58 protein-coding genes, 2 tRNA genes and 1 riboswitch (1 of these 61 only partly in view) are annotated in these 56308 nt (G+C 39.9%); of the genes, 32 read left to right on the forward strand and 28 right to left on the reverse strand.

Annotation, left to right across the window (positions count from 1 at the left end):
• The 4 genes from ACPUEN_RS10960 to ACPUEN_RS10975 all read right to left on the reverse strand — a co-directional run.
• A protein-coding gene (locus ACPUEN_RS10960) for an aspartate carbamoyltransferase catalytic subunit (RefSeq protein WP_111610764.1) crosses the window boundary here: on the reverse strand, positions 1 to 270 show its 5' end (the start). The gene continues 657 nt to the left of window position 1, outside the view; only the first 270 of its 927 coding nucleotides appear in the window; it begins with the start codon at positions 268 to 270; the stop codon falls past the left edge of the window.
• A gap of 2 nt (positions 271 to 272) precedes the next feature.
• Entirely contained in the window at positions 273 to 821 is a 549-nt protein-coding gene (gene pyrR, locus ACPUEN_RS10965) for a bifunctional pyr operon transcriptional regulator/uracil phosphoribosyltransferase PyrR (RefSeq protein ID WP_111610763.1), read from the reverse strand.
• A gap of 34 nt (positions 822 to 855) precedes the next feature.
• Positions 856 to 2478, reverse strand: coding sequence for a transcriptional regulator (locus ACPUEN_RS10970; RefSeq protein WP_425635926.1), 1623 nt, complete (start codon positions 2476 to 2478; stop codon positions 856 to 858).
• 98 nt (positions 2479 to 2576) lie between these two features.
• Positions 2577 to 2975, reverse strand: a complete 399-nt coding sequence (locus tag ACPUEN_RS10975) for an EVE domain-containing protein (protein WP_425635927.1) — start codon at positions 2973 to 2975, stop codon at positions 2577 to 2579.
• A 227-nt stretch (positions 2976 to 3202) separates the two neighbouring features.
• Here ACPUEN_RS10975 and ACPUEN_RS10980 point away from each other — a divergent pair, with 227 nt between their 5' ends.
• The 3 genes from ACPUEN_RS10980 (at position 3203) to ACPUEN_RS10990 (ending at position 5883) form a co-directional block, all read left to right on the forward strand.
• A complete protein-coding gene (locus ACPUEN_RS10980) occupies positions 3203 to 4915 on the forward strand; it encodes a helix-hairpin-helix domain-containing protein (RefSeq protein ID WP_425635929.1) in 1713 nt (570 codons plus the stop codon).
• Positions 4916 to 5066: 151 nt separating this feature from the next.
• Complete coding sequence (locus ACPUEN_RS10985) at positions 5067 to 5354, forward strand: hypothetical protein (RefSeq protein WP_425635930.1); 288 nt, start codon at positions 5067 to 5069, stop codon at positions 5352 to 5354.
• Positions 5355 to 5415: 61 nt separating this feature from the next.
• Entirely contained in the window at positions 5416 to 5883 is a 468-nt protein-coding gene (locus ACPUEN_RS10990) for a hypothetical protein (protein ID WP_425635931.1), read from the forward strand.
• A gap of 36 nt (positions 5884 to 5919) precedes the next feature.
• On the opposite strand, the gene ACPUEN_RS10995 is transcribed toward ACPUEN_RS10990, so the two are convergent.
• The 6 genes from ACPUEN_RS10995 to ACPUEN_RS11020 all read right to left on the reverse strand — a co-directional run bounded on the left by ACPUEN_RS10995 (position 5920) and on the right by ACPUEN_RS11020 (position 11548).
• Positions 5920 to 6573, reverse strand: a complete 654-nt coding sequence (locus tag ACPUEN_RS10995; RefSeq protein WP_425635932.1) for a hypothetical protein — start codon at positions 6571 to 6573, stop codon at positions 5920 to 5922.
• An 8-nt stretch (positions 6574 to 6581) separates the two neighbouring features.
• Positions 6582 to 7073 (reverse strand): RNA polymerase sigma factor, encoded by a 492-nt coding sequence (locus ACPUEN_RS11000; RefSeq protein ID WP_425635933.1) that lies wholly within the window; start codon positions 7071 to 7073, stop codon positions 6582 to 6584.
• Positions 7074 to 7245: 172 nt separating this feature from the next.
• Positions 7246 to 9771, reverse strand: a complete 2526-nt coding sequence (locus ACPUEN_RS11005; protein WP_425635934.1) for an ATP-dependent Clp protease ATP-binding subunit — start codon at positions 9769 to 9771, stop codon at positions 7246 to 7248.
• 81 nt (positions 9772 to 9852) lie between these two features.
• Positions 9853 to 10479 carry a WbqC family protein gene (locus ACPUEN_RS11010; RefSeq protein WP_425635935.1) on the reverse strand — a complete coding sequence of 209 codons (627 nt, stop codon included), beginning with the start codon at positions 10477 to 10479 and terminating at the stop codon, positions 9853 to 9855.
• Position 10480: 1 nt separating this feature from the next.
• Positions 10481 to 11110: an L-threonylcarbamoyladenylate synthase gene (locus tag ACPUEN_RS11015; RefSeq protein WP_111610754.1), complete on the reverse strand. Its 630-nt coding sequence runs from the start codon at positions 11108 to 11110 to the stop codon at positions 10481 to 10483.
• 3 nt (positions 11111 to 11113) lie between these two features.
• Positions 11114 to 11548, reverse strand: a complete 435-nt coding sequence (locus tag ACPUEN_RS11020) for a (deoxy)nucleoside triphosphate pyrophosphohydrolase (RefSeq protein ID WP_425635936.1) — start codon at positions 11546 to 11548, stop codon at positions 11114 to 11116.
• A gap of 86 nt (positions 11549 to 11634) precedes the next feature.
• On the opposite strand from ACPUEN_RS11020, the gene mltG reads away from it, so the two are divergent.
• The 5 genes from mltG (at position 11635) to ACPUEN_RS11045 (ending at position 15745) form a co-directional block, all read left to right on the forward strand.
• Positions 11635 to 12678 (forward strand): endolytic transglycosylase MltG, encoded by a 1044-nt coding sequence (mltG, locus tag ACPUEN_RS11025; RefSeq protein ID WP_111610752.1) that lies wholly within the window; start codon positions 11635 to 11637, stop codon positions 12676 to 12678.
• 2 nt (positions 12679 to 12680) lie between these two features.
• On the forward strand, positions 12681 to 13097 hold the full coding sequence (locus ACPUEN_RS11030; RefSeq protein WP_425635937.1) for an acyl-CoA thioesterase: 417 nt from the start codon (positions 12681 to 12683) through the stop codon (positions 13095 to 13097).
• 4 nt (positions 13098 to 13101) lie between these two features.
• Complete coding sequence (locus ACPUEN_RS11035; protein WP_425640187.1) at positions 13102 to 14085, forward strand: YihY/virulence factor BrkB family protein; 984 nt, start codon at positions 13102 to 13104, stop codon at positions 14083 to 14085.
• Positions 14086 to 14357: 272 nt separating this feature from the next.
• Positions 14358 to 14442 (forward strand) — tRNA-Ser (locus ACPUEN_RS11040).
• Positions 14443 to 14776: 334 nt separating this feature from the next.
• Positions 14777 to 15745: a hypothetical protein gene (locus ACPUEN_RS11045; protein WP_425635938.1), complete on the forward strand. Its 969-nt coding sequence runs from the start codon at positions 14777 to 14779 to the stop codon at positions 15743 to 15745.
• Positions 15746 to 15874: 129 nt separating this feature from the next.
• Here the strand turns inward: ACPUEN_RS11045 and ACPUEN_RS11050 are convergent, their stop codons facing one another.
• The 3 genes from ACPUEN_RS11050 to ACPUEN_RS11060 form a co-directional block, all read right to left on the reverse strand.
• Positions 15875 to 16825 (reverse strand): TerC family protein, encoded by a 951-nt coding sequence (locus tag ACPUEN_RS11050; RefSeq protein WP_425635939.1) that lies wholly within the window; start codon positions 16823 to 16825, stop codon positions 15875 to 15877.
• Positions 16826 to 17075: 250 nt separating this feature from the next.
• Positions 17076 to 17708 (reverse strand): DedA family protein, encoded by a 633-nt coding sequence (locus ACPUEN_RS11055; protein ID WP_425635940.1) that lies wholly within the window; start codon positions 17706 to 17708, stop codon positions 17076 to 17078.
• Positions 17709 to 17764: 56 nt separating this feature from the next.
• Positions 17765 to 19195, reverse strand: a complete 1431-nt coding sequence (locus tag ACPUEN_RS11060) for a dicarboxylate/amino acid:cation symporter (RefSeq protein WP_425635941.1) — start codon at positions 19193 to 19195, stop codon at positions 17765 to 17767.
• Positions 19196 to 20466: 1271 nt separating this feature from the next.
• Between ACPUEN_RS11060 and ACPUEN_RS11065 the strand changes: the two genes are divergently transcribed.
• From ACPUEN_RS11065 to lepB, 5 genes are read left to right on the forward strand one after another with little or no spacing between them, the layout of a single operon-like run.
• Entirely contained in the window at positions 20467 to 21249 is a 783-nt protein-coding gene (locus ACPUEN_RS11065) for a ParA family protein (protein ID WP_111610724.1), read from the forward strand.
• Between the two features lie 2 nt (positions 21250 to 21251).
• Positions 21252 to 22163 carry a ParB/RepB/Spo0J family partition protein gene (locus ACPUEN_RS11070; protein WP_425635943.1) on the forward strand — a complete coding sequence of 304 codons (912 nt, stop codon included), beginning with the start codon at positions 21252 to 21254 and terminating at the stop codon, positions 22161 to 22163.
• A gap of 2 nt (positions 22164 to 22165) precedes the next feature.
• Positions 22166 to 22774, forward strand: a complete 609-nt coding sequence (locus ACPUEN_RS11075) for a DUF5683 domain-containing protein (protein ID WP_425635944.1) — start codon at positions 22166 to 22168, stop codon at positions 22772 to 22774.
• Between the two features lie 2 nt (positions 22775 to 22776).
• Complete coding sequence (dapB, locus tag ACPUEN_RS11080; protein ID WP_425635945.1) at positions 22777 to 23499, forward strand: 4-hydroxy-tetrahydrodipicolinate reductase; 723 nt, start codon at positions 22777 to 22779, stop codon at positions 23497 to 23499.
• 15 nt (positions 23500 to 23514) lie between these two features.
• Entirely contained in the window at positions 23515 to 24588 is a 1074-nt protein-coding gene (lepB, locus tag ACPUEN_RS11085) for a signal peptidase I (protein WP_425635946.1), read from the forward strand.
• Between the two features lie 35 nt (positions 24589 to 24623).
• On the opposite strand, the gene ung is transcribed toward lepB, so the two are convergent.
• Complete coding sequence (ung, locus tag ACPUEN_RS11090; protein WP_425635947.1) at positions 24624 to 25286, reverse strand: uracil-DNA glycosylase; 663 nt, start codon at positions 25284 to 25286, stop codon at positions 24624 to 24626.
• Positions 25287 to 25348: 62 nt separating this feature from the next.
• On the opposite strand from ung, the gene apaG reads away from it, so the two are divergent.
• Both apaG and ACPUEN_RS11100 read left to right on the forward strand, forming a co-directional pair.
• On the forward strand, positions 25349 to 25735 hold the full coding sequence (apaG, locus tag ACPUEN_RS11095) for a Co2+/Mg2+ efflux protein ApaG (RefSeq protein WP_111610718.1): 387 nt from the start codon (positions 25349 to 25351) through the stop codon (positions 25733 to 25735).
• Position 25736: 1 nt separating this feature from the next.
• Positions 25737 to 26516: a class I SAM-dependent methyltransferase gene (locus tag ACPUEN_RS11100; RefSeq protein WP_425635948.1), complete on the forward strand. Its 780-nt coding sequence runs from the start codon at positions 25737 to 25739 to the stop codon at positions 26514 to 26516.
• Here the strand turns inward: ACPUEN_RS11100 and ACPUEN_RS11105 are convergent.
• Positions 26493 to 27095 (reverse strand): methyltransferase domain-containing protein, encoded by a 603-nt coding sequence (locus tag ACPUEN_RS11105; RefSeq protein WP_425635949.1) that lies wholly within the window; start codon positions 27093 to 27095, stop codon positions 26493 to 26495. The two genes, ACPUEN_RS11100 and ACPUEN_RS11105, sit on opposite strands and share 24 nt — an antisense overlap.
• 17 nt (positions 27096 to 27112) lie before the next feature.
• Between ACPUEN_RS11105 and ACPUEN_RS11110 the strand changes: the two genes are divergently transcribed.
• The 4 genes from ACPUEN_RS11110 (at position 27113) to rplI (ending at position 29261) form a co-directional block, all read left to right on the forward strand.
• Complete coding sequence (locus tag ACPUEN_RS11110) at positions 27113 to 28042, forward strand: hypothetical protein (RefSeq protein WP_425635950.1); 930 nt, start codon at positions 27113 to 27115, stop codon at positions 28040 to 28042.
• Between the two features lie 128 nt (positions 28043 to 28170).
• Positions 28171 to 28542, forward strand: coding sequence for a 30S ribosomal protein S6 (gene rpsF, locus ACPUEN_RS11115; RefSeq protein ID WP_091695017.1), 372 nt, complete (start codon positions 28171 to 28173; stop codon positions 28540 to 28542).
• A complete protein-coding gene (gene rpsR, locus ACPUEN_RS11120; protein WP_057937597.1) occupies positions 28539 to 28790 on the forward strand; it encodes a 30S ribosomal protein S18 in 252 nt (83 codons plus the stop codon). The genes rpsF and rpsR overlap by 4 nt, the downstream gene beginning before the upstream one ends.
• 27 nt (positions 28791 to 28817) lie before the next feature.
• Entirely contained in the window at positions 28818 to 29261 is a 444-nt protein-coding gene (gene rplI / locus ACPUEN_RS11125) for a 50S ribosomal protein L9 (RefSeq protein ID WP_111610714.1), read from the forward strand.
• 56 nt (positions 29262 to 29317) lie between these two features.
• On the opposite strand, the gene ACPUEN_RS11130 is transcribed toward rplI, so the two are convergent.
• Positions 29318 to 29560 (reverse strand): hypothetical protein, encoded by a 243-nt coding sequence (locus ACPUEN_RS11130; RefSeq protein ID WP_425635951.1) that lies wholly within the window; start codon positions 29558 to 29560, stop codon positions 29318 to 29320.
• 318 nt (positions 29561 to 29878) lie between these two features.
• Between ACPUEN_RS11130 and ACPUEN_RS11135 the strand changes: the two genes are divergently transcribed.
• Positions 29879 to 29951 (forward strand) — tRNA-Gln (locus tag ACPUEN_RS11135).
• Positions 29952 to 30018: 67 nt separating this feature from the next.
• Here ACPUEN_RS11135 and ACPUEN_RS11140 read toward each other — a convergent pair.
• The 3 genes from ACPUEN_RS11140 to ACPUEN_RS11150 all read right to left on the reverse strand — a co-directional run bounded on the left by ACPUEN_RS11140 (position 30019) and on the right by ACPUEN_RS11150 (position 34785).
• The gene (locus ACPUEN_RS11140) at positions 30019 to 31170 is read right to left on the reverse strand and encodes an aminotransferase class V-fold PLP-dependent enzyme (protein ID WP_425635952.1); all 1152 of its coding nucleotides are present in this window, start codon (positions 31168 to 31170) and stop codon (positions 30019 to 30021) included.
• A 39-nt stretch (positions 31171 to 31209) separates the two neighbouring features.
• Entirely contained in the window at positions 31210 to 31926 is a 717-nt protein-coding gene (locus ACPUEN_RS11145; RefSeq protein WP_425635953.1) for an EcsC family protein, read from the reverse strand.
• A gap of 162 nt (positions 31927 to 32088) precedes the next feature.
• Entirely contained in the window at positions 32089 to 34785 is a 2697-nt protein-coding gene (locus tag ACPUEN_RS11150) for a M14 family metallopeptidase (protein WP_425635954.1), read from the reverse strand.
• 389 nt (positions 34786 to 35174) lie between these two features.
• Here ACPUEN_RS11150 and ACPUEN_RS11155 point away from each other — a divergent pair, with 389 nt between their 5' ends.
• The 4 genes from ACPUEN_RS11155 (at position 35175) to ACPUEN_RS11170 (ending at position 38782) form a co-directional block, all read left to right on the forward strand.
• Positions 35175 to 36101 (forward strand): ribose-phosphate pyrophosphokinase, encoded by a 927-nt coding sequence (locus ACPUEN_RS11155; RefSeq protein WP_111610706.1) that lies wholly within the window; start codon positions 35175 to 35177, stop codon positions 36099 to 36101.
• 24 nt (positions 36102 to 36125) lie between these two features.
• Positions 36126 to 36704, forward strand: coding sequence for a 50S ribosomal protein L25/general stress protein Ctc (locus ACPUEN_RS11160; RefSeq protein ID WP_111610705.1), 579 nt, complete (start codon positions 36126 to 36128; stop codon positions 36702 to 36704).
• An 80-nt stretch (positions 36705 to 36784) separates the two neighbouring features.
• Positions 36785 to 37345, forward strand: coding sequence for an aminoacyl-tRNA hydrolase (pth, locus tag ACPUEN_RS11165; protein WP_425635955.1), 561 nt, complete (start codon positions 36785 to 36787; stop codon positions 37343 to 37345).
• Between the two features lie 59 nt (positions 37346 to 37404).
• Positions 37405 to 37507, forward strand: a riboswitch (SAM riboswitch).
• Positions 37508 to 37609: 102 nt separating this feature from the next.
• A complete protein-coding gene (locus ACPUEN_RS11170; protein ID WP_425635956.1) occupies positions 37610 to 38782 on the forward strand; it encodes a trans-sulfuration enzyme family protein in 1173 nt (390 codons plus the stop codon).
• Positions 38783 to 39114: 332 nt separating this feature from the next.
• On the opposite strand, the gene ACPUEN_RS11175 is transcribed toward ACPUEN_RS11170, so the two are convergent.
• The 3 genes from ACPUEN_RS11175 to ACPUEN_RS11185 form a co-directional block, all read right to left on the reverse strand.
• Positions 39115 to 39576 (reverse strand): CBS domain-containing protein, encoded by a 462-nt coding sequence (locus ACPUEN_RS11175; RefSeq protein ID WP_425635957.1) that lies wholly within the window; start codon positions 39574 to 39576, stop codon positions 39115 to 39117.
• A 203-nt stretch (positions 39577 to 39779) separates the two neighbouring features.
• Complete coding sequence (locus tag ACPUEN_RS11180; RefSeq protein WP_425635958.1) at positions 39780 to 40523, reverse strand: copper homeostasis protein CutC; 744 nt, start codon at positions 40521 to 40523, stop codon at positions 39780 to 39782.
• Positions 40520 to 41509: an isoaspartyl peptidase/L-asparaginase family protein gene (locus ACPUEN_RS11185; protein ID WP_425635959.1), complete on the reverse strand. Its 990-nt coding sequence runs from the start codon at positions 41507 to 41509 to the stop codon at positions 40520 to 40522. The genes ACPUEN_RS11180 and ACPUEN_RS11185 overlap by 4 nt, the downstream gene beginning before the upstream one ends.
• 164 nt (positions 41510 to 41673) lie before the next feature.
• Between ACPUEN_RS11185 and ACPUEN_RS11190 the strand changes: the two genes are divergently transcribed.
• Positions 41674 to 42435, forward strand: coding sequence for a creatininase family protein (locus tag ACPUEN_RS11190; RefSeq protein WP_425635960.1), 762 nt, complete (start codon positions 41674 to 41676; stop codon positions 42433 to 42435).
• Between the two features lie 14 nt (positions 42436 to 42449).
• Here the strand turns inward: ACPUEN_RS11190 and ACPUEN_RS11195 are convergent, their stop codons facing one another.
• Positions 42450 to 44177 carry a hypothetical protein gene (locus tag ACPUEN_RS11195; protein WP_425635961.1) on the reverse strand — a complete coding sequence of 576 codons (1728 nt, stop codon included), beginning with the start codon at positions 44175 to 44177 and terminating at the stop codon, positions 42450 to 42452.
• A 136-nt stretch (positions 44178 to 44313) separates the two neighbouring features.
• Here ACPUEN_RS11195 and ACPUEN_RS11200 point away from each other — a divergent pair, with 136 nt between their 5' ends.
• Positions 44314 to 44532 carry a PspC domain-containing protein gene (locus ACPUEN_RS11200; RefSeq protein WP_091695064.1) on the forward strand — a complete coding sequence of 73 codons (219 nt, stop codon included), beginning with the start codon at positions 44314 to 44316 and terminating at the stop codon, positions 44530 to 44532.
• On the opposite strand, the gene ACPUEN_RS11205 is transcribed toward ACPUEN_RS11200, so the two are convergent.
• Genes ACPUEN_RS11205 through hisS form a run of 3 tightly spaced genes read right to left on the reverse strand, consistent with a single transcriptional unit; the run spans position 44529 to position 47271 of the window.
• Positions 44529 to 45536, reverse strand: a complete 1008-nt coding sequence (locus tag ACPUEN_RS11205; protein ID WP_425635962.1) for a glycosyltransferase family 2 protein — start codon at positions 45534 to 45536, stop codon at positions 44529 to 44531. The two genes, ACPUEN_RS11200 and ACPUEN_RS11205, sit on opposite strands and share 4 nt — an antisense overlap.
• Complete coding sequence (locus tag ACPUEN_RS11210) at positions 45533 to 45868, reverse strand: YbaB/EbfC family nucleoid-associated protein (protein WP_111610696.1); 336 nt, start codon at positions 45866 to 45868, stop codon at positions 45533 to 45535. The genes ACPUEN_RS11205 and ACPUEN_RS11210 overlap by 4 nt, the downstream gene beginning before the upstream one ends.
• 38 nt (positions 45869 to 45906) lie before the next feature.
• Positions 45907 to 47271 (reverse strand): histidine--tRNA ligase, encoded by a 1365-nt coding sequence (gene hisS, locus ACPUEN_RS11215; RefSeq protein WP_425635963.1) that lies wholly within the window; start codon positions 47269 to 47271, stop codon positions 45907 to 45909.
• A 166-nt stretch (positions 47272 to 47437) separates the two neighbouring features.
• Here hisS and ACPUEN_RS11220 point away from each other — a divergent pair, with 166 nt between their 5' ends.
• Entirely contained in the window at positions 47438 to 47581 is a 144-nt protein-coding gene (locus tag ACPUEN_RS11220; protein WP_170124560.1) for a hypothetical protein, read from the forward strand.
• 204 nt (positions 47582 to 47785) lie between these two features.
• Here the strand turns inward: ACPUEN_RS11220 and ACPUEN_RS11225 are convergent, their stop codons facing one another.
• Positions 47786 to 48304, reverse strand: coding sequence for a metallophosphoesterase family protein (locus tag ACPUEN_RS11225; RefSeq protein ID WP_425635964.1), 519 nt, complete (start codon positions 48302 to 48304; stop codon positions 47786 to 47788).
• Positions 48305 to 48372: 68 nt separating this feature from the next.
• On the opposite strand from ACPUEN_RS11225, the gene ACPUEN_RS11230 reads away from it, so the two are divergent.
• From ACPUEN_RS11230 to ACPUEN_RS11240, 3 genes are all read left to right on the forward strand, one after another.
• Positions 48373 to 48771: a rhodanese-like domain-containing protein gene (locus ACPUEN_RS11230; protein WP_425635965.1), complete on the forward strand. Its 399-nt coding sequence runs from the start codon at positions 48373 to 48375 to the stop codon at positions 48769 to 48771.
• Entirely contained in the window at positions 48768 to 50138 is a 1371-nt protein-coding gene (locus ACPUEN_RS11235; RefSeq protein WP_425635966.1) for an NAD-dependent succinate-semialdehyde dehydrogenase, read from the forward strand. The genes ACPUEN_RS11230 and ACPUEN_RS11235 overlap by 4 nt, the downstream gene beginning before the upstream one ends.
• Before the next feature lie 83 nt (positions 50139 to 50221).
• Complete coding sequence (locus tag ACPUEN_RS11240; protein ID WP_425635967.1) at positions 50222 to 51202, forward strand: pyruvate dehydrogenase complex E1 component subunit beta; 981 nt, start codon at positions 50222 to 50224, stop codon at positions 51200 to 51202.
• A gap of 313 nt (positions 51203 to 51515) precedes the next feature.
• Here the strand turns inward: ACPUEN_RS11240 and ACPUEN_RS11245 are convergent, their stop codons facing one another.
• A complete protein-coding gene (locus tag ACPUEN_RS11245) occupies positions 51516 to 54029 on the reverse strand; it encodes a TonB-dependent receptor domain-containing protein (protein ID WP_425635968.1) in 2514 nt (837 codons plus the stop codon).
• Between the two features lie 344 nt (positions 54030 to 54373).
• On the opposite strand from ACPUEN_RS11245, the gene ACPUEN_RS11250 reads away from it, so the two are divergent.
• Both ACPUEN_RS11250 and ACPUEN_RS11255 read left to right on the forward strand, forming a co-directional pair.
• The gene (locus ACPUEN_RS11250) at positions 54374 to 55447 is read left to right on the forward strand and encodes a sensor histidine kinase (RefSeq protein ID WP_425635969.1); all 1074 of its coding nucleotides are present in this window, start codon (positions 54374 to 54376) and stop codon (positions 55445 to 55447) included.
• 108 nt (positions 55448 to 55555) lie between these two features.
• The gene (locus ACPUEN_RS11255; protein ID WP_425635970.1) at positions 55556 to 56299 is read left to right on the forward strand and encodes a LytR/AlgR family response regulator transcription factor; all 744 of its coding nucleotides are present in this window, start codon (positions 55556 to 55558) and stop codon (positions 56297 to 56299) included.
• Positions 56300 to 56308: the final 9 nt, after the last annotated feature.

The raw sequence follows: 56308 nt of genomic DNA on the forward strand, positions 1-56308 counted from the left end.
TGTCTCCCCCTTTTTCACCGAGCTATTAGCCGAAGAAAAATTCACCACATCGGCAGAAAGCCTTTTTTCTGCTAGCTCAAAGGAAAGTCGGGTTCGCGTAGAATTCTCAAAAAACACATTCGCAATGGTGATATCACGGAGAGAAGGCACTTTTTTGATCGGGCGGTTGATCACTTCTTTGAAGTTAGCGGCCGTGTCCAGAATAAGCTGGAGATCATCCTCAGTGAGGTTTTTAATTCCAAGTAGGTGTTTGGTACTGAGTTGCGACATGGTTAGGGGTTAACTTTCTCTGTGATCCAAATTGCGTCTTTTTCGCACCCATTTTGCTGCCATTCCACTAGCACGTATTGGCTTTCTAGGGTATGTACTCTTACACCATAATAATCTGGCATGATGGGGTAATCCCGGGTGAGTTTACGGTCTACTAGCACCATGAGCTCGACTTTCTGCGGTCTACCAAATGCGATCATTGCATCCATTGCTGCCCGAACAGATCTGCCTTTGTAGAGCACATCATCTACCAATATTACTTTTTTACCTTCAACAAGAAAGTTGATTTTGGTTTCGTTGGCTTTGAGTGGATAATCTCTCCTGCGAAAATCATCTCTATGAAAAGTAGCATCAAGATACCCTGAAGGAACTTTCATCCCGGAAATTTCTTCCAGAAGTTTTACGATTTTGTCCAACAATATTGGACCTCTAGGCTGCAAGCCCAAAAGTACGGTATTGTCAAAATCATTGTGATTTTCTATCAGTTGGTGACAGAATCGCCTGAGTATGATCTCAATCTGTCCTTCGTCTAAGACAAGCCTTTTTTGCATGGGGTAGATTTGAGGGTAAATATAAAAATAAAATCTAGTCTGGGAGTTCTTCTGGAGTATACAAATCCCCATCCACCACGATTTTGGTAAGAAAGTAAACTTCCCTGATCTCATCTGCTCCAGCATCATTCAAGAATCGAATACGTTGCGTACCTGAAAGTAAAAAGTATCTATCGTACCAATGAATCAATCTCAAGCTCGCCAGATTTGTATCACGAATACGTTCCTCCTCATTGACCAAGCCTAATTCAAACTCTTGATTTTCAAAGATTTTTTCACCGTTTCTGAAAAAACTCAACTTAATAATCTGGTCTTCCACATACATGTGGTAAAAATCTTCTCCCACTACCGCAACTTCTCCAAATGCTTCCGGATAAGTAGTCACGAATTCATTATAAGAAGTGGCATTGTCCCAAATAACTTGACCTGTCTTGGCGACTTTCGCAAAGTGTGCAGACACATATCGGTACTCGGGCACAGTCTGATAGCTACTAGACATTGGGAAGCGATTAGCCAAATAGGGGTCTGAAAAGGTAGTAGCACCCATTCTGCTCCATCTATCATATCTGTAGCCGCCCGTGGGGGAATACATTCCATTTTGAAATCCAGACCTGCTATTAGAGACTGAGTATTGATCAAAATAAACGTAATAAGCATCTGGGGTTTGCTGAACGTTTCGAATAGAATAAATGCTGTTTATACTGGGTATCCGTTCTTTGTCAAGTTCTTTAAGTATTTCGGCATCCCGCTTTCCCTTTGTCTTTTCGTTGAGGTAATTGTAAAAATTCGGAAAATCTGCTAAGGTGTAAAGCTTAAAATCAAACTCACCAAATTCATTGATATCCATGATGTACATTCCTTGATAGGAATTCCTTCGCTCCAATCCGAAAGCACCTATCATTGCCTCTTGGTAATTGCCAGTGGAAAGTAAAATGCCGTCAATAATTTCTTGACCTGGATCTGCAAACTGATCTACTTTCACTTCTTGGACAACATTTCCGGCCATATCATAGGTATTGATAATGATATCACGGTTTCTATAGGCTCCTTTTCTACTCAAAACTACTTCTAGTGATCTGACCTCAGGATTTTTTTTGATTTGGAGAATCTGCGTATCATTTCCATAAATTCCCTGAAGCGTATGAACACTTTTGGTCACTAAATCATGGATCTGTAAAACTGGTCTATTATCAGAACTACCCATGAAAATGGCCTTTTGATCCTGTACAAGAAACTCCACCAACTCCATAGCAAGCACATTATCTATCACAAACTCGAGGCCCCGCTTAGTCTCTAAATCCACCTGAAGCAAATACTTATCAGCATTCAGAGCAAATCCCTGAGTAAAAAGTACAAAAAGCTGGTTATGATCTATATCGTACCCCAACATATCGAACCCCTCTCTAACAGGAAATTCAATTACACCTTCTTTAGAATCCAAACGAGTATCAGCTATAAAGTATTGAAAAACACGCCTCATACTCAATCCTTTATCCGGGAGTGTTCTAAAGCAAACTAGTCCAGCTTCTGAGTCAATCATTTCAAATAGAGGTGCATCCAACTCAGACTCTACTTCAAAGCGTTCAATGAATCTGACCTGAGCAAATAGCCCATGACCAAGAACAGATAGAAAAAGAACTAGAAATATTTTTTTCATATAATTAATATTTGACTAACAAAGGCCATTTGATTCTCGAATGATTATCCCGAAAGGTGTTGCGACACCTCTAGGCCCGCTTTTCGGCATCCTCGAATTCATGAACCCATTTTTAGTAGTAAATCAAAGGCCTCTTTTCCTACTGGCAATACTGATAAACGGGACTGTTTCAGCATTGGCAACTCAGAAAGTCTATCCTCGGCTTTTATAGCTGCTAAAGGAATTGCATTTTTCAAGTCGCTTTTTACCTTAAGTTTAACTGCTGTCCAAGCTTCATCCTTTGGGTCAGGAAATGGCTCCTCACTCACCTCTGCAATACCTACAATGGCTTTTTCCTTTCCGCTGTGATAAAAAAACACCAAGTCTCCCAACTGCATTTCTCTCAGATAGTTCCGGGCTTGAAAATTCCTCACACCATCCCAGATATCTTCATTTTTTGACACGAAATCACTCCAAGAATATGAACCTGGCTCTGATTTTACCATCCAATACTTCATTCTTATTTTTGGTTGAAAGTTAAAAAGTCGTTGACTTGAATAACGTAAATACACTCTTTCTGTTCAATATGACTAGAAATAAGAATCATTCTTACTCCTTTTCTAGGCTTTGTAATGCTGAGGGTAATAGAATATCAGATTTCAATTTTAAGTTAAGCCATAGCCCCTTAAATTGAAACTTTATTTCAAGACATTTGTCTTACTGTATTAATTCAACCCGAGAAATTTTGGATCACAAGACGCTACTGAAAAAACTAAAACTCAGCATTCAGCTGATGGAACTGCACGATGAAAACCCGTTCAAAATACGTAGCTATCAAAGTGCGCTGATTTCCTTAGAACGTGGCGATCAGGATATTATGGGATTGAGCGAGAAAGAACTTGCAGCCATTCAGGGTGTTGGCAAAAGCATGGTGGATGCTATACAGCAACTAAAAGAAACCGATACATTTCCATTCCTTGAAGAATTACTTGCTAAAACACCAGAGGGAATTCTCGAAGTACTTCAGATCAAAGGCTTGGGACCAAAGAAAGTAAAAACACTCTGGGAGGAGCTTGGTATCACCTCCACCCATGAGCTGATGGAAGCCTGTCAATCTGGAAAAGTCGCTAAAATCAAAGGCTTTGGAGAAAAGACTCAAAATACAATTATAGAAAATCTGGAATTCAAAGCATCCAATGCTGGCAAATGGCTCTATGCAGATATAGAGGAGACAATCGAGAAACTTCAAGAAATCTTGACCGAAATTGCCCCGAATGCTGATTTGGCGATAGTTGGTGATTTCGCCAGAAAGATGGAAATCATCACTGAAGCTGAGTTTCTTTTCGCTGCCGATGAATTAGCTTCAGTAAAATCCAAAATCAAAGCAATGGACTCCATCGAGTGGATTTTGCTCGATTCCGGTCCGCGAACACTCAGAGGAAAACTGAAGGAAATCGAGTTGAAGGTTGTAGTTCACTTCTGTGCCAAGGAAGATTTTCTTTGGAAAAAACTCTCGCTTATCGCTGCTCCACTCCACTTGGAGTCATTGGTTGATGAAAAAGATACAGTCGCTCAAAAGCTTCAGAAAAAGGATTATTCTACAGAAGAAGATTTTTTTAGCATTAATAATCTCCAATTTATTCCAGCTGAGATGAGGGAAGGTTATGGAGAAATAGAACTAGCTAAAGAAAATAAAGTCCCAGAATTACTTGAAGAAAAAGACCTCAAGGGAATTCTTCACAATCACTCCACCTACAGCGATGGAAAGCATAGCTTGAGACAAATGGCAGCGTATTGCCGAGATCTTGGGTTTGAATACTTGGGAATCTCAGACCATAGCAAAACCGCTTTTTATGCAGGAGGACTGACAGAGGACCAAATCGTCAAGCAACATCAGGAAATCGATGCTTTGAATAAGGAAATGGCACCTTTCCGCATTTTCAAAGGAATTGAAAGCGACATCCTATCTGACGGAAAGCTGGATTATGCAGATGAAGTATTGGCAAGTTTTGACTTTATCGTAGCGTCAGTACACTCCATTCTAAACATGGACATAAAGCGAGCTACCATGCGATTGATTGCAGCGATAGAAAACCCTTATACTACGATTTTGGGCCATCCGACTGGACGACTTCTTCTACGCCGTCAAGGCTATCCTATTGACCACAAAGCTATTATTGATGCTTGTGCTGAAAATAATGTAGTCATCGAGATCAATGCCAATCCATGGAGACTGGATCTGGATTGGAGATGGGTTCGCTATGCGATGGATCAGGGCGTAATGCTTTCTATCAACCCTGATGCCCATGCGATGGAAGGTTACGCCGATATGAAATATGGAGTTTTGGTTGGTAGAAAAGGCGGACTGACTAAAGAAATGACGATGAATGCATTGACTGGGGAAGAAATAGCCAACTATTTTGATTCTAGGCTGAAAAAGGTCAAAGTCAACTCTTAAAAGCATGACCGAAGGCGGTAAGTCTTGTATCTTGCGCCCTAATTCTAGAATCTATAAAAATGAAATCGAGCATGAAGCAAAGTTCATACACTGAGAAAATTATCAGGTATGCGAGATTCCATGTGGCAAATAAAAAACAAATTATAAACCCATGAAATGGACTAACCACCCACCCAAAACCTTACTCCAGCGCTCATTTTTATTTGGGATCACTGGAATAGCACTCTGCCTTCTTGCGCTATTGAATTCATATTTCAAGGTATTGGAGGCTCCAATGGGGCCTTTAAACGGCGTAGGTTTAGCTTTGCAATTGTTGGGATTGAGTTTGGCTGTCTTGGTGATCCGTCAGCGAAAACTTACCCCAGAAATCAAAGAAAAGGCGCAAAAGATGATTTTGGTATTAGCCGTGGGATTACTTTTTTTTATTTTGACGCTATAAAATCAAAAACTAACCTGTTAATTTTTTCGTAAGCTCTGAAGCAATTAAACCTCAGAGACCAATGAAATCGCAGCTTTCTTATTTCGCAATTCTATTTTTCCTATCTACTTACACCTATGCTCAAGACGCTGATAATTCGGCTAAGCCAGAATTCAAAATAGTTACTATTGTAGAATCAATTAGCTATAGGGGGAATGGTGAGTCAAGGATAATTGATTCACAAACAGAAGTGGATAACTCTGAGTATGCAGCGTTTAAAACAGACGGATCTAAAGCTAAAAACAAGGAACTTGAAGGAAGGTATACCAAAGTCGAGAAGTTAGAAGAAATAAAACTGCATAATATATTCGATGGATTTGAGGTTGCACCTAAAAACGTAGCATTTAATGACGCAATGATTTCTTCTAAAATCAACAGCATGGTGAAGGAGGGGTGGAACCTAGTTTACGTCACTTCAGCAGTAGAAAACGATGCTGGAGATGCAAATCAAAATGGCATATTAATCACACGGCTATTTTTTTCTAAGTAATTAAGAACTCAGATGTTTGTTAGCAAAAAAGGATAATCAGCTGTTGGTTTCTTTATATTCTTCAATCTGAATGAGCATTTCTCGGGCTTTCATAATAGGACCCCATTCATAGCTGCCAAATAAGAATTTAAACCAACGCTTGTCACGGTTTTCATATCGAATATTGATATACAGCCAGATAGCAAGTCCTGCAAATGCTATGGTAACAAGCACTTGAATTACCCAAAATAGAAGGTTTCCAGTTCCAATCTCAGAAGAACTTAGAAAGAATATAGTCCAAAATGGGAGTTGCAACATCAGAATTCTCGTTACCCAAAGTGTAGATGTTACTAGTCCCGCTATCTTTTTTTGTGTACCAATTATTGGTGAATTGATGTTTACTGAAGAAATCAAAATCAACTGATAGAGATAAATTCCAACAGCAACCTTGTTTACCAAAGAGATAAAACCTGCTGAAACGAGGAAAAATAAATTCGCTGCTGAAAACAGATTAATAAATATAACATCTAAAAAAAGTACCCAAAGTATCCCCAGCAAAACTGTAAATATTTTGATAGGACGCATACCCGTCAATTCACTTTTTACCTTCATTTTAGTAATCTCGAACGCATTTTTTCGACTGAAAACCAATTGCTCCTGAAGCCTTTGATCGTAAGATTTCCATATTTGCTGTAGTTCTATATCTTCCATGATTTCCCTTATTGAGCAGTAAATTTTCTTTTTAATTGTTGCTTGATGCGAGAGAGCTTTGTGGCCACGTTGGTTTCTGAAATACCAAGCATCTGCCCAATCTCTGGATATAAATAGCCATCCAGGTAAAGCAGGATAAGCGCCCGATCCACCTCCTTTAGTTCCCGGATCAGTGCTTGTAACAAATCACGGTTTTCATTTCGCTCGCCTGTATTCTCATCTAAATAAATGGCCGTTTCAGAAAGGGGCTGATGAACCTTACTTCGCTTACTTGCCTTCCGGTATGCTGAAATCGCGACATTCAAAGCAATTCTATACATCCAAGTGCTAAGCTTGAACTCGGAATTAAAGCTTGGGAAAGTCTTCCAAAGCTGAAGAATGATTTCTTGGATTAAGTCCTCCCTATCATCGGTATCCCTGCAATAGGAATTTGCCACTTTGTAGATGATACCTTTGTTGGATTCAATACTGGTGAGGAAATATTCTTTTTCTCTGGACAAGGATTTATAAGTTGATGTCAAAACTCATTCAAGCTATTATTCGCAGAACATCCAAAAAAATCACAGAAATGAAAATAAAATTTAAAAATCAAACACTTTAAACTTAATGGCTAGAAAATAAAAAAGCCCCAAATTCATCATTTGGGGCTTCTAATCTATCTAAAACAACTGATTAGTCAGCTTTCTCTTTTTTCTTTACGACTATAGTCAATTCTGTGCCTTCTCCAGAATAATCGGCAGTGATAATATCGCCTTCAGAAAGATCTCCTTTGAGAATCTCTTCGGCAATAGCATCTTCCAAGTATTTCTGGATCGCTCTGTTTAGAGGTCTTGCTCCATATTGCTGATCGTACCCCTTCTCAGCTAAGAACTCTTTAGCTTTCTCGGTTAATTCAATCTTGTAACCTAAGTCAGTAATTCTGGAGAACAACTTTCCAAGACTTATATCAATAATCTTAAAGATATGTTCTCTGGTTAATGAATTAAAGACGACCACATCATCCAATCTATTCAAGAATTCAGGACTAAATGCCTTTTTCAAGGCAGATTGAATCGTTGACTTCATCACTTCGTCCATATTATCAGATCTGGCCTGACTGGCAAAGCCAATTCCTGCTCCAAAATCTTTCAAATCGCGAACTCCAATATTCGAAGTCATGATGATGATCGTATTTCTAAAATCGACTTTTCTACCCAAACCATCTGTAAGGACACCATCATCCAGCACCTGCAACAAAATGTTGAAGACGTCTGGGTGAGCTTTTTCGATCTCATCAAGTAATACTACTGAGTAAGGCTTTCTTCTCACTTTTTCAGTCAGCTGACCACCTTCTTCATAACCTACGTAGCCTGGAGGCGCTCCTACCAATCTGGATACGGAGAATTTCTCCATATACTCAGACATATCAATACGGATCAACGAATCGTCTTTATCGAAAAGATAAGTTGCTAGCATTTTAGCCAATTCAGTCTTACCAACGCCAGTAGGTCCTAAGAAAATAAATGAACCAATTGGTTTTTTAGGATCTTTCAACCCCACCCTAGTTCTCTGAATTGCTTTTGTCAGCTTCTTGATCGCTTCATCCTGACCGATTACTTTTCCAGACAAATCACCGTTCATATTCAAAAGCTTAGCGCCTTCTTTCTGGGCAATTCGTTTTGCAGGAATACCAGTCATCATGGCAATTACCTCTGCTACATTATCTTCTTCTACAGTAAATCGTTTGGACTTACTTTCTTCTTCCCACTTGTTTTTAGCTGTTTCCAATTGCTCGAGCAATTTCTTCTCCTTGTCTCGCAACTGAGCCGCTTCTTCATATTTTTGAGATTTTACCACACGGTTTTTCTCAGTTTTGATATCTTCTACCTCAGCCTCCAATTTCAAAATATCTTCCGGCACATGGATATTATTGATATGGACTCTGGCTCCTGCCTCATCCAAAATATCAATCGCTTTATCTGGCAAGAATCTATCGGAAATATACCTATCGGATAGCTTTACGCAAGCAACTATAGCCTCGTCGGTATAATTCACATTGTGGTGATCCTCGTACTTATCCTTGATGTTATTCAGAATTTGCACGGTTTCTTCTGGTGTAGTAGCATCTACCATCACCATTTGGAATCTACGGGCTAGTGCTCCGTCCTTCTCGATGTACTGGCGATACTCATCTAGCGTAGTTGCTCCGATACATTGGATTTCTCCTCGTGCCAAAGCAGGTTTGAACATGTTTGATGCATCCAAAGAACCAGACGCTCCACCAGCTCCCACGATTGTATGAAGCTCATCGATGAAAAGAATAACATTTGGAGATTTCTCCAGCTCGTTCATCACGGCTTTCATTCTCTCTTCAAACTGTCCTCTATATTTAGTACCAGCTACCAAAGAAGCTAGATCCAAGGTCACCACGCGCTTATTAAAAAGAACACGGGACACTTTTTTCTGAATAATTCTCAAGGCCAATCCTTCGGCAATGGCAGTTTTACCTACACCTGGCTCACCAATTAGTATCGGGTTATTTTTCTTTCTACGGGAAAGAATCTGCGCGACACGCTCTATTTCTTTCTCACGACCTATGATTGGATCAAGCTTGTCATCTTCGGCCATTTTGGTCAAATCCCTTCCGAAATTATCCAAAACCGGCGTTCTTGACTTTTCAGCTCCAGGCTTAGATGCACCAGAACCACTGCCAGTAGAACCGAAAAGCTTAGAACCATCGTCATCTCCATCTTCTGCCTCAGCTTTGGAGCGAGGCGCAGAATCCGATGACATTTCTAGCATCTCTTTTACCGAATCGTAATTGATTTCAAATTTGTTAAGTATTTGTGTGGCGATGTTGTCCTCATCTCTTAAGATGGAAAGAAGCAAATGCTCAGTTCCAATCAATTGACTTTTAAAGATCTTGGCCTCCAAATAAGTTATCTTCAATACCTTCTCTGACTGTCTAGTCAAAGGGATATTTGCCATATTTTTGACGTTGTGATTTGCGGTACCTTTTACAGCGCGTTCAATTGCATTCCGCAACTCATCCATTGGCACTCCCAATTTCTTAAGAATGGAAACAGCAACACCTTCTCCTTCGCGAATCATCCCCAGCAAGAGGTGCTCTGTGCCAATGTAATCATGTCCAAGGCGAAGAGCTTCTTCGCGGCTAAGAGAGATCACCTCTTTGACTCTGTTCGAAAATTTTGCTTCCATTTAATTCCTATCTGATTGTTTAATAATCCTGTACGTATGTTACCGAATTTGTTTTAAAAACACAATCCTTTTGCAGATTGTTCAATGTTTTTTTACAGACTTTAAGACTATGCTTTTAGATGCAGGCCCTTCGCAGAACAACAAATCCAGAATGCTCAGGTTGGGATCAAAGTCTAAGCCAAAAAGTTGGAAATAGGGTTCCGGTTGGTAGTAGTCACGCTCCGAAAAAGGCACTGATGGCATGAGAAGCCCTCTTATGTCTTTTCCCCAGGTTGGATCTTGGTCCTTTTCATGCTCACGCATCTTGACAGATACACCTAATAACTTCAGACAGATTGTCAGCATTTGCCAGTTTAAGTCCCAAAGGTTTTCTTTTTTTTGCTCGAAAACCTTTTGAAAATACGGGAAATAATATTCGAAGAAGGGGGCTTTACCGTAAGCGCTCTGAATTCCGCGAAGGTGAATATTGACCCAGTTTTGATCATTACTTACCTTAATTTTATGTAGGGCAATTCTTGGTCTTCGCCCTTGAATCGGCACACTGAGTGTCCCAACATTGTTTGCTAAACGAATTTGAGTTCTATTAAAATAGGATTGTCTTTGATACCTATCTTCTGGAAAAAAGATCAATTCATCAGCGCCGGCAATAGCAGCGAAAAACTCAAGATTTGGGAAATAATGCAGGTCAGCTGCAATGATCTTAGTCATTCTATTCTAACTCTTCAACTTTGCCTAATCCTTCCCTAAGCACTTCCACTTCATACCCAGTGCAGTCCAACACCGTTGAGGCTACATTTTGCCCGTACCCCCCATCAATCACTATATCTACGAGATGTTGATATTTCTCGAAAATCAATTCTGGATCAGTACTGTACTCTATCACTTCATCATCGTCATTTATCGAAGTTGTAAGGATGGGATGTCCCAGTTCCTCAACAAGCATTCGAGGTACGTTATGATCAGGAACCCTAATTCCTATAGTCTTCTTTTTACTATGCAAAATCTTAGGCACTTGGTTACTCGCCTCTAAAATAAATGTAAATGGACCAGGTAAGCCCTTTTTCATCATCTTAAATACCGGTTTTGTGATCACCTTAGTGAACTGAGAAATATTACTCAAATCAGCACAGATAATCGAGAAGTTGTGCTTTTTGGGATTGATTCCCTTGATTTTGCAAATGCGTTCCACCGCTCGCAAATTCATGATATCACAGCCCAAACCGTAAACAGTATCTGTAGGGTAAATCACCACACCACCATCACGGAGTTTGGATGCAATTTCTCTGATCTTATCAGGATCAGGATTTTCCTCATATAATCGTATTAATTCAGCGGACATATCCTATAGTTCTGTGTTATTATCAACTAGTTGTTTTTGAATTATGTTCCAATTCTCAAATAGGTCTTCAACAATTGGAATATCAGCTGGTGCCCACTCAAGTGATTTTAAATTTTCTTTAGCCACCCATGCTACACTTTGGTGTTCAAGCAAATTAATATCTCCGTCTTGCCAAATACAAACAAAAGGCATCAATCGAATCACCTTGCCTATGGAGTATGAATGATCATTAGGCTTTAAAGCCCCTATAACTTGAATCGAAATTGATAATTCCTCCTTGATCTCTCTAACCAAGCATTCCTCCAGGCTTTCATCTTTCTCGATCTTTCCACCCGGAAATTCCCATAAGTTAGAGAGATGCATTTTATCGGACCGTTGTGCGCAAAGTACTTTTTCATCCAAAAATATCAGGGCACAGGTGACTAAAACCACTTCCATGAAACATAATTTTACTTAGAAAGATATCATTACCTTATCTCAGGCACAAACTCCACCTTAGATTTTTCCCTATTTTTGGCATCAGTATGCTAAGCGAAAAAAGAAAAAACATCTACCTCGTCCTAGTCATTGCTTTTTCAGTGATGGCTATCTCCTTGAGTTTCTATTTCTACCAGATTTTTTTCAGCCCAAATGTGCTGATTGAATCTGACCAGAATTACATGTTGAAAATTGGGAGTAATGACACGTTCAAAACAGTTTCTAATAAGCTCTATGACAATCATGTCGTCAATGACTTGGTGAGTTTTGGCTTTTTAGCCAAAGTCATGGACTATCAGGAAAACGTGAAACCAGGACTTTACACCATCGAACCAAAGATGACTAATCTGGAATTGGTTAGGCTGCTACGTTCTGGAAAACAAACTCCAATCCGGGTAACGTTCAACAATGTGCGAACTAAGGAGGATTTGGCAGAAAAAATAACGGCAAACATGGAGATTTCTGAAGATCAATTTTTAGACCTGATCCAAGACTCAGTGTATATCCGAAAGTTTGATTTTGATGAAGAAACGATCATGTCGATGTTTATCCCAAATACTTACGAGGTTTGGTGGAACACAAGTGCAGAAGCACTATTTGACAGAATGCACCGGGAATATGAAAGCTTTTGGACAGATGAGCGAAAGCAAAAAGCCAGTTTGCTTGGACTAACTCCAAAAGAAGTCAGTACGCTGGCTAGTATTGTTCAGGCTGAAAGTCAAAAATCGGATGAACGTCCGAAAATCGCCGGAGTTTACCTAAACCGATTACGTTTAAACATGCCTCTTCAGGCAGACCCAACATTAGTTTTTGCACTGGGAGATTTTGAATTAAAACGTGTATTAAATGTCCATAAAGAAACTGATAGTCCATACAATACTTATATGTATGCTGGCCTCCCTCCCGGTCCGATAAACTTGCCAGATATCAACTCACTGAATGCTGTCCTGAATGCGGAAGATCATAAGTTCTTATACTTCTGTGCCAAAGAAGATTTCTCCGGGTATCATTCTTTTGCTACCAATTTGGCGCAGCATAATGCAAATGCCAGGAGGTATCAAGCGGCACTGAATGCTGCCAAGATTTACTAATTATGTATCAAGCAGAAACTCAAATTCGTGTAAGATATGCTGAGACTGACCAGATGAGTTATGTCTACTATGGCAATTACGCGATGTACTTCGAAGTGGCGAGAGTGGAAGCCATGCGGAGTATTGGGTTTTCATATAAAGAAATGGAGGACGAGGGTGTAATGATGCCCGTACTAGAAAGTCATTTCCGATACCTGAAGCCAGGCAAATATGACGAACTGCTTTCTATCAAAACCACCATTCCAACCTTGCCTGGGGTTCGAATTAGGTTTGAATATCAGGTTTTTAATATGCAGGAAGAATTAATCACTGAAGGCTGGACCATACTTACTTTCCTCAAAAAAGACAGTCATCGTCCAACCAGACCTCCACATAATTTGTTAGCTTTATTGAAACCGTATTTTCAAGAAGTAGGATAAAGTGATCAAAACAAAAATCCTTAGGTTAGAAGTCAAATTGCTTTGGCAAGCTCGCAAGCTTAAGAAAATTCATTTCGGAGACCCCGATAAAAACCTCTTTGATGTAGGGAGAATTTTTTTGGTTCAGATGCAGAAAGATGACATCATCGAGCGTGCAGGATCAATGGCATTTAGCTTCACTATCGCCCTATTCCCTTTAATTCTTTTCCTACTAAACTTGATTCCTTACCTGCAGGACATTTTTCCGTATATCACTACGCAGAATATCCTGACCTTTATCCAAGAAATCTTACCTGCAGAAGTATATACCCAATCGGAAAATACCATCATGGATATTGTATCCAAGCCCAGGCAGAGCATGCTATCCTTGGGTTTTTTCTTTGCCTTATTTGCTTCTACGCAGGGAGTAATGTCCATGATGAACTCCTTTAATTCAGTTTATCAAACCAAGGATAACCGAGGGTTTCTCCAAAGTCGCGGGATTGCTGTGAGTATAGTGATGGTATTGGCATTCACAGTGATCACTGCTAGCATAGTGATGATTGTGGGAGGCGTATTGATCAGAAGGTTGGATGAGCTTCAGGTATTCAATTCAGGGTTTATGATTTTCTTATTTTCAAGTCTAAAATTCCTGATTTTACTTTTGATGTTCTATATCACTACTGCTTTCATCTTCCGGTTTGCCCCAGCAGTGCATGACAAATGGAATTTCTTTTCCACGGGAGCCAAATTAGCAGGCCTACTAATCACCCTGGGTTTTTACGGCTTCTCCTTTTACTTAAATAATTTCGCAAGCTACAATAAGCTATACGGCTCTATCGGGACTTTGATAGCTCTCATGCTTTGGCTGCTGATCACTTCTATTATCGTGATTGTTTGCTTTGAAGTCAATGTGAGTTTGGATTTGGTAGAGGAAAATAAAAAGCGAAAGAGAAGTACAGATTCGGAAAATTCAACTTTGGAGATAAACAATATAATCACGGAATAAAGATAGTCTTCCAATTTTAGTACTTCTCGCCTCCGGCCCCCCTCACGTACTTTGAACCCTATGCCTCACTTTATTTTATCATCTCTTTTGCAAGAAAACAATTGTAGAATAGTCCAATATTTTATTTAGAGACGGTTTCAAATGCTGTGTTTCAAAAAATAATCCTAAAACAATCAGCGGGTTAGAATAAAAAGACAATATGAGCTTTGCAAAAGTTAGCTTTTAATTTACCTTTGCAGACCAAATCAGGGAAATATCTCTGAAGACGACCTAGAGGAATGGCAGAGCGGTCGAATGCGGCGGTCTTGAAAACCGTTGTACCGAGAGGTACCGGGGGTTCGAATCCCTCTTCCTCTGCACTAAAAAACCTAACTATCTGAAATATTGATAGTTAGGTTTTTGTTTTTAGATCAGTAGCGATTTTGTGTATTTCTTAGATCAATCCTAAAAGTTAAGGTTATTGGCTAAATCTATTTTTTTTGGATCCAACCAACCATGCCTATCAAGAAAAAGACTTTTAGCATGAAATTTTAACAAGAGATACGTTTTAAATCAACACTCTCTGGCATAAAATTCTCCTTCCACTTTGTAGTAAAACTCCTTTAGCTGACATGCTATTTTCTTGTCGGAATTATACCTAATCTTGCGGAAAATTAGGCGGAAAACCCTCCGATATCTTTAAGAAAAAGCAATGCAGTTGCACCAAATTATACCTTTGGTTGCCTTTATTTTGGCAACCTATTCTGTAATCGGAAACGATGTCATTCAGACATTAGGGACATTTCTTACATCCAACCATAAAAAGAAGTGGTGGATCCTGTGGCTATATGCTGCAGGTATTTTGACTTTAGTGATTGTATATGGTTGGATCATGCACCAAGGGGATGTCTCTTATGGAAGGTTGGATATGATCCCACTGCCAGAAAAGATGGCTTTCTGGTATATAATTCCTCCTTTGGTTCTGATTATTCTTACTAGGTTTGGACTTCCTGTAAGTACCACATTCATGATCTTAAGTGTCTTTTCATCTCAGGCAGTGATTGAAAAAATGATCCTAAAGTCGATTTTGGGATATGCAGTGGCTTTTGTTTTTGCTTTTGGGGTTTACCTTTTGATTGCTAAAAAGTTTGAATCAAAAGAAAGTATTTCGAGGGCAGAAAAGGAAAAATCCAAAAAGGGCTGGCTAGTAGCACAGTGGCTATCTACTGGTCTATTATGGTCCCAATGGCTAGTTCAGGATTTTGCCAATTTGTATGTTTATCTACCGAGACAGTTGACTTTGGCAGAATTGCTCATTTCCTTGTTCATCATTTTGGTGTTAATGGCACTTCTTTTTAAATCACGAGGCGGCAAAATCCAGGAAATTGTCCACTCTAAGGCCAACACCCAGCATATTCGTTCGGCCACTTTTATAGACCTTACTTACGCCATCGTTTTATTTCTCTTTACAGAGCTGAGCAATGTCCCTATGAGTACTACATGGGTATTTATTGGGATTTTGGCAGGACGTGAGATCGCAATCAGTTACCGACTCAATACGAACGAAATCGGTAATTCCAGAAAGCAAATTTTCAGGGATCTGTATAAAGTCAATATAGGATTGATTGTGAGTATCCTGTTGGCCTATGCAGTAGGAATGTTAAACCTTATGGAAGTATAACAGGCATACTCTAGATCTCAGTACAGGAGGGAAGTTCCTGATATTCATTAGGAACTTCCTCGCTGAGTCATGAATGACACATTTTCACTTAAATCAAAGCAGGTACGTGGAGAGTAATATTACGGGGCATTAATCATTTTCGACCACCTCAGCCGGGATTAACAAGGAGGCCAATATCCCTCCTGTCAGTGCAAGTGATATCACCACCAAAGAGAGCCATTCGGGAGTTTCTATATGATGGGAAAATATCATTTTTAAGCCGACAAATGCCAAAATACCGACCAGACTATAATTGATAAATCGGAACTTATTGAGCATGCGGGAGATCAGGAAGTACATAGATCTTAATCCCATGATAGCCAGAATATTCGAACTGAAAACAATAAATGGGTCGGCCGTAATGGCAAGTATGGCTGGAATACTATCCAGGGCAAAAAGGATATCCGTAAGCTCTATGATAATCAATGCCATGAAAAGCGGGGTGGCTACACGGATTCCCCTTTTTACAATAAAGAAGTGTTCCCCGTCAATATGCTTGGTAAATGGAAGTACTCTTCTCAACTTTTTAAAAATAAAGGAGTTTTTGGGGTTAAACTCAGAAGCATCCGATTTCAGCATTTTATAAGCTGTGTAAAGTAGAAAGGCACCAAATAGATAGACAATCCAGTCAAATTGGTTGATCAGTGCCACACCGAAAACTATCATAATGGCTCTAAATAGGATTGCACCTAAGATTCCCCAGAACAGCACCCTGTGTTGATAAATATCTGGAATCGCGAAAGACCTGAAAATAACTGCAATCACAAAGACATTGTCTATGCTCAGGGAAAATTCAATTAGATAGCCAGTAACATATTTAAGTACAGCATCTTTAGGCTCTAATCCTGTTGGATTTGAAACCATACCTTCCGAGAAAATCCACCAGATGACCCATGAAAACATTAATGCAATGAAAACCCAGATACCGGTCCAAATAGCGGCCTCTTTAGTCTGTATGACATGGGCTTTTTTGTTGAACACGCCTAGATCCAGCGAAAGAAAAAGCAAAATGCAGGCGATGAAAATTATCCAAATACTCATACTAAGGTTGATGATTTAATTGTTCAAATGATAAGATTAACATGGGGTCGGGGTACATACTAATCTCTAGACTTTAAGTGATGCAATGATAAATTAGTGATCAGTGTGCAGAGCTACCCGTTTTTATATGACCAAAATTGGCCAAGGGGCTTTTGTTCCTTTCCCATTAGAGCCAGTTAGTGGTCATCAAACAGAGTTTGTGAATACTTATGGTCAAGGTTTTTGGTATCCCCGGCATTGTGCATCATTGTCAAGAAGCCTGAGATTTTTTGATTTTATAAAACTGTCTTACTAATGGAATGGCGGTGACAACCACTATTAAGGCAATAATCCATTCGAGATAATGAATTAGGTCTGGAAAGATCAGTTTCAGGAAGTATCCTGCCAGTACCAAACTGGATGTCCAGATTAAAGATCCTAGGAGGTTATAAATCATGAAAATCTTAAAATCTGATTTTATAAGCCCAAGGCAGAGAGGGAGGAAAGTTCGGATTACCGGGATAAACCTTCCGATAATGATAGCCCCTTGATGCCTCTTTTCAAAATAAGATGCGGCCATATTGAGATATCTTGCTTTGAAGAAAAATGAGTCGGGACGGGAAAGTAGCCAATTGCCGAGCTTTAATCCAACAACATAGGATAGTAAATACCCTAAGAATGCTGCCAGTACAATGCAGGTTATCAATAATAGAATGCTGACATCCAAAATGGGTAACCCACAAAGCATACCAGCTAAAAACAAAAGAGAATCTCCAGGCAAGAAGAACCCAAAGAATAGGCCATTTTCTGTAAAGATAATAGCAAGTAGAAGGATGAGACCGCCTTTATTGATAATCAATTCAGGGCTCACAAGCCCTAAAATGGAATGAATAAATTCATACATAAGTTGGTTGAATTAACTGTGGACAGATGTGAATGGATGCACTATAGTTGCTCATCTCAATTGCTCATTACCTCCTGCATTTCCATATCCAATGCAGGTTCCTGAGAACTCAAATCCATTTTCTCATTTGAGGGAAGCCCAAATTCACCTTCCCATTTTGCTATCACGCAGGTGGCCAGACAGTTACCAATTACATTGACTGATGTTCTAGCCATATCCATCAATTCATCGATTGCCAGGATCAAAAAGATCGGGGCCATAGGCAGATTGAAACTAGCCGCGGTTCCCATCAAAATTATTAAGGAAGCTCTTGGAATTCCTGCTACTCCTTTGCTGGTAAGCATTAAAGTAAGGACCATCAATAGCTGTTCTTCAATCCCCATTTTTATTCCTGCCACCTGGGCAACGAAGATCGCTGCCAATGACAGGTAAAGAGTAGTGCCGTCCAAGTTGAAGCTATAACCTGTTGGCATTACAAAAGCAACAATTTTACGGGGTACACCAAACTTTTCCATCGCTTCCATTGCCTTGGGAAGTGCCGCCTCCGAACTGGTGGTAGCAAAGGCAATAGACACGGGCTCCGAGATTGCCTTTAAAAATTTGATTACAGGAATCTTCAGCAGAAGCGCGACTGGAAGCAAAACCAGTAGTAAGAATGCCAGCAATGCAAGATAGAGTGTGGCCAACAAATGAAGCAGATTGACCAAAATCCCCAATCCCATCTCTCCTACCGTGTATGCTATCGCCGCACCCACACCAAAGGGAGCGAAATACATGATCACCCGCGTGAAATTGAACATTACTTCCGAAAGGCTTTCGGTGAAAGAAAGCATCGTCTGCTTATTTTTGCCATCTTTCACCATGGCTAGTCCTATCCCAAATAGAATACTAAAAAAGACTATCTGTAGAATTTCTCCTTCAAAGATAGATTTTGCAATATTTTCCGGGAAAATATGGAGAATCACCTCCTGCCAAGTTCTAGCAGTACCTTGTATAGGAACTTCACCAGCAGGTAGCTCAATTCCGACTCCAGCTTGGGATATATTGATTGCCAATAATCCGATCAACAAGGCAAACGTGGTTACTATTTCAAAATATAGCAGTGACTTCCAACCCATTCTACCGACTTGCTTCAAGTTGGAATGCCCGGCAATACCCACAACAAGCGTAGCAAAAAGAAGAGGGGCAATCACTGTTTTGATCATTTTAAGAAAAACCTGACTGATCACTTTCAGATTCATGGCAAGCTCAGGAAGGTCCAAACCAATGACAATGCCAATAACCATACTGCCGAATATCCAAGTAGTTAGTGAGGCTCTCTTCAGGCAGTATCCTAAGATTGCAATTAGGCCTAACCATCTGCTTGTGATTAGCATGGATTCGGAGGCCAATCCAGGCCAAATCATATGAATGACGATAAATATTGATGACTGCGTAGCCAAGGCAGCAAGGATTAACGTGATATAGGTGTTTTTCTTAAGTGTCATAATATGTTGTGAAGCCTAATTAGCTTGTATAAATAAGAGTGATGATTAGGGAATTAGGGGAATTCAAATCCAAGTGACAGACTCTTTTTGCTTTGTATAGCCTGATTAAATAACTGTAAATGAATATTATACAGACAGCATTTCCAGGAACACAGTATTGAATTCAACTGAGAATGAAGAATCTCTTGATCACCTTTTCATAGAATCTATCTTGGAAGAATTCCTTGAATCAAAACAACGGGGTACATGATGTATTTCCCGCATTTTTCAGTAAAAGGATAATAACCTAGTATTCTATTTTAGCATGAATTGAGCGGAACGCAGCTTGATAAAGCAGGTAAATCCATTCATGGAAAAGAATAAGGTAGATTTACAGGGTTTAGCCAAGTTCTTTTAAAAGCCTGTAGCTAGGCTTTCAACTAAGTAAAATAATGATGGGGAAAAACGATTAAAAAAGCAGGTAAGTTTGTGTCTAGGGTAAATGCCACTTTTTTATAATTCAGCTCAATTGCTTGACAGACTGCCGATAAACCGGAAAAATCACCAAGTAAAGTTTGATATTTGAAAAAATAATGGACGGAGCGAACTACCGGTCTTTCTGGAGCTATCCTATTTGTAAGTGCATCACCAATCTCCAGGATTGAACTTTGCTGAATAGCTAATTCAGGAAACGCTATTTCGCTGTTTGATTGAATTGAGTAATCAACAATCAATGAGGTATTAACCGCCCAAAAGGTTACCGATGCAACTAGATTAAGAAATAAGATTAGAATTCCTGAAACCTTCATATGAGCTAACTGGGATCAAAGCTAGTTGAAAAAAAATCTGATTATATATAGGTGAAAAAAATATTTATTCACATAGTTTGCAATTAGAAAAGCCTCCACGTTCTCGTCCAACTCCCTTCTAGATTTTCCCAGCTTCCCTCTGTGCTATAGGGGATGAAACTTGCAAAAAGCTCCTCTGCGTACCATCCCAACCTATGCAACCATTTAAATTTCGATCTCGGTAGGATAATCACATTTTTTTGTGAAATACAGATTCATAAGTGGGCATCTATAAATAATCAACAGAATGTCAGTGTATAATAGACTTTAATAGAACAAATCAAGGCACTTATAATCAATATTTTACCTACCAAAAATATCTCGATAAAATCTAATCTGATCGACCAGAGCTCCTTTTGTACTCGCTAAAAAAAGCAGCCCGATCAGCCATAAAAGAATTCATTTTGCTTAATATTGAGATTAAATTACTCTTTAAATAACACCATGGGAAAAATCATTGCCATAGCCAACCAGAAAGGCGGAGTAGGCAAAACTACCACAGCGATGAACTTGGCGGCTAGTTTGGCTGTCCTGGAATTTAAAACCCTGGTGATTGACGCTGACCCACAGGCTAATACTACCTCTGGTTTAGGTCATGATCCCAAATCCATCAACACCAGCATTTATGAGTGCATGGTAGATGGAATTGACGTTAAAGAAATCATACATAAGACGGAAATTGAAAATTTAGAATTGGTACCATCTCACATTGACTTAGTGGGTGCAGAGGTGGAGATGATTAACCTGGATAATCGAGAGGAAAAGATGAAGGAGGTCATTCACGATCTTAAGGATTTGTATGATTTCATCATCATCGACTGTTCTCCGTCATTAGGATTAATCACAATCAATGCGCTTACGGCTGCCAATTCAGTGATTATCCCAGTTCAATGTGAATACTTCGCTTTAGAAGGTTTGGGGAAATTATTAAATACCATAAAAATCATTCAAACAAGACTGAATCAAGATCTTGAGATCGAAGGGATTTTGCTCACCATGTATGATATGAGACTTCGACTATCTAACCAAGTCGTCGAAGAAGTTAGATTGCATTTTAAAAACATGGTTTTTGAAACAATCATCCCTCGTAATGTAAGGCTTAGCGAAGCACCGAGCTTTGGTTTGCCAGCTATTTCATTTGATGCAGATGGTAAAGGTGCCGTTGCGTACTTGAATCTGGCGGGTGAAATAGTACAGAAAAATGATGTACAAAAAGTGACCAAATAACTATGTCAGATAATAAGCCTAACCGAAAAAAAAGTGTCTTGGGAAGAGGTCTTGGAGCCTTGCTTGAAGATAGTCCTGCCAAACACAAATCTGAGGAGATTTTACCTGAGGTAGTTAAAACTGGCATTTTTGGAATACCCCTTGATCAAATTCAAGTCAATCCTTTTCAACCACGTGTTCATTTTGATAAAGATGCACTGGCAGAACTTGCCGAATCAATAAAGGTTCAAGGTATTATTCAGCCAATCACAGTAAGAAGGTTGGATGCAGATGAGTATCAACTGATTTCAGGAGAGCGTAGATTTCAAGCTTCAAAAATCGCTGGATTAACTCAAATCCCAGCTTACGTCCGTACTGCCAATGATCAGCAAATGCTGGAAATGGCGCTTATTGAAAACATACAGCGTGAAAACCTAAACGCGTTGGAAATTGCCCAATCCTACCAGCGACTTCTGGCAGAATGTGATTTAAAACAGGAAGAATTGGGAGATAGAGTTGGTAAAAACAGGACAACTGTAAATAACTACCTCCGCCTTCTAAAACTTCCTCCCACCATTCAGGCAGCGATCCGCGATCAGCAATTATCTATGGGACATGCTCGTGCTTTAATCAATATTGAAGATGTAGATAAGCAACTAGCTATTTTCAAAAAAGCAGTTGAAGAAGAACTAAGTGTGAGAAAAGTTGAAGCTCTTGTAAAAGCTTTGAGTGAAGGAAAACCAGAAAAGCCTGCCAATAAGGAGCTAGATCCGGTCCGTAAATATGAGATCAATAAACTTCAGCAGCGACTGGCCTCTCATTTTGGGACTAAGGTAGCATTGAAGTCAAACCCAAAAAATAAGGGTGAAATAAAAATCCCATTTAACTCAGCCTCTGATCTCAACCGAATTCTGGAAATCCTAGAAATCATCTAACATTGAAGCTCACCTATTCTCATAGATTTGTTCAAATAAAGACCCCACTTATTTTAGTGGGATTTTTGCTTTTCTGTTTATGCCTGAGTTCAGTTTCCTTAGGACAGGAAATAGAGAAAGTAGAAACCGAAAGACCTAAAGATCCAAAACCCGAAACTGATTATTCTTTACTTCCAAAAAACCCAAAAAAAGCGACTATACTTTCAGCTATTTTGCCAGGTGCTGGACAGGTTTATAACGGAAAATCGTGGAAAGTCCCTCTTATTTATGGCGGACTCATCACAGATATTTACTTCATTAATTTCAACAATAGAAGGTATCAGATCTTTAAGCAAGCTCTTTCTGATTTTGACGATGATCTTCCTACAGATTTCCCAAGTTTAAATCGGGATGGCTTGGTTCGAAATGTTAATTATTGGCGAAAAAACCGTGATCTTTGCTACCTATTATTAGTAGGTATCTATGCACTGAACTTGATTGACGCAAATGTAGATGCGCACCTATCAGGTTTTGATGTATCGGACGATATCGCATTAAAATTTGAGCCTCACTACGAAAGGTTTTCTTCAAACAACACATCGGTGGGGCTTTCAGTAAAACTCAACTTTTAACTATGAATATTTTACTTCTAGGGTACGGGAAAATGGGCCAGCTGATAGGTCAGCTAGCCGAATCACGTGGCCATAGCATAGCGGGGAAAATCAATATTGACAACCTTGAAGAATTAAATACACTAGACCCTTCTACTATAGATGTAGCGATCGAGTTTAGTCAGCCAGAAGCAGCCGTAGAAAATATTAAATGGGCAATCGAGCGAGGTATCCCTATTGTCTCGGGCACTACTGGATGGCTAGATCAAAAACCTGAAATAGAGCAATTAACATTGTCTAAAAATGGAGCCTTTTTCTACGCCTCTAATTACAGCATTGGAGTGAATATCTTTTTCAAAGTCAATGAATTCCTAGCCAAGCTCATGAACGAAACTACTGGCTACAAAAGCTCCATAGAAGAGATACACCATACTGCCAAAAAAGATGCTCCATCTGGGACTGCTATCACTTTAGCCGAAGGCATCATCAAAAACACAGAAGGGCTAAACACTTGGAACCTGTCCGAAGGATCGAACGAAATCGAACATTCGCTACCTATCACATCCAAGCGCATAGATCCTGCTCCCGGAACACATATTATCCGCTACTCGTCAGAAATCGACGATATCGAAATCACACATACAGCTCATAGCCGTCAAGGATTCGCCCTTGGCGCAATTTTAGTATCTGAGTGGATTCAAGGAAAGAAAGGTGTGCTTTCCATGGATGATTTTCTATCTTTCTGAACCTAAAAACTAATCATGAGTAAGTCAACTAAGAAAAAATCAGCAGCCAGAGAATGGGGTGATGCTTTGATTTTTGCCGTAGTAGCAGCCAGTTTAATCCGATGGCTATTACTAGAACCCTTTACAATTCCCACAGCTTCGATGGAAAAATCATTGTTGGTTGGGGATTTTCTATTTGTAAGTAAGATGCATTATGGAACTAGATTCCCAATGACTCCACTTCAGGTACCACTAACGCATCAAAAAATATGGGGAACAGAAATCCCTTCTTATTCCGATGCTATCCAGCTTCCTTATTATAGACTTCCTGGTTTCTCCGATGTGGAAAGAAATGATGTGGTAGTTTTTAACTATCCTACTGAATTTCAATACCCTACGGATCTAAAAACCAATTACATCAAAAGAGCAGTCGGGATTTCAGGTGATGTGGTTCAGGTAAAGAGCGGCGATCTATTTGTCAATGACCAAGCAGCTGAGAAACCTTCGGAAATGCAGTATTCCTATGATGTGATCACGAATAGACCACTGACAGAGGATTTCTTCAAAGATTATGAGATCAACCCTGATAGCTATATACCATTTAGTGATGGGTCAGGCTATTTGGTGTTCGGTACAGAACAAATGATTCGCAGATTAGAATCTTCTCCTGTGGTTAGCTCTGCGACTAAGCGTATTGAGAAAGCAAAAGGAGATTCACTTATTTTCCCTGATGGTCTTGCACTAGGTTGGAACCGGGACAACTTCGGTCCACTACAAGTTCCTGCCAAAGACTGGACTATACAGATGACTGCGGATAATGTCATGCGCTATGCATCCACCATAGTAAACTATGAAGGACTAGAAAATGTAGAAGCCAAAGACGGTCAACTTTTCATCGATGGTCAGAAAGTAGACAGCTATAGCTTCAAGCAGAATTATTACTTCATGATGGGCGACAACCGCCACGATTCACTGGATTCACGGTATTGGGGTTTTGTCCCTGAGGACCATATCGTAGGTAAGGCATGGTTCCTATGGCTTTCTCTGGACAAGCATGAATCAATGTTCAGCAAGATTCGCTGGAGCAGAATATTTAACGGAATAAACTAATGATAAAGCCCTGGAAAATTTCAGGGCTTTATCATTTACCATTCTATTGGCTTTTTCCCATTTGCAATCAGGTATTCATTGGTTTTTGAAAAGTGCTTACATCCAAAAAAACCTCTGTAAGAAGATAGTGGACTTGGATGTGGAGCTTTCAGTACTAGATGTTTTTTTGAATCTATTAGTACTGATTTTTTTTGAGCATAAGCTCCCCAGAGTAAAAAAACGACGTTTTCACGGTCGTTACTTATCGTCCGAATTACCTCATCCGTAAATTCCTCCCATCCTTTTTTCTGGTGAGAACCTGCTTCATGAGCTCTTACCGTCAAGGTCGCATTTAATAGGAAAACGCCTTGATCTGCCCAGCGTGTAAGATCACCGTTTGAAGGTAAAGGTTTGCCTAAGTTAGTTTCTATCTCCTTAAATATATTCAACAGGCTAGGAGGAAATGGCACGCCGGCTTTTACAGAAAACGATAAACCATGTGCTTGCCCAGGACCATGGTAAGGATCTTGCCCAAGCACAACTACTTTAACAGCAGTCAAAGGGCAGTGATCAAATGCATTGAAAATTTCTTTACCCGGGGGAAAAACCTTTCTGCTCGAATACTCGTCTTTGACAAAAGTAATTAAGTCTGTAAAAAATTTTTGTTCAAATGTTTTACGCAAAGCCTTGTACCAACTTGGTTCTATTTTGACCATCATCTGTATTTATTGATATTATTACTATAAATCATATCTTTACAAACTTTTAAATTATTCTTTACATGGTAATAGCAGTTACATCTGGAATCCAGGTGAGTGTTGAAGTCACTTACCAGTCAGAATTCTCAAGTCCACATCAGCACCATTTCGTATTTACTTACAAAGTAACTATTGAAAACAAAAGCAGCCAAACTGTTCAGTTATTACGCAGAAGATGGGAAATTTTTGATGCTGCAGAAACAAAAAAAATTATTGAAGGTGAAGGTGTAGTTGGCCAGCAACCAATTTTGGAACCAGGAGAATCTCACAGCTATGTTTCAGGTTGCAATTTGAAGTCAGGTTTGGGCAAGATGACTGGAGTTTACAGCATGGAAAAACTTTTTGATGGAACTAAGTTCGATGTGACTATTCCAGAATTTCAAATGATCGCCAGTTACTTCCAAAATTAATTTGCTGAATCAGGTTTACCCACTTCTCTCCTATCTTAATTATTGGCTAAAGAAGGAAGATAAATATTCTCTTCAGTCTCCTTTATTATTCAATACCTATCAAGGTCTGAATCATTTTATTCATTCCAGGAAAGAAGAAGACCTAGAAATTGAAGCTTTTAGAAAAAGTCTGCTAACTACAGATGATATAATTGAAGTATCAGATTATGGAGCAGGCTCAAAGCGTGTAAATACCACTTTGAGAAAAGTCGCAGATATCACAAAATTCAGCACAAGCAGTCGAAAATTCGCCCAACTCTACCAGTACTTCTGCACACTTACCCCTGCAGACAACGTCTTAGAACTAGGAACATGCATGGGAATTACAAGCAGATACCTATCGAAAGTCACTAAAGGAAATTTGTATTCCTTTGAGGGCTCAGAGGAGATAGCAAGAGTAGCAACTCCCAGTCAAGGATATGATAATTTGAGCCTCCAAATTGGTGTGCTTAAGGATACACTTCCCTACACTTTGAGTAATCTTGCTCAAGTCGATTTTGCACTGATAGATGCTACGCATACCTATGAAGGCACTCTACATTACTTTGAAAAGATTTTAGAAAAAACCCATCCAAAATCAATTATCGCCATAGGCGATATTCATTGGTCAACAGAAATGGAAAAGGCCTGGGAAGAAATTAAACGTAAACCTGAAGTTCGACTTACTTTGGACTTCTTTGAATGTGGAATTGTGTTCTTTGAATACCCAGGAGAAAAATCAGAATACATCCTGGATTTTTGAATTCCCCAAAATCATAAACACCTCCGAACTCGCTCTCTCTGGAATGGAATTGTAACAGGGAGAACAAATGATCACATCAAAATATTGTTCAAAAAGGCTTCGATATTCAGATGACTTTCCTCCAAACGGAGGCCCATCAAAGTCAAACTCCCGATTAAACCAAACTCCCACTAGCTTTCCGTTTGGTTTAAGTAGCTCCTTCATTTTTAAAGCATAATTGTTTCTCAGGGAAGGATCAAGTGCACAAAAGAACGTTTGCTCCAAAATCAAATCATAGGAACCTTGATGTTCGAAAAAATCTTGGTGATGAATTTGGGTAGCTGGAAACCCTGGATCAATGGCATTAAACCTGACCAAAGCTTCTTCGGAGAAATCTAAAATATGGAGATTTTTAAAGCCCAATTTTCTGGCATAAGCTACCTCATACCCCGAGCCAGCTCCCGGAACCAAAACTTGCAAGGTCTTATTTTCAATTTGGTCTAAATATTGTATTAAAGGAGGAGAGGCAAAACCAATATCCCAGCCAGTCTTGCCTGTAGTGTACCTTTCAGTCCAATAATCTTTGTCTAAAAAAGCCATTCTAAAGTCCTGTTCTAATGAATACTGAATTTGAAAAAAATACACCTGAAAAGAAAGATCAGGGTAAAAACATTATCATAATTGTATTGATACTCTTAGTAATAATAAGTGGCATCAAACTATATACGGATTACATCGATAGAACTAAAAAGACAGAAGAAATCCTGTTGCTTTCTACAGAAAATAATGACCTGAACAAGCGACTGGATTCTGTTACTTATCAGTTGGATCTTAGAATTCAAGAAATTGAAAAACTTGGAGGTGATGTAAAAGCACTTGAGGAGGTTCGTGATCAATTGATCGCGGAAAGAAATACGTCAAGACAAAGAAGCTCTTCAGAGATAACAGCTTTAAATGAAAAAATAAAAAGCTACAATTCTATGATCGTTGAGAAGGATCAGGAAATCTTAGAATTGCGTGCCTTGAATCAACAGCTGTTTACTGAAAATCAAGATTTAAAAACTACCCAAGCTGAAATAGAAGAAGAAGTCGCACAACTTAATCTTCAAAAAGAAGATCTACAGGCTAAAGTCAATGTAGCGTCTATGCTGAAAGCTGAAAACATTGAAATTGCAGCCGTAAATTCCCGAGGGAAAGAGAGAGTAGAAACTACCAAAGACTTCAGAAATCGTCAAATCGAACGGATCAAAGTAAGTTTCAATCTGGCGGACAATAAAGTAGCAGAAAAAGGCCCAAGAAACATTTATGTTCAGGTTTTAGCGCCAAACGAGCAGCCAATTTTTGATGTAGCCAAAGGCTCTGGTACATTCATGATGAATGGAGCAGAGAAGTTCTATACTGTAAAGCAAGATGTGATATTTGATAACACAGAGCAGGAATTGACATTTTTCTATGAGAAAGGTTCTGATTATGTTTCTGGAACTCATCAGGTCAAAATATTTGTAGATAATTACGAAGTCGGCTCAAAGACTTTCACTGTGAAGTAATCAAAGCCTCCTTCGGGAGGCTTTTTTTTGATCTTCTCCTACTTTTGTGTTAGCTATTCATTTGGAATACAGCAGGATTTCCTTACTTTTGCATCCTGTTTATTAAATTCCTTAAACACATTAAAAAAATGTTCCAAAGAAATTACGAGACGGTATTCATTTTAACTCCCGTTTTATCTGATGTTCAGATGAAGGATACTGTCGACAAGTTTGTGAACTTGTTAAAAGAACTGGGGGCAGACGTTATTAATGTGGAAAATTGGGGTCTTAAGAAAATGGCTTATACCATTGAGAAAAAGACTACTGGTTTCTACGTTATGGTTGAATTCAAGGCCGATCCTACGCTTATCCGCAAATTCGAAGTAGAATTTAGAAGAGATGAGAAAGTGATGAGATTCTTGACTACTGTTTTGGATAAGCATTCAATTGTTTATGCCGAAAGAAGAAGAAAAGGAGAGTTTAACAAAAAAGTTGAAGCTAAGGAGGAAGCCACCAAATGACATTAGTTAACGAGCCAATCAATAGAGGCGAAATCAGAAAAAAGTATTGCCGATTCAAAAAGCACGGCATCAAGTACATCGACTACAAGGACCCTAATTTCTTGTTGAAGTTTGTCAATGAGCAAGGTAAAATTCTTCCAAGAAGACTTACTGGTAACTCTGCGAAATTCCAGAGAAAAGTAGCTCAGGCTATTAAGAAAGCAAGACATTTGGCTTTGTTGCCATTCGTAACCGATGGGTTGAAATAATCGTCCAATCACAAAAGATCATTACAAATGGAAATCATACTAAAAACAGACATCAAAGGTCTTGGCTATAAGAATGACTTGGTAGCTGTAAAGCCAGGGTACGGAAGAAATTACTTGATCCCTCAAGGTTTCGCAGTACTTGCCACTGGATCTAACAAGAAAATTCTTGCTGAGAATATCAAGCAAGCTGCTCACAAAGCAGAAAAGATTAAAACTGAAGCTCAGAATATCGCTGAGAAACTTGAGGCTCTTACTTTAGAGATCAAAGCGAAAATCGGTGAATCAGGTAAAATCTTCGGTAAGGTAACAACGCTACAGATTGCTGATGCATTAGCAGCTCAAGGTATCGACATCGACAGAAAGAAAATCTCTATCAATACACCAGTTGATGGTGCTGGAGAATTCGAAGCGGAAGTTGATCTTCACAGAGAAGTGAAAACTAACGTTAAATTCAACGTTTCAGGAGAATAATTACTCCTAACATTTGATAAAAATAAAAACCCCGAAAATTCGGGGTTTTTTTATGCCTAATTCAATGCTTTTTCAAAGCTTTCGACAAGTTTCTTAGAAACCGCCTTACTATTCTTTTCTCTTGCTTCTTTGAATAACTCAAGAGCAGCCTGACCTTTTTCGATCAGTCCTACTGGGTTTTTATCATTCTGGAAACTTACCCAGCACCAAGACAGCTCAGCTGCCAAAGTTTCTGATTTCAACTTTGTTAACTTCTGTACCACTTCAGGTACTGTTTTTTCTAATTTCTCAACTTGCATAGTGAATAGAGGTTTAGTCATTATTTTCAATATTTCGACAAAAATGAATAAACATTTCTAAATAAGCAATATAACTTGCTCATTATTAACAATTTCACAATCTAATAGCGTATTCTTTCTAATTAAGGAAATAGCTACCCCCTGCTTTCAAATCAAAAAAAAGAGTCTCATGAAATTAAAACACCTTTATTTTCAGCAGATTAAAGAGGAATACACTGAATACCTGAAAAATGTTTTGAGGCTAGCTTGGAAAAAAAGAACCAAGACTTTACCTTTGTGACACTTTAAGAGAAACCCAAACGGAATCTCACCCAAAACTGGTCTATGGTGTAACTGGCAACACGTCTGATTTTGGTTCAGAAGAGTCCAGGTTCGAGCCCTGGTAGACCAACAGAAACTAAAAAACCGCTGGATTTCAGCGGTTTTTTTTATACCCATAATTTGTTCAAGGATTAAGTTCATACCCAACTAGCCTCCAAACTCTGAATTAGCTTTTCAATATCAGCCGGGGTATTAAATACATTCACCGACACTCTCAGATTCCCTCCACGATTGGAAACAGAGATTTTGTTTGCTTGCAGGTTGCTTTTCAAAAGCTCAGAGTCGAATTCCTCTGGAAGTTTTAACCCAAAAAGGTGATGAGAAGTATATTGCTCCTCCTCAAGAACCACATTTCTACTTTTGAGATAATTATAAAGCGGTGCAGTGAGCTCATGGCAGTACTTCTCTATTTCTGCCACTTTCCATTCGTTGATCTGCTTCAGCGAGGCATTTAGCATAGGCAAAAGAATGAAATTACTCATCTCTCCTACATTGTATCTACCTGAATCCTCTGTGTACTCATGATCGTATTTGGTGAGGTTACCAAAATCCTGCGAATTGGTACGATTCAGCCAAGATTCCTCTAATGGCTTTCCTCCATCAAATGCATGTCCGAAATAGGAAATCCCCATTCCATAAGGCCCAAAAAGCCATTTGTAACTTGCACAGATCAATGCATCGATCTTAAATCGCTTGACATCCATTTCAGCCGCTCCAGTCGATTGAGTGCCATCCACAATGAAAATCGCTCCTACGGTTTTACATTTCTGGCCAATACTCTCGAGATCAAACTTCAACCCATTCATCCAATGGACTGATGACATGAGCACCACCGCAGTCTCAGAAGTGATGCTAGCCAGTAAGTTCTTATTCCAACTTTCACCTGGAGTTGGAGCATCTGCATCTGGCCCGACTACTTTAAGTAACGCCTGATTTCTGTCGCACCAGGTTTTAAGGGAAAAATACCCGCTTGGAAACTCATCTTCAAGTACGATCGCATGCTGACCATGTTCACAGGAAATATTCCCAAGTGCGGTAGCAAACCCGTAGGAAGTAGAAGGAATCAATGCTACTTGAAAAGGATCGCAATTGACTAGCTCCGCAAAGCTTGACTTAACTTCCCTTGCCCCGGAGAAAAAATCCTGCGGGCTAATGTTTGTCGGGTTTCGTTCCCGAATAAGCGCTTGAATAGCAGCTTGCTCAGCAGACTTCATGAGCGGACCTTTATACCCGCAATTGAGGTAATGAATATCAGGATCAAGACTAAATAGGTGTTTCTGAGAATCCATAGGTTTATAAGTTCCAAGTTGTAACAATACAGCTTCACTTCACTCTAACACACGTAATCTATAAGCGTTCATTGCATATCGGCCTAGGTGCTCTGTCAGACGATAATTTGCGATAGCTCCCACTCCTGCTCCCACGACAGGAATCAACTGAGCCAGTTTCGCAAGATCAATGTAATCTCTATAATCCAATTGGAAAGTCTTCCAGTCGAACTCTTTGAAGTCCTTTGGAAGCGTCTCTCGATACTCTTCCCAGTTCTCTATCAAGCCAATCAAATCATTTCTTCTTTGCTGACTGGAAAAGCTTAACTGAAAAACATAGAGTAAGAATAAGCGCTCATGGAAATCTTTGGTATCAAACCCATAAAGTGCTGCGATATCAAAAAGCATTTTCATTTTGATGGTCAGAAAAGCGGGGAAATCAGCGAACCCCATCAGAATCCCACCAGCTCCAGTAACTGCTCCTTCCACAGAAGCTGTGTTTCTATACCACTTGATTCTACTTCTAACTTTGAATTCGCGCTGCTTGAAAGACAAGGTTTCTTTAGGTTTAGGGACGATCCAGCTCGAGCCGGTAATCACTGCTTTCACCATATTCTCAATAGCCATGGTGATCGCTTTATGCACCTTATCGGGAATCCAGCTATTGATTTTATTCTGCACTCCATGCGTTAACCTTCCTCCCAAACCTGGTTTTTTCTTGAGTTGATGCTGCCAAAGCGAGAGTTCGGCATGGGTGTAATGTAAGTAGGAGTCCATTATTAAACAGTTTTAAGCTAGAGTTTCTAAACTAGCATTTTTTAACCTAACGGAAATCAAGTTTGAAAGATGAATACCAATACACATTTTGAAATTTAAAAAGTTGAGAACACAAAAAAACCGCCTCTTTCAAGGCGGTTTTCAATAATCAGAATTTAAATGTTATTTATACAACCCATTAAACAGCATCTTAAATGTACCATGTGATTGAGCTCTGAATGTGATTTCTGGACCAAAAGCATAGAACTTACCTTTTCCTATTTGAGCTTCGAATGCAGTAACTCCATTTTTCAGGTAAGACTGTCCCCAAGCCCAACCACTTCTTAGCGGCTCATCTTCCCCAAACCACGCAATCGCCTTCACTCCCACAGTTCCTGCATTTGGAGCAAGGTTGAACACTGGACTTCTATTGAACATGATATAAGCAGTTTCGCCCATGCCATAGTTGATAGGCACAGAATTATCTACATGCATTTCCAGAACTGAGCCTGGAACGTAGTACTTTTCTCCACTGAGCGATCTAGCCTCTCCATCGGCTCCGATTTCCACTAATGCATCTTCCACAGGCAGACCAAGATGAAAAGCCAAATCAGTTGCGGATCCGACAGAAATAACCTCTCCACCTTCCTCGATGAATTTCTTAATCTGAGGCACTGATTCCTCCACTGTAAAACTTCCAAGCATATGATGGTACTTCTCATCGATTTCTTCAGGCTTAGGCTGCGATCTGCCATATCCTCGGGAGCCAACTGAAGGAATCCCTGAGCTGATAAATAGCATCACATCATACTTGTCTTTCAAATCGCCGGCATTGATTTCCGCTGGAAAAACCAGTTGATATTCGAAATGGAATTGCTCCATCATCCATCGTACCCAACCGGAAGGCATAGACCCCCCATAATAATCATACAAGGCAATTCGTGCAGGCTGAATCTGCGTAGCGCCTTTTGGCATGGAAGCAGGCACAGGATAGACTCCATATTCTTTGGCAGCAACCTCCAATTCCTTTTTGCCTCCACTGACATAGAATGAGCCGGTAGGCAAGCCATCTACAGGAGCGGCAGTTCTATATACTTTTACTTTTGCCTTAAGCAAATCATTCACCGCCATGTAACTGTTATTGTTTCTGGCGTCTAGCAAATAGCCAGATCCACTCACAAGTGCTTTTGCTGGAGGTGATTGTATTTCCCCGTATGGAATTCTTTCAAAAGGCCCATCAAAACCTTCGTATAACTTATCTACTTCCACTCCCATTTGCAAAGCCAGGGTCCAGCCAGCTGCATCATACGGGCGGATTGGAGGTCCACCAGGATAAAGGAAATCATTTGGGTGATCTTGTGGCTCGAACATATCAATCACGTGTGGTCGAAATGCCTGAGCTGTTTTAACGATAAAGGAATTTGCCGGATATCTTTTCCCATTCACTGTAAAGTCCGCTGTCGCTTTTTCTACCAAAATACCTGACTTGATCAACGCATTCATGAACTTCACCGCAGTAGGGAAATCGGGTTGATCTGCGGAAAGAATATAGCCGCGGGGATCTCTATTTGCGGGATCAGTATAAACGGAGTCATAAAACTGCGAAGGGAATCTTGATCTATTACTATTTCCATCTCCATTGCTTTTCTGTGCCTTATTGAATGCATCCTCCACAGCTTGAGCATATTTTGGGTACATAGTCCAGTTATCTTGACTGCCTTTTTCAATAGATTTCCTACCCATCAAATAGATATTGAAAAGCAATTCGTCTCCGTGGCGGACGGCGTGATTAAAAATTGCGTAATTCAATGAAACCGAGTAATCAATCGACTGTCTAAAATGCCACTCCTGCGGAGTTACTGGGTATGGTGTCCCGTTATTTGGAATCAGACGCTCTGGAACCAAAGGTATCTCCATAGGTGTGGGGTTTCCGATGATTTCAGTCAGGATTCCGATGATGTTATGATAATAGGGGGTAGTTCTTAATCCACCATTCCACCACGTAGAAAATACGGAGCCATCTAGTCTGGTGTAGCCAGGACGATCTTCCTGATGCATTCTATTGATCATCGCGGCACCAACAGCATCCAGACTGGTGATAATCAACGGATCAAACACATGATTGAATGGATCTCGGTAAGGAGGGCCAGCCACGACTGTACCTGCTGGACCAGTCTGATGGTGATTATAAATTACCTGAGGAATCCACTCTACGTATTGCTGAAGTGACATATTAGCCGCTTCGCTCATGTTGTTCATGTAGAAATCACGGTTATTATCATGCCCCACATATTTCTGATAGAGAATTGGAATATTTTGATCGCGCTCTTTTGGATCATCTTTTCTCATGTACCAATCAGACATGATTTCCATTCCGTCAGGATTAGCATGTACAAGTAGAATAATGACATCATCTAAGATTTTCAATGTCTCTGCGTCATCCCTAGAAGCTAATTGATAGAGTGTTTCGATCAACTGATGTGGGCCAACCACCTCATTAGCGTGCAGTCCTCCATCAATCCAAATAACCGGTTTCCCTTCTACAGAAAGCTTATGAGCCTCTTCCTTGGTAATTTCTGCATGCGCAAGAGTCTGTGATATTTCTCTGTATTGTTCAAGCTTCGCAAAATTGGCCGGTGCAGTCACGATCATCATAGGCTGAGATCTACCGTATTCTGTCTTACCGATTTCTACCATTTGAACACGATCACTGGCATCAGCTACTTTCTGAAAATAAGCCTCTGTCTGGGAGAAATCAGCAAGTTTATAATCATCTCCAATGTCAAAACCAAAGTGGGATTTAGGAGTTGGAACATTCTGTGCAAATACTCCTAAAGTCAAGGAAATAAGCAGAATAACTAGAGTAGTTTTTAATCTCATAAGCATATGGGTTGATAAATTACTGGATTAGCTTTCTAAAATAATACGAAAAAAAAGGCCATCATTGAATGTAGGCCTCTTTTATCAGAATTTTACAGGACTGGAAAATTGCCTCAATAAGTAGGACTAGAATCAGATGTGATGTAACATCAAGAAATAGTGAGGAATATTAATTCCACTATGTTTAGAGAGCAAGTTCACGCTGGCTAAAATTTGTTGTGCTTACTACTCCTTTTTCCACCATAACTAAATTCTAGGCTTATCCTTAATAGTTTCAGAAATCAACATAATATTCTGAATCAACAACAAGTATCATAGCCTTCCATTCAAAAATTATTACTTTTGATCTTAATTCCATTCCACATCTTTCCCGAAAAAAACAACTAACCATGTCCGAGGTTAAAATCTTTTCAGGCACCAACAGCCAATCACTTGCACTAAAAGTCGCTAAAAACTATGGCAAAAAGCTAGGTGATCTCACTCTCTCCAAATTCAGTGATGGAGAATTATCACCAAGTTTTGATGAATCCATAAGAGGTTGTACAGTCTTTTTGGTACAAAGTACCACACCTCCAAGTGACAACTTGTTGGAGCTTTGTCTGATGATAGATGCTGCCAAAAGAGCCAGTGCTTACAAAGTATGCGCGGTAATTCCATATTTCGGATACGCCAGGCAAGACAGGAAGGACAGGCCTCGTGTGAGTATTGCAGCTAAGGCAATTGCCAATATGATCACTTCAGCAGGAGCAGATCGAATCATGACCTGTGATCTGCATGCCGGACAAATTCAAGGTTTTTTCGATATACCTTTGGATCATTTGAATGGATCAGCTATTTTTGTGCCCTATTTGAATTCGCTGCGGTTACCGGACATGATTTTTGCATCACCAGATGTAGGAGGAGTAGCCAGAGCCAGGGCTTATGCCAAGCATTTTGAAGTAGAAATGGTAGTCTGTGACAAGCACAGAAAAAGAGCCAACGAGATTGCTTCTATGCAGGTAATCGGAGATGTAGAGGGTAAGGATGTTATTCTTGTGGATGATTTGGTAGATACAGCAGGCACGCTCTGCAAAGCCGCCGAAATGGTCATGGAGAAAGGAGCTAATTCAGTAAGAGCCATTGCAACACATGGCGTACTTTCTGGAAAAGCCTACGAAAACATCGAAAACTCAGTATTGGAAGAATTGGTCATCACGGACACCATTTTCCCAAAACAACAATCATCCAAAATCAGAGTATTGACAGTGGCAGATCTATTCGCAAAGGCAATTCACGCCGTGACTGGAAATACTTCTATCAGTTCTTTGTTCATTTAAGAACCAATTTAATACAAGTACAATATGAAAAATCTAGAGATTATAGGGTTTAAAAGAGCAAATCTCGACAGCGCCAGTCTTTCTGAATTGAGAGAATCAGGTAATGTTCCCTGCGTGGTTTACGGACCTGGTATCAAAGAGCAGATTCACTTCTACTCTCCTATCATCCTTTTCAGAGAATTGATTTACACTCCTGAAGTTCACATGGTAGCATTGAACATCGAAGGAACTATCATCAAAGCCGTACTGAAAGACGCACAGTTTCACCCAGTAAGTGAGGCACTTCTTCACGCTGACTTCGTAGCTTATGCAGAAGACAAGCCGATTAAGTTTGAGATCCCTGTTAAAGTATCAGGAAGCTCCCCAGGACTTGCTAAAGGTGGTAAATTAGAATTGAAAACTAGAGTATTGAAGGTGAAAGGTCTTGCAAAAGATTTTCCTGACACTATCCCTGTTGATATTTCTAATCTTGATTTAGGTAAATCATTCAAAGTTGAAGACTTAAGTGTAGAAGGCTTTGAAATCCTGACAAGCCCTAACGTTTCTATCGTGACTATTGGTATTCCAAGAGCACTTAGAGGCAAGAAAGGCGGAGAGGAATAATTCCTTTTTCGTAATCACTCAAAATCCTGCCCACAACTGGGCAGGATTTTTTATTTTCAAGGCAATATTATTACCGTAAAATGAAATACCTCATCATAGGTCTGGGAAACATTGGCCCGGAATACGAATTGACTCGACACAACATTGGGTTCTTAACGGTGGACAGGCTTGCTGACGCAAAGGAATGCGCTTGGAAAAGCGATAGACTAGCCTTTAAAACAGAATTCAAGCATAAAGGCCGATCGATTCACATGATCAAACCCACCACTTACATGAACCTAAGTGGCAAGGCGATGAATTATTGGTTGAAAGAACTACAAATCCCGAAAGAAAACACGCTAGTAATTGTAGATGATGTCGCAATTCCTTTTGCGAAACTTCGCATGAAACCAAAAGGAAGTGCGGCAGGGCATAATGGCCTGAAAAACATCGAGGAACTTACGGGTGGTCAAAATTATCCAAGATTAAGGATGGGCATTGGGGACGACTTCCCAAAAGGCAGACAAATCGATTTTGTCTTGGGAAAATTTACCCAAGATGAATTTGCTGAACTACCCACTGTGATGGACAAAGCAATAGATATGACTCTCAGTTTTTGTGCAATAGGAATAGAGCGCACCATGAACCAATTTAACGATTGATGAGATAAGATTTGGAATTCCCCGAATCCCGTTCTTTCTTTGCATCACTTCAGGCAACTGATTTATAAAGAAGAGGCGAGAGATTAGGCTCTAAGACCCTCTGGCAACCATCCCGAAACGGAGAACGGTGCCAAATCCTACCCTTAGCGGGAACTATAGATTGGCTTACTTCACAAATAATCCCTTTTAGTTCTTTAACCGCCTCCGGGTTTGATTTTCTCAAATCTGCTTGATTAGTCATGTCAAAATATAAACTGATCAATAATGAGTAAGCACTTCGAAACTAATTCTGTACGGATCTCCCCTTCCAAATCCAGCCAGAGAGAGCACTCTGCTCCTATTTACCTTACTTCAAGCTTTACATTTGATTCTGCTGAAGAAGCCAGAGCAACTTTCGCAGATGAAATTGAAGGTAATATCTATTCCAGGTATGCTAATCCAAATTCCAGTGATCTGATCGATAAAGTCTGCGCTGCAGAAGGAACTGAGGATGGTTTTGCGACAGCTTCTGGCATGGCTGCGATGTTTGGAAGTATCGCTGCACTGCTTCAGCAAGGAGATCATGTGCTAGCTGCCCGATCACTTTTTGGATCAACACACCAACTGTTGACACGAGTATTTCCTAAATGGGGAATTACTTCGACTTACGGTGATATTTCTGATTATTTGAATTGGGAAAAGTTAGTGCTGCCAAACACCAAAATGCTGTTCATAGAGACTCCCTCCAATCCGGGACTGGAAATTATTGACCTTAAATGGGCTGGAAAATTTGCGGCAGCGCACAATTTGATTTTGGTGGTGGACAACTGCTTTGCTTCTCCCTACCTTCAACAGCCAGCAAAATGGGGAGCTCATATCGTGACTCACAGCGCTACCAAATACATCGATGGACAGGGAAGAGTACTTGGAGGTTTGATTTTGGGAAAGGCTGATTTGATGAAAGAGGTACAGTTTTTCGCAAGACATACCGGTCCTGCGATATCTCCATTCAATGCTTGGATTCTTGCCAAAAGCATGGAAACTCTTGGATTGAGAATGGATAGACATTGCAGCAATGCACTCAAAACAGCAGAGTATTTCGAGGGAAATTCGGAATTGTTAGGAGTAAAATATCCATTCCTAAAATCACACCCTCAATATGAAGTAGCTAAGAAACAAATGAGTCAAGGCGGCGGCGTAATCACATTGGATTTAAAAGGAGGCGTTCAACGTGCACAACGCTTTATTGATAAGCTTCAGATGATTTCTATCACTGCAAATCTTGGAGATAGTCGTAGCATCATTACGCATCCTGCATCGACTACCCATAGCAAATTATCAGTAGAAGAAAGAGCTCAGGTAGGTATATCAGATGGATTGGTCAGACTCTCAGTGGGTCTAGAGCATTATGAAGACATCATACAAGATGTGGAAAAAGCTATTGAGGGTTCGAAATGAGTATGAATTGAAGAATGTCCAGTTTTTCAGTCGCAGTGATCAGTAATCAGCATTTTCATCCTGAGCTGCTTGGCCGTCGTGGCGGAAAGTCGAAAGGGTTGTACTTGTATATTGAAAACCAAAGCAATTTTGAATCAAATCTGAAAATCTCTTGACTAACAAATAAGCTCCAAATGAGGATTAGACTTCGCTCAGGCAGACAATTATCAAAACTCTTAAAGCTGCGTTCTCTACGAAAAACTTTGTGATCTTTGTGGCTAATTAACCAATAAAAATGCCCCCTCAAGTTTTGAGACTTTTGGGGGCATTTACACTTTAACCAATATACTATTTTACCAGGTAGTCTGTTTCAGGGTAGGAAAGATACGGATCACATCGCTGAGACTGATTTGTCCCAATAGCTGGCCATCTTTCATAACTGGAAAACGTCGATACCCATGTTCCAAAAATTTCGAAGCAGCATCAAAAATCGATAAGTCCGGCGAAAGCGTCATCACATCTACAGACATATGCTCACTTACTTTTGCAGGGAATTTTGGCGTGTTCGTGTATTTCCCTTTTATGATCTCTTTGAGACAATCTACCTCCGAAATGATTCCTACTAGAGCTCCAGATGCATCAATAACCGGCGCTCCAGATATTTTTCGCTTGGTGAGCACCTCCATCACCTGATCAATAGTATCATCAGGTTTGAAAGTAATCAACTTAGTACTCATGCACTCTTTGACAAGAATTTGCGGAATTGGGGCTTTTTTAGGCTCAGCCATTCTAACCCCCTGAAAACTTTTTACCATAGCTTAAAAATTAAGGATGAAAGAATAAATTACCGATAATACGCTACAAGTAAAAATTATAATTCAAAAAATATAATAAATCAGTACTTTATTTCTAAATAAAAAGATTTTTCAAAATTAACACTTCTACCCTAAATGAGAATAGAGTCACTAAATCATAGCAACTCTATTCCCCATTAATTAAAAAGCTTAGCAATTCAATCTTATTCTGCTAGTACATTCAAAAACTCATTCACTACTTCCTGATCTATTCGCAAGTGATGGGTAAAAGACTTTGGATCATCAGAAAATGACACATTCGGGTTGACAAACTGATTCGATGAAGCTTTCCAAGTTTTGCATGACGCATGGATTTCTCGCAAAAAGCCAGTTTTTTTCAGTTCTATAACATGCTGAGGTTTAGTTCCTCCACCCGGCATGATGCTAATTCTATCTTGTGCTTTTACCAACAACTGCTTGAGTGTTTCTAAACCCTCGGTGACAGAGTTTTTCCCACCTGAAGTCAATATACGGTCAAATCCACAAGAGATGATTTTCTCCAAAGAATCAAAGTAATCCGCTGAAGCATCAAAAGCACGATGAAAAGTGCAGGGTTTTCCAGAGGCAGTACGCAGCAAAGACTCACAAGAATCTTTGTCCACAAACCCCTGATTATCCAAAACACCGAAAACAAAACCATCAGCTCCTTGCTCACCTAGCAACTCGATGTCCCGCTTCATTACCATCAACTCCTTCTGAGAATAAGCAAAGTCTCCGCCTCTTGGGCGAATCATTACGAATACTGGTAGATCAATCTCTGTTTTTAGAAACTTAAGCAGCCCTGTGCTTGGTGTCTCTCCTCCCTCTGGAAAATTGGCACAAAGCTCCAATCTATCCACGCCAAATAGAGCCGCATCCATGGCTGCCTCCACATTGAAAACTGGGGATTCTAAGATTATTTTACTCATCCTTTTTTGAAATGAGAGCCTGAGTCAATCATTACATTATTTTGAAGTGTCGCTTGCGCAAAGTTGAAACCTGGGTGAACGGCATAAGCACCGACTTCTCCATCTTTATTCATAGCCAAGAAACCGGCCTGAATATCTTTAATGTCTTTGCTGTTTTTGGCTATCAAACGCTTCACTGCTTCTTCACAAGCTTCCTGAGGAGTTCTACCCTGACGCATTAATTCTACGATTAAGAAACTCCCGCAAATTCGAATGATTGATTCACCAAGTCCTGTGGCCGTCGCAGCCCCTACTTCATTATCTACAAACAAACCAGCCCCGATAATTGGGCTATCGCCCACTCTTCCATGCATTTTGTAGGAAAGTCCACTTGTAGTGCAACTTCCAGCCAAGTTACCCTTCTCATCCATTCCAATCATTCCAATCGTATCGTGATTTTCTATATTAATCACTGGTTTGTATTGGCTAGTTTCTTTCCATTTCAAATATGCTTTTTTTGCACCTGGGCTCAGCTCCTCTTTTTCTATTGGAAATCCTTCCGCAATGGCCAGTTGCTTGGCTCCTTCACCTACAATCATCACATGAGGTGTTTTTTCCATCACTACTCTAGCCAAAGAAATGGGATGCTTCACCTGTCTCACAAAAGCAACAGCACCACAAGCCCCATCCCCTGACATAATAGAAGCATCTAGGGTAGTAATCCCTTCTCGATCGGGTAGGCCTTGAAGCCCCACAGAAAGATTACTCAAATCCAATTCGGTGTCTTTCACGCCAGTTTCAACCGCATCAATGATACTGCCTCCAGCTTTGAGTTTTTCTACAGCGGCAGCATTTGCCGGTAAACCGTGATTCCAAGTAGATAGAATGAGAGGTTTTTCTCCTTTAAAAATTGAAGATGCTTTTGCTTCAGCGATGGTAGACACTCCAGGTATAAATAAAGCCGAACCCATTAAGGATTGCTTGATAAATTTTCTTCTTTGTGACATTCGAGTTAATTTTGAATCAGGCCTCAAATTATTAAAATTGAAGCTAAATAGGCTAACCATCCTTAATTTCATTTGAAATCGAGTATGGAAATTTAGAATAGCAATGAAACTTTGAACTGAGTTATCATCAAACAAATCACAACTATCCGACCAATCTTAAGTAAATGAGACCTTACCTACTTGCAGAATCAAACTGGAAAAAACTTAAAGATCATCTCTTTGAATTGGCAGTTTTGCCATGGGGAGCTACAGAAGCACACAACTATCACCTGCCTTACGGCACGGATGTCTATGAGGCGGATGCAGTAGCAGCAGAAGCAGGAAGAAAAGCTTGGGAAAAAGGAGCTAATGTGACAATTATGCCTACTATTCCTTTTGGTGTGAATACAGGGCAGTCAGATATTTATTTGGATATCAATCTGAATCCCAGTACCCAATTATTGATTCTGAAAGACATCATTACAGTCTTGGATAGGCAAGGAACAAAGAAACTTTTGATAGTAAATAGTCATGGAGGAAATGACTTTAAAACGATGCTACGTGAGCTTGGGCTACAGTTTCCCGAGATGATGCTTTTCACCTGCAACTGGTTTCAGGCATTGGACAAGACGAAATACTTTGATGAAACCGGAGATCATGCTGACGAAATGGAAACATCCATCATTATGCACCTGCATCCGGAATTAGTATTGCCTTTAGATCAAGCTGGGGATGGAGCAGAAAAAAAATCCAAAATTAAAGGAATACAGGAGAAATGGGCTTGGGCTGAGCGAAAATGGTCTGAGGTGACTGAAGATACAGGAATCGGAAATCCAAAAAAATCATCTCCTGAAAAGGGCAAGAAGTATTTTGAAGATGTTACCGATAAAGTCGCCCAGTTAATGCTGGATATTTGCGAAGCCAAAGCAGGGAGTTTATACAAATAATATTCTCGAAGACATCAATCTTCCTTCTCACTTGTAGCAGGCCTGAAAATCTGGAAAAACTCCTCAGAGGATCGTAATTCCTCAAAAACCGGATCAACCAACGCTTTTTGATAAAGCAATTCACTTGCATGAATAGCTCTATCCAATTGCAATAAAGCGACTTCTGCCTGACCACTTTGTGCTGCGATCATTGCCAATCCATAAAAGCCATAACCATAATTCCGACCTGCCATAACGGACTCTTCGAAAGACAAACTTGCGTTGCTAAAATCCTTGGACAAATAATAGGCTAAGCCTTTATTGAAAAATTCCTTTGGCTCAGTGTAATCGTAATCAAAACGTAGCGTCGCCAACTTATAATCACCTCTCAAAATATCTAATGCACCCCTCAAACTTTCATTATACTTGAGGAAATCCTCATTCCGGGTAAGAACAGAAGCATCAGAAAGTTTCTTGTATGCCTCCCAGGTCTTGCCTTGCAGCACCATGATCTGTCCTTGATTATGCAGCACATATGGATTCGTATCAATTTTAGCAGCTTGATAAAGCAGGTCATTCGCTTCTTTCCAAAGTAAATCCTTCGTCTCCTGGTCCAGTGTACGCTGCGCTAAACGCATCTTGACTACAGCTAAATTATTATAAGGTATCACAGAGCGAAACAGCTCAGTCATCTTACTGTAGATTTTAGCTTTATCCTCTAACCTAGGTGTGGTTTCTCCAGCGATCGCCCAATCAGCCAAATCAAGCTCTGAACTCGCAGTACTTTGTTCCAAAGCTTTTTGAAGTACCAAAGATTGAGCTTGGTTAAGTCCTGGAAGAGGTTTTGCAACTACTTCAATTTTTGCTACCCTAAGACTTGGAAATAAATCACCTGCCACTTGGTTGAAACCTGTGATCTTTCTTAATCCTTGAGCTTGAGTTTGATAATCTGCTTCATCCAACAATACAGCATAAAATTGATCCTTGCGCTGAGTGGAAATCTTTTCATATTCCCTTAATAACAACCTGAAATCAAACCAATCATTCCACCTAGAAGTCACTTCTATGAGGCTATCTCTTATTGTAATATTAGATTCTTTGAGCAGCTTATTAACTGCCACTGCCCTATCCATTCCAAGCTTGCTGCTACTCCCTTCTGCATTTTCAGGAGACTGTACACCAGTAATTTTAAAAGATAAGACTGAAGAGTTTTCCGTTAAAAAATTCTTCAAATCTGCAATAACTTGAGTATTTGCACTATTCATTTTGATACTGGAAGACCCAGCATCAAACTTGATCAGAAATTCCTTTGAACGTGAAAGATCCGTATCCATAACTCCAGTGGAAATAAAAAGTCCTACTTGCGGAATTGGTTCATCAAAATTCACCTTCCCTACTTTCGCCAGCAATGGCGTGGTAATCACTCCGCGAGCTAAAACCTTCTTCTGATAGGGTTCCTCCTGAGCCTTTTTCCCCTGAAAAAATTGAACTTCCAAAAAAGCTCCTTCCATCCAAGGCTCATAGGCGAGGACGAATTCTTTACTGTAGGAATAGTAAGAGACATTTTTGGTCAACTCAAGCTCTTCAAAAAGCAAAGAATTTTCAGAGGATTTAAAGAGGATATTAACTTTTGGGTTTTTAGGACTAAGTACAGATTCAATAGGAATGGTACCGGTAACTTCAAACCTTACTGAATCTCTGATGAATTCCAGCTTACCTGGAATCACTTGAGAATCTTCCAAAAAGTCGGTTTCGGGCATCATTATTGACCCGCAAAGAAGTGGGAACAAAATAAATAGCAATAAAACAGGCTTATTCTTAAACAATTGGTCTAGCATTCTTATTTATTATTTCACCGAACTTTTTTCTAAATTTACCCTAACGAAACCACCTATTACCATGGAAAAGCTGAAAATATTTTTCGAAGAAAGAGCCTTTGGGGTTTGTTCACGCTTAGGTGAAAAACTCAACTTTCCTATTGACAGCATTCGTTTATTCTTTATTTATGCCTCATTTGTTACGATGGGCTCACCGGTTATACTTTACGTGAGCATGGCGATGACAATGAAAATCAGAAAGTTCTTTAGGAAAAAGAACAACCCGGTTCTTTTCGATTAAAGTTGATCAAACGTTTTTTTCCCTAACACTTTCCAGTTCCAAAAGATCAAATTCACCTTTCCCTTTCTAACCACTTCTTTTCTTCCATCCATTATGGGTTGGAATTTCTTCATTTCAATCTTTCTTTCTCCAAAGTCTTTGTAAGCATTTAGAACAGCTTTTGAAAATTCTTTTTTGCCTTGGCTTAGGTAACTTATCGCAGCAAGATGTTCTAACAAAGACTTGACCACAAAAATCTTGAGAAATCTTGATGAACTTTCATTCTTGTAAATCATACTTAGACTGTTTCTAATGTTCAAGTATAATTTTTTGGGACTTGCCCTATCTAGCGTAGCACCGCCCAAATGAAAGACTTCTACCGACCCAAAGTAACCAACCTTCCAGCCTGACCTACGCATTCTCCAACAAAGATCTATTTCCTCCATGTGCGCAAAAAAACTTGAATCAAATCCCGACAATTCGTGGAATACTGATCCATTAACTACCATGCATGCACCAGAAGCCCAATCCACTTCAATTACGTCATCATATTTCCCGGAGTCTTTTTCTATAGTTTCCCAAATTCTACCCCGGCAGTAAGGGTAACCATAGGCATCCAAAAATCCGCCTCCTGCACCAGCATAATCAAATACGTTTTTGTCTTTCCACGACAAAATTTTGGGCTGAAGAGCAGCATAATCTAAGTGAACTTGCATCCAAGTGATCAGGTTTAAATCCCAATCAGCGGTAACCTCCACGTCTGAGTTTAATAGAATGTAATATTCATATTGACCATTGATTTCTGCCAACCCAGCATTATATCCTCCAGCGTAACCAAAATTCTCCTCAAGTTTGATTTGCTGAACCTGAGGATAGTTTTTATCTAAAAAATTAATTGAACCATCAGAACTTGCATTGTCTATCACCCAAACGTCATAAATACTATGCATACAAACAGAAGGAAGAAATGTCTTCAGCATTTCTTCCCCATTATAATTCAGTATGACGATGGCACAGGGTTTCATCCAAACATGTTGCCTAGATCCATTCCTGGGATATTTGGCATCATACCTTCTGTGGCAGCTTTCATCTCAGCTTTGATTTTCACGTCGATAGACGTCATTGCGATATTTGTAGCAGCTACAATTAGGTCACTCAACATTTCCTTGTCCTTTGGAGAGATCAATGAATCATCAAAGTCTATACTTACTACTTTCCGATCACCATTAACGGTGACTTTCACCATACCAGCACCAGATTCACCAGTGGAAGTGAGGTGCACAAGCTTAGCTTGAGTTTCTTTGATTTTTGCTTGAGCTTCTTTCACTTTGCCCATCATGCCCATTATATCAAACATATTATTCTATTTAAGACCTTTATGATCGTGAATTCACTTTATTTCAGTCGCGCGATTGCTTCTTCCAAACTTACAGATTCCTGAGTTCCAGTTTCAAGATTTTTCAACGCTATTACATTACTTTTAATTTCCACATCTCCACAAATCCCTACAAATGGAATTGCTTTTTTATCTGCAAAATCAAGTTGTTTCTTCATTTTGGTAACATCGGGGTAGAGCTCTGCTTTGATTCCCGCAGCTCTGAATTTCTTCAGAAGACCTAAAGCATACACATAAGCCTTTTGGTCAAAGTGTGTCAATAGAATCTTGGTGCTCTGGACACTATCCTCTGGAAACAAACTAAGCTCCTCCAACACATCATACAAGCGATCCACTCCAAACGAAAAGCCTACACCGGACATTTTCTCCTTTAGCCCGAAGTTCTCAGTCAGATTATCATACCTACCACCTCCACTGACGGAACCTATGGATACATGGTTCACTTTCACTTCGAAAATAGCTCCGGTATAATACGAAAGACCACGAGCCAGCATAATGTCCAAATCCACAAAGTCCAGATTTTCGCCCATGTCCGTTAAAATCTGAAATACTTCTTCCAGTTCTTGTACTCCTTGAAGCCCAATCTCGCTGCTTGCTAAGAATTTCTTCAGGAAATCTAACTTTCCAGCTTGATCAGAATCTAACTTAACCAGCGGTGCCAATTTCTCCACAGAATCTGCTGCAAAACCTCGCTCACTCAGCTCCTCTTTTACTTTCTCCCAGCCTATTTTATCCAGTTTATCTATCGCTACGCAAAGCGGTGCTTCTTTTCCAGCTTCTCCGATTGCCTCAGAAATTCCGGTCAGAATTTTTCGATTATTCAGTTTGATGCTGTAATCATTCAGCTTCAATTTCTCAAAAACTGATCGAATCATCAGAATGATCTCAGCTTCGCAAAGCAAACTATCCGTTCCCACCACATCTGCGTCACATTGATAAAACTCACGGTATCTCCCTTTCTGAGGTCGATCTGCCCTCCAAACTGGTTGAATCTGAAAGCGCTTGAAAGGAAAAGTCAACTCATTCCTATTCATTACCACAAAGCGGGCAAATGGAACCGTCAAATCATAACGAAGCCCTTTTTCAGACACCTTGGGCAATGTCTTCTTAAAACCATTTTCCAAGTCTTCTGCGCCAACACTCTTTAAGTAGTCCCCACTATTCAAGATTTTGAAAAGCAGCTGATCTCCTTCATCGCCATATTTCCCTGTCAGCGTACTGAGATTTTCCATTGCTGGAGTTTCGATCTGATTGTAGCCAAAAAGTTGAAAAGTGCCTTTGATCGTATCTAGGATATAATTTCTTCTGGCCATCTGGATGGTCCCGAAATCTCGGGTTCCTTTTGGCAGACTCGGCTTTTGCATAGCTTATTTTTTGGTGATTAGCAGCCAAATTTATTCAAAAAAAAGGAAACACTCCCTGATATCGTGAAAGTCAAAGAATTAAATCCCAAATTATTTTAGGCAGAAAAGAAATGTTTGTTTACTTTTGCGACTCGTTTCGAAACAATACTATTAAAAATATACGACCATGGCAGTTACTACACTGAAGAGAAAACTTAAAAGAAAAAGACAATCTCAGACCACACGTGTGATTAAGATCAAGCAATTGTCTGCTCAGCCTGTAATCAAAAACGTGGACGTTGAAGAGCTTAAGAAGTCTTTCACGAAATAATCTTTATTTCGGTAAAACATTGAAGGCGGTCATTTGATCGCCTTTTTTTGTTTATATTTTTTTGAGACTTAGGACGTTAGACACAAGACATTAGAAATAATGTAAACTCTAGTGGTTTGTGAGACACAAACCACGGTAAAGAGGTCAATTCCAAAACCGACTGAGACTGCGACTGAAAACTGCCACTCTCTCACTTCTTACTACTTACAAATTTCCCAAAACCTTTCCTCTTTTCCCCAATTCTACTACCCTGAGATTTTTTACTTGTCCATCCTCCAAATCAAACAGTAGCATAGTCCGCATTACATGAAAACCATGCTGCCCTATAGCTCCAGGGTTCATATAGAGGCAACTCACTGTCTTGTCATACTCCACCTTGCAGATATGTGAGTGTCCGCAGATAAACAGGTTTGGCGATGATTCTTTGATTTTAGTTTTTACACCTTTGGCGTACCGGGGAGGTTTGCCCCCGATGTGAGTAATCAAGACCTTCACTCCTTCCAGCGTAAATTCTAGCCATTCAGGATAAGTTCGCTGCATTTCCTGATCATCTATGTTTCCAAAAACAGCCCGGACCGGCTTTCCTTTGGGTAATGAATCCATTACTGCAAAATCTCCGATATCTCCGGCATGCCAGATTTCATCTACCCCATCCAAATAGGCGAGCGTTTTGTGGTCTATATAGCTATGTGAATCTGATATGAGAGCAATCTTGGTAGGCATTTGGATTTAATCTTGCTAAATTTTCCATCCAATATGGAATGCCAAATTTTCACATCAAATTCAAAATCATGAAACTTCAAAAAATCCTCGTATTACTAATTGCTTTTGCATTGGTCAACATCAATTTTGTACAAGCACAATCCGCAAAAGTAAAGGCAATTAACCCTTCCGAATTTGAAGGACTAATGAAAAATAAAGGTGCCGTAAGAGTTTTAGATGTCCGAACAGCTGACGAGATGTCTGAAGGTTATTTGCCTGGAGCTATAAACATTGATTTTAACAGTGGCAATTTCAAGAACGAGATCGCCAAACTAGACAAAAGTAGAACTTATTTGATTTACTGCAAAGTAGGTGGTAGGTCAGGTGAAGCAGCCAAAATGATGCGGGAGGCTGGATTTACACACCTGTATTCGCTGGACGGAGGAATAGACGCTTGGCAAGAAGCAGGAAAACCAATAGAAAAATGAACTTAATAAAATCTATCAACCCATACACAGGGGAGTTATTAGCAGAATTTAATCCATTAACTGAAAAAGAAATTGAGGAAAAGCTTAGCGCTGGATCAGTTGCGTTTTCTTCCTGGAAGAATACCGATTTCACCCATAGAGCTGATTTGATGAATAAAGCAGCTCAGGTTTTGAAAGATAGACGTGAGAAGTATGCTACGATTATCTCCCAGGAAATGGGAAAAGTATTCAAAGAATCACTTTCAGAAGTTGACAAATGCGCTTTGGTCTGTGAATATTATGCCGAGAATGCGGCTGAGTTCTTAAAAGCAGAGCCAATAGATCTGCCTGACGGCGCAAAAGCTAAAGTTATCCATCAGCCCCTCGGTATTGTTTTAGCTGTGATGCCCTGGAATTTTCCTTTTTGGCAGGTATTCCGTTTTGCTGCTCCAACTTTAATGGCTGGTAATGTTGGGGTGTTAAAGCATGCCTCAAACGTTCCACAATGTTCTGAGGCCATAGAAGAAGTTTTTACTGAAGCTGGATTTCCACCGGGCACATTCCAAAGCCTTCTAATAGACTCCGAAGCCACCAATAAACTGATTGAAGATGAGAGAATCAAAGCGGTCACACTCACTGGGAGCGAGAAAGCAGGTGCTGCTGTAGCCTCAACTGCAGGTAAGCATATCAAAAAATCTTTGCTTGAATTAGGAGGCAGCGACCCCTTCATTGTCTTAAAGGATGCCAACATCAAGTCTGCAGCAGAAACTGCAGTGAAAGCTAGAATGATCAACTTTGGCCAGAGCTGCATTGCTGCTAAGCGATTTATTGTGGAGGAAGATATTTACGAGGATTTCATGACCCTTTTTGTTGAACATTTTAGAAAGTTGAAACAAGGCGATCCGATGGGTGAAAACTCAGATTTTGCTTGCATGGCAAGACCAGATTTAGCCAAGGAGTTGTATACCCAGATAAATGAATCTGTAAAAGCCGGAGCCACTCTTCTGTTGGGAGGCGAAGAACCTGATGAAGATTCAGCACGTTTCCAACCCACCATTTTAACTGATATTCCAACAAATGCACCGGCTTATTATGAAGAGCTTTTTGGTCCTGTAGCCACCATCTTTAAAGTTAAAAATGAAGATGATGCCATAGCTCTTGCCAATGATTCAGAGTTTGGGTTAGGAGGTTCGATTTGGTCTGAAAACAAAGAAAAAGCGGAGGAGTTAGCAAGCAAAATCGAAACTGGGGCAGTGTTCATTAATGCCATGGTTGCATCAAATCCCCACCTGCCTTTTGGAGGAGTAAAAAAATCAGGTTATGGAAGAGAATTGAGCAGATTTGGGATTTTGGAGTTTGTTAATTCGAAAACAGTGTATTTGGGCTAATCTATTAGGGATTAAGCAGGCTTTATTTTTGGTTTTGGCCAATTCCTTTCTATTTTTACGAGCCAAAATTTTGTCATAAACTAATGAGAGAACTACAGTTTCGAGAAGCCCTAAGAGAGGCAATGTCCGAAGAGATGAGACGTGATAAAGACGTTTTTTTGATGGGCGAAGAAGTTGCTGAATACAACGGAGCTTACAAAGTATCCCAAGGTATGCTGGATGAATTCGGTCCTGATCGAATCTACGATACGCCAATCGCCGAGCTTGGTTTTTCTGGACTTGCGGTAGGTGCTGCAATGAACGGTCTTAAGCCAATAGTTGAGTTCATGACTTTCAACTTCTCTCTGGTAGCAATAGATCAGATTATCAACTCCGCTGCTAAAATGCTAGCCATGTCAGGTGGAGCTTATAGCGTACCAGTAGTTTTCAGAGGCCCAACAGGGAATGCTGGTCAATTGGGAGCTACTCACTCTTCCAACTTCGAGAATTGGTTTGCCAATACTCCAGGATTGAAGGTGATCGTTCCTTCTAACCCTTACGATGCTAAAGGCCTCCTTAAAGCTGCTATTCGTGACCCAGATCCTGTGATCTTTATGGAATCTGAAGTTATGTATTCTGACAAGGGTGAAGTGCCAGAGGGTGAGTATTTGCTTCCTATAGGTGTAGCTGACGTCAAGAGGAAGGGAAAAGATGTCACTGTTATTTCATTCGGTAAAATGATGAAAGTGGCCTTGGAAGCAGCAGAAGAAATGGCAAAAGAAGGCATCGAAGCTGAAGTCATCGATTTAAGAACGGTTAGACCTATAGACTATGCTACTTGTGTTGAGTCGGTTAAGAAAACCAACCGCGTAGTGATCGTAGAAGAAGCTAATCCAATCGCAGGAATTTCCTCTGAATTGACCTATCACTTCCAGCGTTATGCATTTGATTACCTAGATGCTCCAGTAATTCGTGTCAACTCAATGGACATTCCTTTGAGTTACTCTCCTACTTACATCGAGGCTACCTTACCAAATGTAAAGAGAACTGTGGATGCTATTAAGAAAGTCTGCTATAAAGACTAGGAAAACCGGTCTAACATATTAAAGCCCGAATTCATTGATTTGAATTCGGGCTTTTTGGTTTTTAATTGGATTCTCTCAGTAACAAAAAAAAGAAGGCCTGAAACAGTCAGGATACTACTATGTCCGAGGTCCATGCCTTGCTGCTATCGGTATGCAGGAAGACTTTATGCCAAATAAAGATTCTATATAGATACAAGTAGTGGTTTCTGTGGTAAACATTGCAACCCCACAGTTAAAAAGCGTAAAAAAACCCACCCTAAATAAAGGGCGGGATTTCACAAATGTAACCCAATCTACTATTTAATATTCTGAATTATTTGTTCTGCTGCATTTCAGCTCCTCCACCTTCGCTTCCACTTTTTAAATCATCGTTAGAAACAGATCTCTTCTTTCTCTTGTTCTGATCTACACTTAGCTTGCCGATTCTGTAGCTGAAGTTAATTTTGAAGTTCATGTTTCGCATGATGTTCGTGCTATTCTGAACGATGGTAGCTGTATTGATTTCATTCTTCATCTTAAATTCCTTAGTAAGGAAGTTATCCGCTCCGAAGCCTATTGTACCTCTCTTCTCATCAAACTGCTTGTTGATTCCCATTCCGTACATGTAGAATCCTCCAGATGAACCTTGCAACTGAACCTGACGACCTCTAGCAAAAGTGAAGGCCTGAATCTGCCAATCATTCGGAAGCGAATAATTACCAAATAAACGTCCACTGATTACGAATCCTTCATTAGATGCTGCGTACGTTGGATCTGTAAGCCCATTGTCTAGCATCGCATAATAGGCATCCACACTAGCGTTCAAGGATATTTTGTTATTTACACTAATGTTTGTAAAGATGTTAGTTCCTACAGCATTCTCTTGGCCGATATTATCGAATCCCGTGTAGATCACCCCGTCTTCAGCTACAGTTCTGATTGACTGAATGGAACCAGTGGTATTTCTAAAAAATCCACTAAAACTTACCATTGTGTTTTTGAAGAAGGTGCTGTAACCTAACTCATAATTATCAGTGAATTCTGGGTCCAATTCTGGGTTACCTTGAGATACTTGAAGTGGGTTAGAAGAATCAATATTTGGATTCAAAAATCTAAGCGATGGACGAGAAATTCTTCTATTATAAGAAGCTTTGATCATGTTACCGTTAGCAAGTTTTCTACTCAAGTTCAGGCTAGGCACAAATGTTCCATAAGAAGGAATATCAGCTGAAGTAGTCTCAGTTTTGAAGTCTGCATTGATAGTAGTGTACTCATATCTGATCCCTGGCTTGATTGTGTAGTTTTTAAACAATGTAGCAGTGTATGATACATATCCAGCAGTTACATTTTGATCATAACTAAACGCGTTACTAAAGTTTGGATTTGGATTCTCTACATAAGCTCCATCTGCTCCATCAGCTTGGAAGTATGCAAAGTCAGAGTAGGCCTTTCTTAAGATGTTTTTGGCGCCATACTCTAAAATAGACTGCCCATCTTTCCCAAGTGGTTCTATTAAGTCTAGTTGAACTGTAAACTCTTCATTTTTGCTTGGATTGTCATTCTTCAATCTTGAATCGATTGTGGACATATCCTCCTCGAAAAGTGTATTTACAAATGAATTCTCTCCGTTGTTTCTGCTATATAAAGTCAGTAAAGAAATTTCTTTTCCTTTCTCCTCAAACGTTTTAGTATAATTCAAGCTAACATCTACTGAATTCGAGTTGTCTTTAGTGTCTGTTTCTCTAAGCGCAGTTCTTACTAATTCACCATCAAGATAGTTTTGTGATAGGAAATTTTCTTGGTTGCTACTTCTGTTTCTTATTCCAAAATTCACAGCAGCAGTTAAGAAATTATATTTATTGACCTCATAATCTACCCCGAAATTATATCTTCCGAAAAGCTGATTGCTTTTGGTATCAGCAGATTGTTGGATGGTGGAAATGGAATTATCAGGATTAGTCACTATTTGCTGGTTAGCAAAACTACCATTGATATTATAACCTGATCTACCATGACCTCCAAGTGTGAACCCAAACTTACCTTTTCTTGCACTTGCATTAAGACCCAAATCTGATCCTCTTAGACCAACACCTGTACGAATGTTTGCGGACATTCCCTGAAGGTTATTCTTTTTGGTGATGATGTTGATCACACCAGAAGTACCTTCTGCATCATATTTAGCTGAAGGCGAAGTGATCACTTCTACTTCTTTAATTTCCTCAGCAGGAATCTGCTTCAAGGCATCAGTAATGCTACTTGCCGCAATAGCAGAAGGTCTACCATCGATCAACACAGTAATATTGCTACTTCCTCGCATCGAAACGTTCCCATCCAAATCCACAGATAGCATAGGTACTCTTCTCATCACATCCGTACCATCACCACCCGCAGTAGTTCTATCGTTTTCAGCCTTGTAGATCGTACGATCCACACGCTCTTCAATTAAATCACGTTGACCTTGTACAGTCACTTCTTCCAGTGCCAAGCCTTCGTCAGACATTTCGATTTCGCCGATATTCACATCTCCGGTCTTGGACAATACTTGTATACCAGGGATAGTTTTTGTTTCAAATCCCAAAAAACTGATTCTCAACTCGTAGCTTCCTGGCTCCATACCTGTGATAAAAAACTTCCCGTCACCATCAGCTACTGCACCAGCGACGTTTGTATCACTTCCTGGCGTATATAATGCAGCAGTGGCATAGCCCACAGGCTCACCGGTATTCGCATCCTTGGCAATTCCAACGATTTTTGCAGGAGTAGTTGCTTTTCCAGAAGTCTGCTGGGCAATAGAGCCGCTAGTGCTGATTAGTAGAAGAGCTGCGATAATGTTTAAAAACTTTTTCATGTGTAGTAGGATAATGTCTTATTTAATCTGGCGAAAGAAAGTTGACTGTTGTAAATATTTGTCTGAAGCCCCTTTCTTATTCACCAGTTAATTTCAAATTCTTGGGCCTCGTGCTTGTTGATACCCCAAAACAACAGGGTTTGTTTCGTAGATTTTTGCCAAATAGACGGCTAGGGTATATTCATCGACAAACACCCCTTTTCATCAGACAGAAGACATATATTAACCTGCGAATCGTTTTATCTAGTCAATTGGACTTTTCGCAGTCTTAATCAGCTAATTCGTAGATTACATTTTATATAAAGAAGTGCTTTGCTTTAGTTTGAGCACTGAAAATCAGATTTATGATCAATCTAAGTCCCAAAAGGAGCGTCTCAATTCTAGTACATATTCTTGGCTGGTCCATGCTAAGTACAGTACTCCTCCTTCTATCTCCTCTTTCATGGCGAATCGATATTCCGGTTGAGTTTTGGATGAGACAGGTATTTATGGCTCTATTGCTAGTGTGTCTTTTCTATGTGAATATGCTTTGGTTTGTGCCAAAGGTCTTACTGAAAGGGAAGCATGCGATCTACCTTATAACCATTATTCTGGGTGGAGTTTTTTTTGTAGGGCTGCTTATCTACGCTGACAACTTTCTGAATTTGCCAGAATTGATGCATAATGCCTTCAATCCAGATAAGCCTTATGTTCAAAAGCCACGAAGAGTTTCAGGAGACATCTTTAATATTATGCTCTACTTATTGACTATCGGAATAAGTACTTCGGTGGCATCAGTGCAAAAATGGCAAAAAGATGAAGCATTGAGACGAGAACTAGACCAACAAAGAATCAACACAGAACTCTCCTATCTGAAAGCTCAGATAAACCCGCATTTCTTTTTCAATACATTGAATAATATCTATGCATTGACAAATCTGGATGTAAAAAAGGCTCAGGAAGCTCTTTTGAAACTCTCTCGAATGATGCGTTATGTATTGTACGAAAACCAAAAAAATGAAACGCTCCTTAGCAGAGAGGTGAGCTTCATCAATGATTACATAGAGTTGATGAAAATGAGATTGACGGACAAAGTCACGCTTAACATTTCCATCGACGAACCAAAAGACGACTTAGTAATAGCGCCTATGCTGCTACTTCCTTTTATGGAAAATACATTCAAACACGGTGTAAGCAGCCAGCAACAAAGTGAGATTATGATCAAGCTGGAAATCATGGGGACCACGGTCTTCTTTGAAACTCGAAATCATATTTTCCCTGTTCATGCGGACAGCCCAGAAGCAAAAGAAAACGGCATTGGTCTGGTGAATACCCAGAGGAGATTGAGCTTACTCTACCCAGATAAGCATAGACTGAAATTTGGAAAAGACGAAGCAAAACAAGAGTATTGGGTAAATCTTACCATCAATCTCGAATGAAATCGACCATGACTCAAGCATCAAAAAACGTGATGAATATAAATTTTCGGAGATTCCATAGCTTGTCCCGATTTTTCGGATGACCGCTGAAAATCAAATTATAAGCACATGAAACTCAACTGCGTTGCCATAGATGACGAGCCTCTTGCCCTCGAATTATTAAGCAAATTCATCGAGCAAACCTCCTTTCTCAATCTGATCGGCAAGTTTTCTAATGCGATTGAAGCCCTAAGCTTTATTAATCAAAATCAGGTTCAGCTAGCGTTTATGGATATACAGATGCCTGATTTGTCTGGCATGGAACTCGCGAGAGTCTTAGATGGAAAAAAGAATTCTGACAAAACACGGATCATCTTTGCAACAGCCTATCATCAGTTCGCCATAGAAGGCTACAAAGTAGAAGCGCTGGATTACTTGCTAAAACCTTACAGCTACGAGGACTTTTTAAATGCAGCGACTAAGGCATTTTCCTACTTCGAAAGACAAGCGATTTCAAAAACAGAATCCACAACCTCCGAGACTCCTGCTCCCGAATATATTTTTCTAAAAGTAGAATATCAGCTGGTCAAAGTCATGCTGAAGGACATTGGGTATGTAGAAGCTTACAAGGACTACGTTAAAGTACATTTGTTATCCAAGCCGAATCCCTTGCTTTCATTGACTAGTTTGAAAAGCATGGAGGAATTACTTCCTGCTGACAAGTTTATGCGTGTACACAGATCCTATATCGTGGCGCTGGACCATATAGACTCCGTTTCAAAAAATGTAATTCAGGTTGGAAAAAACCACATCAGTGTCAGCGACAACTACAAGGAAGCTTTCTTGGAATTTATGAGTCGCTGGATGAATTGATGTGGAATC

Origin of the sequence: Algoriphagus yeomjeoni (assembly GCF_049821175.1) — a bacterium.
GTDB lineage: Bacteria > Bacteroidota > Bacteroidia > Cytophagales > Cyclobacteriaceae > Algoriphagus > Algoriphagus yeomjeoni_A.

What these genes read in the sequence shown, in the direction of transcription:
- pyrR (WP_111610763.1), bottom strand. Translation starts at nt 821, where the DNA reads ATGCAAAAAAGGCTTGTCTTAGACGAAGGACAGATTGAGATCATACTC.
- ACPUEN_RS10970 (WP_425635926.1), bottom strand. Translation starts at nt 2,478, where the DNA reads ATGAAAAAAATATTTCTAGTTCTTTTTCTATCTGTTCTTGGTCATGGG.
- ACPUEN_RS10975 (WP_425635927.1), bottom strand. Translation starts at nt 2,975, where the DNA reads ATGAAGTATTGGATGGTAAAATCAGAGCCAGGTTCATATTCTTGGAGT.
- ACPUEN_RS10985 (WP_425635930.1), top strand. Translation starts at nt 5,067, where the DNA reads ATGAAATGGACTAACCACCCACCCAAAACCTTACTCCAGCGCTCATTT.
- ACPUEN_RS10990 (WP_425635931.1), top strand. Translation starts at nt 5,416, where the DNA reads ATGAAATCGCAGCTTTCTTATTTCGCAATTCTATTTTTCCTATCTACT.
- ACPUEN_RS10995 (WP_425635932.1), bottom strand. Translation starts at nt 6,573, where the DNA reads ATGGAAGATATAGAACTACAGCAAATATGGAAATCTTACGATCAAAGG.
- ACPUEN_RS11005 (WP_425635934.1), bottom strand. Translation starts at nt 9,771, where the DNA reads ATGGAAGCAAAATTTTCGAACAGAGTCAAAGAGGTGATCTCTCTTAGC.
- ACPUEN_RS11010 (WP_425635935.1), bottom strand. Translation starts at nt 10,479, where the DNA reads ATGACTAAGATCATTGCAGCTGACCTGCATTATTTCCCAAATCTTGAG.
- ACPUEN_RS11015 (WP_111610754.1), bottom strand. Translation starts at nt 11,110, where the DNA reads ATGTCCGCTGAATTAATACGATTATATGAGGAAAATCCTGATCCTGAT.
- ACPUEN_RS11020 (WP_425635936.1), bottom strand. Translation starts at nt 11,548, where the DNA reads ATGGAAGTGGTTTTAGTCACCTGTGCCCTGATATTTTTGGATGAAAAA.
- mltG (WP_111610752.1), top strand. Translation starts at nt 11,635, where the DNA reads ATGCTAAGCGAAAAAAGAAAAAACATCTACCTCGTCCTAGTCATTGCT.
- ACPUEN_RS11030 (WP_425635937.1), top strand. Translation starts at nt 12,681, where the DNA reads ATGTATCAAGCAGAAACTCAAATTCGTGTAAGATATGCTGAGACTGAC.
- ACPUEN_RS11045 (WP_425635938.1), top strand. Translation starts at nt 14,777, where the DNA reads ATGCAGTTGCACCAAATTATACCTTTGGTTGCCTTTATTTTGGCAACC.
- ACPUEN_RS11050 (WP_425635939.1), bottom strand. Translation starts at nt 16,825, where the DNA reads ATGAGTATTTGGATAATTTTCATCGCCTGCATTTTGCTTTTTCTTTCG.
- ACPUEN_RS11055 (WP_425635940.1), bottom strand. Translation starts at nt 17,708, where the DNA reads ATGTATGAATTTATTCATTCCATTTTAGGGCTTGTGAGCCCTGAATTG.
- ACPUEN_RS11060 (WP_425635941.1), bottom strand. Translation starts at nt 19,195, where the DNA reads ATGACACTTAAGAAAAACACCTATATCACGTTAATCCTTGCTGCCTTG.
- ACPUEN_RS11065 (WP_111610724.1), top strand. Translation starts at nt 20,467, where the DNA reads ATGGGAAAAATCATTGCCATAGCCAACCAGAAAGGCGGAGTAGGCAAA.
- ACPUEN_RS11070 (WP_425635943.1), top strand. Translation starts at nt 21,252, where the DNA reads ATGTCAGATAATAAGCCTAACCGAAAAAAAAGTGTCTTGGGAAGAGGT.
- dapB (WP_425635945.1), top strand. Translation starts at nt 22,777, where the DNA reads ATGAATATTTTACTTCTAGGGTACGGGAAAATGGGCCAGCTGATAGGT.
- lepB (WP_425635946.1), top strand. Translation starts at nt 23,515, where the DNA reads ATGAGTAAGTCAACTAAGAAAAAATCAGCAGCCAGAGAATGGGGTGAT.
- ung (WP_425635947.1), bottom strand. Translation starts at nt 25,286, where the DNA reads ATGATGGTCAAAATAGAACCAAGTTGGTACAAGGCTTTGCGTAAAACA.
- apaG (WP_111610718.1), top strand. Translation starts at nt 25,349, where the DNA reads ATGGTAATAGCAGTTACATCTGGAATCCAGGTGAGTGTTGAAGTCACT.
- ACPUEN_RS11105 (WP_425635949.1), bottom strand. Translation starts at nt 27,095, where the DNA reads ATGGCTTTTTTAGACAAAGATTATTGGACTGAAAGGTACACTACAGGC.
- ACPUEN_RS11110 (WP_425635950.1), top strand. Translation starts at nt 27,113, where the DNA reads ATGAATACTGAATTTGAAAAAAATACACCTGAAAAGAAAGATCAGGGT.
- rpsF (WP_091695017.1), top strand. Translation starts at nt 28,171, where the DNA reads ATGTTCCAAAGAAATTACGAGACGGTATTCATTTTAACTCCCGTTTTA.
- rpsR (WP_057937597.1), top strand. Translation starts at nt 28,539, where the DNA reads ATGACATTAGTTAACGAGCCAATCAATAGAGGCGAAATCAGAAAAAAG.
- rplI (WP_111610714.1), top strand. Translation starts at nt 28,818, where the DNA reads ATGGAAATCATACTAAAAACAGACATCAAAGGTCTTGGCTATAAGAAT.
- ACPUEN_RS11130 (WP_425635951.1), bottom strand. Translation starts at nt 29,560, where the DNA reads ATGCAAGTTGAGAAATTAGAAAAAACAGTACCTGAAGTGGTACAGAAG.
- ACPUEN_RS11140 (WP_425635952.1), bottom strand. Translation starts at nt 31,170, where the DNA reads ATGGATTCTCAGAAACACCTATTTAGTCTTGATCCTGATATTCATTAC.
- ACPUEN_RS11145 (WP_425635953.1), bottom strand. Translation starts at nt 31,926, where the DNA reads ATGGACTCCTACTTACATTACACCCATGCCGAACTCTCGCTTTGGCAG.
- ACPUEN_RS11150 (WP_425635954.1), bottom strand. Translation starts at nt 34,785, where the DNA reads ATGAGATTAAAAACTACTCTAGTTATTCTGCTTATTTCCTTGACTTTA.
- ACPUEN_RS11155 (WP_111610706.1), top strand. Translation starts at nt 35,175, where the DNA reads ATGTCCGAGGTTAAAATCTTTTCAGGCACCAACAGCCAATCACTTGCA.
- ACPUEN_RS11160 (WP_111610705.1), top strand. Translation starts at nt 36,126, where the DNA reads ATGAAAAATCTAGAGATTATAGGGTTTAAAAGAGCAAATCTCGACAGC.
- pth (WP_425635955.1), top strand. Translation starts at nt 36,785, where the DNA reads ATGAAATACCTCATCATAGGTCTGGGAAACATTGGCCCGGAATACGAA.
- ACPUEN_RS11170 (WP_425635956.1), top strand. Translation starts at nt 37,610, where the DNA reads ATGAGTAAGCACTTCGAAACTAATTCTGTACGGATCTCCCCTTCCAAA.
- ACPUEN_RS11175 (WP_425635957.1), bottom strand. Translation starts at nt 39,576, where the DNA reads ATGGTAAAAAGTTTTCAGGGGGTTAGAATGGCTGAGCCTAAAAAAGCC.
- ACPUEN_RS11180 (WP_425635958.1), bottom strand. Translation starts at nt 40,523, where the DNA reads ATGAGTAAAATAATCTTAGAATCCCCAGTTTTCAATGTGGAGGCAGCC.
- ACPUEN_RS11185 (WP_425635959.1), bottom strand. Translation starts at nt 41,509, where the DNA reads ATGTCACAAAGAAGAAAATTTATCAAGCAATCCTTAATGGGTTCGGCT.
- ACPUEN_RS11190 (WP_425635960.1), top strand. Translation starts at nt 41,674, where the DNA reads ATGAGACCTTACCTACTTGCAGAATCAAACTGGAAAAAACTTAAAGAT.
- ACPUEN_RS11195 (WP_425635961.1), bottom strand. Translation starts at nt 44,177, where the DNA reads ATGATGCCCGAAACCGACTTTTTGGAAGATTCTCAAGTGATTCCAGGT.
- ACPUEN_RS11200 (WP_091695064.1), top strand. Translation starts at nt 44,314, where the DNA reads ATGGAAAAGCTGAAAATATTTTTCGAAGAAAGAGCCTTTGGGGTTTGT.
- ACPUEN_RS11205 (WP_425635962.1), bottom strand. Translation starts at nt 45,536, where the DNA reads ATGAAACCCTGTGCCATCGTCATACTGAATTATAATGGGGAAGAAATG.
- ACPUEN_RS11210 (WP_111610696.1), bottom strand. Translation starts at nt 45,868, where the DNA reads ATGTTTGATATAATGGGCATGATGGGCAAAGTGAAAGAAGCTCAAGCA.
- hisS (WP_425635963.1), bottom strand. Translation starts at nt 47,271, where the DNA reads ATGCAAAAGCCGAGTCTGCCAAAAGGAACCCGAGATTTCGGGACCATC.
- ACPUEN_RS11220 (WP_170124560.1), top strand. Translation starts at nt 47,438, where the DNA reads ATGGCAGTTACTACACTGAAGAGAAAACTTAAAAGAAAAAGACAATCT.
- ACPUEN_RS11225 (WP_425635964.1), bottom strand. Translation starts at nt 48,304, where the DNA reads ATGCCTACCAAGATTGCTCTCATATCAGATTCACATAGCTATATAGAC.
- ACPUEN_RS11230 (WP_425635965.1), top strand. Translation starts at nt 48,373, where the DNA reads ATGAAACTTCAAAAAATCCTCGTATTACTAATTGCTTTTGCATTGGTC.
- ACPUEN_RS11235 (WP_425635966.1), top strand. Translation starts at nt 48,768, where the DNA reads ATGAACTTAATAAAATCTATCAACCCATACACAGGGGAGTTATTAGCA.
- ACPUEN_RS11240 (WP_425635967.1), top strand. Translation starts at nt 50,222, where the DNA reads ATGAGAGAACTACAGTTTCGAGAAGCCCTAAGAGAGGCAATGTCCGAA.
- ACPUEN_RS11245 (WP_425635968.1), bottom strand. Translation starts at nt 54,029, where the DNA reads ATGAAAAAGTTTTTAAACATTATCGCAGCTCTTCTACTAATCAGCACT.
- ACPUEN_RS11250 (WP_425635969.1), top strand. Translation starts at nt 54,374, where the DNA reads ATGATCAATCTAAGTCCCAAAAGGAGCGTCTCAATTCTAGTACATATT.
- ACPUEN_RS11255 (WP_425635970.1), top strand. Translation starts at nt 55,556, where the DNA reads ATGAAACTCAACTGCGTTGCCATAGATGACGAGCCTCTTGCCCTCGAA.